We start from the raw sequence: 57,315 nt of genomic DNA, 5'->3' as shown, positions 1-57,315 counted from the left end.
GAACCCGCCGATCGCATGGCTGAGGATCGCGATGAACACGATGGCGGCGGTGAGCCATGCGACCCAGCGCGGTGTGTGCAGGCCGCGCAGGAAGGCGAGCGTGAGCGCTGCGGTCGCCGCACCCAGCGCGATGCCGAGCAGCAGCGCGGCGAATCCGCCCCATGGCACAGCATTGGCGATAATGGCGAGCAAGAGAGCGGCGACGCCGTGGCGCACGATCGTGTGCATGCGGTGCCCGAGACCCTCGACATGATTGCCGACGCGCTGCTGCCATAGCGAAGCGAGTTTGGGTCCCAGCCGCCTGCCTGCGAGCCAGCCCGTGCCAAGCGCAAGGATCGCGAGGCCGCTGGCGACCGCGCCTTCGATCAGCTCGGCATTGGTCGGCAGATTCACCCCGTTCGCGATGAGCCAGTGGGCGAGCGCAGACGGGATGGCCGGCGTCATGCCGCGGCCCGGAACCGGTCGAGCCCGGCGGCGAGATCGGCGATGAGGTCGGCGGGGTCCTCGAGCCCGATCTGGAGCCGCACCGCGGGACCCTCGGCCTGCCAGGGTATGACGGTGCGGATACGATCGGGATCGACGGGGATGGCTAGGCTCTCAAAGCCGCCCCATGAATAGCCGATCCCGAACAGTTCGAGGCTATCGATCAATGCCGCGCGCCCGGCCTCGTTGCCGCCGCGCAAGACGAAGCTGAACAGGCCGGCTGGTCCCTTGAAGTCGCGCACGAACAGGTCGTGGCCGGGGCATGACGGCAGGGCGGGATGGAGCACGCGGGCGACTTCGGGCCGGGTCTCGAGCCAGCGTGCGATCTCCAGCGCCGCCTCGCCATGCTGCTTCAGGCGAAGCGCCATGGTGCGCAGGCCGCGTGAGCCGAGCCAGGCGTCGTCGGGGCTGGCGGTCTGGCCGAGTGCGAAGCTGGTGGCGCGCAGCTGCTGCCAATGTTCGGCGGTCGCGGTGACGCTGCCCAGCATCACGTCCGAATGGCCGACGACGTACTTGGTGCAGGCCAGGATCGAAAGGTCGATGCCCTTCTCGATCGCCGGGAACAGCAAGGGGGTCGCCCAGGTATTGTCGAGCAACGTGACCACGCCCCGCGCCTTGGCCGCCGCGACGATGGCGGGCACGTCCTGCACCTCGAAGGTCAGGCTGCCCGGGGTTTCCATGAAGATCGCCCGCGTCTTGTCGGTGATCAGCTCGGCGATGCCGGCGCCGATCATCGGGTCGTAGAAGCGGGTGATGACGCCGAAGCGCTTGAGGAAGCCCGTCGCGAAGCTGCGGGTGGGATCATACACGCTGTCGGCAAGCAGCAGCTCGTCGCCCGGCGACAGGACGGAGAGCAATGCCGCCGAGACCGCAGCGACGCCCGACGGGTAGAGGAACGTCGCCTCCGCGCCCGGCTCGAGCTCGGTCAGCGCTTCGGCGAGGCTCCACTGGGTCGGCGAACCGCGGCGGCCGTAGAATAGGCGGTGATGCGTGTCGCTGCCCGCGCTGGCGCGCAGATCGGCGACGGTGTCGTAGAGGATGGTCGAGGCCCGCCATACCGGTGCATTGACGATCCCCTGTGTCCATTCGGGCCGGCGGCCCGCGCCGACGACTCGCGTGCCGTCACCCTTCTTGCTGTCCGAACCGCTCACGCCGCACCCGTCGCCTTGGGGGTTGAGGGATCGGCGCCCCATTCGGTCCAGCTGCCGTCATAGAGTGCGGCGGGGTGGCCGAGCAGGTGGAGCGCGAACACCACCACCGCGGCGCTGATTCCCGACCCACAGGTCGCGATCACGGGGCGTTCGACCTCGATCCCCTCGTCCTCGAACAGCAAGCGCAGCGTGGGAACGTGCTTCCAGGTGCGGTCGGGATTGAAGAACGAGGAATAGGGAATGTTGGCACTGCCCGGAATATGGCCGCCGGCAAGCCCGGGGCGGGTCTCCGCCTCCTGACCCGTGAAGCGCACTGCCGAACGGGCATCGACCAGCTGCTCGGCATGGCTGGTGAGGTTGGCCTTCACTTGATCGAGCGTACGCACGAGTGCTGTATTGGGATGCACCGCGACCGTGGCCGGCGCTGGAACCGGGTGTCCGCTGAGCAGAGGGCGGCCTTCCGCCTTCCATTTTGCCAGCCCGCCGTCGAGGATTGCGGCTTCGATCCCGAAGCTGCGCAGCATCCACCAGGCGCGCGTCGCGGTATGATGCGGGGCATTGTCGTAAACCACGATCCGGTTCCCGGTCGCGACGCCGAGCGCACCCAGCTGCGCGGCGAACTGCGCCGGCGACGGCAACATCGTCGGGAGCGGACTCGTCTGATCGGCGATCGCATTGATATCGAAGAAGACCGCGCCCTGAATATGCCCCGCCACGAACTCCGCATGTGCGTCGCGGCTTTCGCTCGGCAGGAACCATGTGGCGTCGAGGATGCGGAGATCGGGGGCGGAGAGCTCGCCTGCGAGCCATTGCGTGGTAACCAGGGCGTCCATTTCCCCTTGGTAATCCGCCGCCTTTGCCGCGTCGAGTGGGGTAGGCGGGTCCCGCGACCTGTTCAGCTTTGCCGAACCCGACTCAAATCCCTAAATGGCGCGCATGAACCCCAAGCATCTAGGTCAGCAGAGCGCGCTCCCCGCTTCCCCCGAGGAAGCCGTGCTCGACTACGTCCCCAACCCGCGCACGGGCATCGACTATCTGGTGCGCTTCGCTGCGCCCGAATTCACCTCGCTCTGCCCGATCACCGGCGCGCCCGATTTCGCGCATCTGGTCATCGACTATGTCCCGGGCGAAACGATCGTCGAATCCAAGTCGCTCAAGCTGTTTCTCGGCAGTTTCCGCAACCATGGCGCCTTCCATGAGGATTGCACCGTCGGCATCGGCCAGCGCCTGTTCGACGAGATGAAGCCCAAATGGCTGCGGATCGGCGGATACTGGTATCCGCGCGGCGGCATCCCGATCGATGTGTTCTGGCAGTCCGGGCCGGCGCCCGACGGGGTGTGGATCCCCGCTCAGGAGGTTCCCGGCTATCGCGGTCGCGGTTGACCCTCCCGCCGGAGCACTTCATCGCTGAATCGTTATGTTGCGTTGCGGCATTCCTGCAACCATATTGAAACCCTGACGTTGGGAGAACGGACGGGCGCGCCCGCGCTCAATCTATATTGCTGATGCGAAAGGAGTTTTGGGATGGCGCGAGCCGCGAACCTGTCGACTCGGATTGATCACATCGCGCTGATCGGCAACTTCCTTCCACGCAAATGCGGCATAGCCACCTACACCACCCACACCTATGCCGCGCTCAAGACCCGCTTTCCCGGGATGCGCGTCGATGTGTGGGCGATGGACGATCATCCCGGCCGTTATGCCTATCCTCCCGAGGTCAACGGATCGATCGCCCAGCATGAGCGCTCCGCTTATCTCGATACGGCCGGCAAGATCGAGGATTCGGGGGCGCAGGCGATCTGGGTCCAGCATGAGTACGGGATTTTCGGCGGCGCTGCGGGCGAGCATCTCGTCACGTTGCTCGAGCGGACGACATTGCCGGTCATCGTCACATTGCATACGGTGCTGGAGCAGCCGGACGAAGATCAGCGTCGGGTGATGGACGCACTGCTGGATCGCGCGGCGCGCGTTATCGTGATGGCCGACAAGGGGTGTGAGATCCTGCGCCGCGTGCACGATGTCGATGTGCGCAAGCTGGCGATGATCCCGCACGGGGTGCCCGACCGGCCGTTTGCCGATCCTGCCGCCCTCAAGCCCCGCTTCGGCTGGGAAGGACGCCAGGTGATCCTGACCTTCGGCCTGCTCGCGCCGAGCAAGGGGATCGAGACGGTGATCGCGGCGATGCCGGCGGTCGTCGCGCGCCACCCGGACGCACTCTATGTCGTGCTGGGTGCGACGCACCCCGTTCTCGCGGAGCGCGAGGGCGAGGCGTATCGCGACCGGCTTCAGGCACTGGCCGCGGAACTCGGTGTCGAGCGCAACCTCGTCTTCATCGACGGTTTCGTCGAGCAGGAGGACCTGCTCGACTATCTTCAAGCGGCCGACATCTATGCCACTCCCTATCCCAATCTGGCGCAGATCACCTCAGGCACGCTGTCCTATGCGGTCGCGGTGGGCAAGCCGGTGATCTCGACCCCCTATATCCATGCGACCGAGATCCTCGCCGACGATCATGGCGTCCTGGTCAGCGCGGGCGACAGCGCGGGGTTCGCGCGCGCGATTACCGGCCTGCTCGACGACGACGGCCGCCGCGAGGCGCTGGCGCGGCGCGCCTATGCGCGCGGACGGACGATGATCTGGCCCCGGTTGGCCGAAGCTGCGGTCGAGCAGATCGCGCAAGCGCTGTTTGCGCGGCCGAAGCGGATCGCGGCGAGCGCTCCCACGCCTGTGGTGGCGCCGCTGACGCCTGATTTCCGGGCGGTCGAGCGGATGAGCGACGGCACTGGCATGCTCCAGCATTCGATTTTGGCCGTGCCCGACCGGCGTCATGGATATTGTATCGACGACAATGCCCGCGCGCTGATCCTGATGCACCGCATCGACCCGCTTGCCCCCGCGGAACGCGATAAATGGACCAGCGTCTATGCCGCGTTCGTCCAATATGCATGGAACCCCGAGCGGCGGCGTTTCCGCAACTTCATGACCTTCGACCGCAACTGGTGCGAGGAAGCAGGATCGGAGGATTCGAACGGGCGCACCTTATGGGCGCTGGGCGTGACCGCGTCCGAAGCGCGCGACGCCAAATATCGCGACTGGGCACGAATATTGTTCGACGAGACCGCGCCGATGAGCTTCGAGTTCGGCAGCCCGCGCGCAATGGCCTTTGCGATGCTTGGCGCTGCCGCGGTGCTCGAGGCGCATCCGGGACATGCGCTGGCGCGACGGATGCTCGACCGGTTCGGCGAAGAGCTATTGGCGCTGCTGGCCGAATCGCGCCGGCCCGAATGGGAATGGTTCGAGATCGTGCTCGCCTATGACAATGCCCGCCTGCCCGAGGCGCTGATTCGCGCGGGGGCGGCGATCGGGCGCAAGGATCTGCTCGCGTGCGGACTCAGGACACTTGACTGGATCGAGGCGCGGCAGACCGCGCCCGATGGGGGCTTTCGAGCGGTCGGCACCGACAGTTTCGGCCGGGCCTATGGGGCGCCGCTGCCCTTCGACCAGCAACCGCTGGAGGCGCAGGCGACGATCGACGCCTGCATCGCCGCATGGCAGGCGACCGGAGCACAGCGCTGGGTGGATGCGGCGGTGCGCGCCTATCGCTGGTATCTGGGTCAGAACGATCTTGGCCTTCCGCTGGCCACCGCGCGCGATGGCGGCTGTTTCGATGGACTGACGCCGGGCGGGCTCAACCGCAATCAGGGTGCTGAGTCGATCCTGGCACTTCAGTTGGCGAATTGCGCCATTTGCGCTCTTTCAAAGCGGACGGAAATCGTGGCAGGACCGCAACGGGCCGTCGCATAGCGCTGTCTGGCGACGGCGGGTTCGTGTCTCGGGGGTTGAATGCTCGACCTGTTCCAACACCCGTTGCGGCTTCACGCGGATCCTTCGCGCGTGGTGGTCCGTCCGTTCCACATCGCCTGGGCCGCCGCCGCGAATGGCGCGCCGAGCCGGACCGAGCGGCTGGTCAAGGCCGTGCTCGGCATGTCGCCGGGCGAGGCGCGGGCTCAGCTGGAAACGGTGCTCAAGGATTTCGAGGCGCGCCACTGGCAGACGCGGCGCGTGTTCATGACCCGCTATGACGAAGTCGAGGCGCAGCTCGGCCTCGACGGCAGCGTGATCGGGGATGAGAAGCGCCAGTTGATCGGCGCCTATTTCTGTCACGAGTATAGCTATGCCGCCGCCGCGCTGATGAACCCCAGCGCGGTGCCGCATTACGACCAGAGCGGCATGCCCAAGGGGTCTTTGCGCATCCTGATGAGCCTTCGTGCGGTGGGAGAGGGGCATATCTCGTCGGTCGCGTTCCGTGAGGGGATCATCACCGACCGCAACGAACTGACGCTGGCGCCCGAGCCGCCCTTCGCCACCGCCGCCGATGCCGAAGGCGACGAGTTCGAGATGCCCGAGGGACAGGTGACCGTCTATCGCCATCGCGATTCGACGCTGTCGGGAACCTTGCTGTTCCCGATCACCAAGGCGCAATCGAACGGGCTGGAGGATATGCGGCTGACTCATTTCCGGCACGACGACGGCAGCGAGGAGTGGCTGGGCACCTACACGGCGTATAACGGGTCGCAGATCCAGTCTGAGATGCTGCGCACGCGCGACTGGCGCGAGTTCGATCTGGTGCCGATGACCGGCAGCGCCGCGCGCAACAAGGGGATGGGCCTGTTCCCGCGCAAGGTGGGCGGCAAGTACATGATGATCGGTCGGCAGGATGGCGAGAATATCTACCTGATCGCGTCGGACCGGCTGACCCATTGGGACGAAGGGGAGAAACTGATTACCCCGAAATATCCCTGGGAACTGGTGCAGATGGGCAATTGCGGCCCGCCGATCGAACTGGACGAGGGCTGGCTGATGCTGACCCATGGCGTCGGCGCGATGCGCAAATATTCGATCGGTGCGGCGCTGCTCGACAAGGACGATCCGTCGAAGGTGATCGGGCGGACCCGCGAACCGATCCTGGCGGCGGCGGACCAGGATCGCGAAGGCTATGTGCCCAACGTCGTCTATTCGTGCGGCGCGCTGCGCCACGGCGACCGGATCTTCATCCCGTATGGCGTGGCGGACAGCTCGGTTGCGTTCGCGTTCGTGCCGATCAAGTCGCTGCTTGCGGTGATGTAGGATCGTTCCCTGCCGAACAGGGGAATAGCCGGATCATCCCTTGAACAGCCCGCCTAGAATACCGCGGACGATGCCCCCCACGACGCTGGCGCCCGCGCCCGACTTCTTGCCGAAGATCGCCTTCGAAACCTCGCCAGCGACGGCGCGGCCGGCGGCGGAGGAGGCGGACTGGGTAGCCGACTTGATCGCGCGGTTCCAAGGATTGTTCGCCGCCTCCCGCTCCGCGGCGCGCTGCGCCTGCGCGTCGAGCCGGGCCTGACGATCGGCCTCGCGCTGCGCGGCAAGGCGCTGGCGCTCGGCCTCCTTGGCGAGGCGGGCATCCTCCTTGGCCTGTGCCGCCGCGGCCCTTTCGGCCTGGGTGGTGGCCTTTGCCTCCGCGGCAGCGGCAGCAGCTTCGCTTGCCTTGGCCGTCAGCAGTTCGTGCGCGGATTCGCGGTTGAGCAGCGTATCGTACTTTGCGCCGACGATGTCGGTGTCGATCAGCACCTTGCGTTCCTCCGGCGTCACCGGTCCGACGCGCGAACAGGGCGGCTTGATCAATGTGCGCTCGACCGGGGAGGGGGCACCGTCGGCCATCAGCAGTGATACCAGCGCCTCGCCGACCTTGAGTTCGGTGATCGCGGTCTCGACATCGACGCCGGGGTTGGCGCGGAAGGTCTCGGCCGCTGACTTGATCGCCTTCTGCTCGCGCGGCGTGAAGGCGCGCAGCGCGTGCTGGACGCGGTTGCCGAGCTGGCCGGCGACATCCTCGGGGATGTCGATCGGATTCTGGGTGACGAAATAGACACCGACGCCCTTGGAGCGGATCAGGCGGACGACCTGCTCGACCTTGTCGAGCAGCGCCTTGGGGGCCTCCTCGAACAGCAGATGCGCTTCGTCGAAGAAGAAGACGAGTTTGGGCTTGTCGGGATCGCCGACTTCGGGGAGCGTCTCGAACAGTTCGGAGAGGAGCCAGAGCAGGAAGGTCGCGTAGAGCCTAGGGGAGGCCATGAGCTTGTCGGCGGCGAGGACGTTGACGACGCCATGGCCGTTCTCATCGAGCTTGATGAAGTCGTTGATATCGAGCGCAGGCTCGCCGAAGAAATGCGTTGCGCCCTCGCTGCGCAGCTGGAGGAGCTGCCGCTGGATCGCACCGACCGAGGTCTTGGCGACATTGCCGTATTTCGCGGTCAGCTCGTCCGCGCGTTCGGCGCAATGGACGAGCATCGCCTGGAGATCGTCGAGATCCAGCAGCAGCAGCCCGTCATCATCCGCGACCTGAAAGGCGATGGCGAGCACTCCTTCCTGAGTGTCGTTGAGACCCATCAGGCGTGCAAGCAGAAGCGGACCCATTTCGGAGATGGTCGTGCGGACCGGATGGCCCTGTTCGCCGAACAGGTCCCAGAACTGGACCGGGGCGGCGGCGTATTTCCAGTCGGTGTCGCCGATCTCGGCGGCGCGGGCGGCGAATGCCTCATGCGGCTTGGCGGTGGCGGAACCCGCCATGCCGAGGCCGGACAGGTCACCCTTCACATCGGCGGCGAAGACCGGGACACCCGCCCGGCTGAAGCTTTCGGCGAGACCCTGAAGCGTCACAGTCTTGCCGGTGCCGGTCGCGCCAGCGATCAGGCCGTGGCGGTTGGCTCGCTTGAGTACGAGCGACTGGCGCTGCCCGCCGCCCGCACCGGCTCCGATGAAAAGCTCCGTCTCACCCGTCATGCCGAACTCCTGAATAACAGGAACCCAGCATAACGGGGAAAACGGTCAGGTCAGTTGAAAACTATGGGCGACGATTACTTGGCGAGATCGACCGCGACATAGCCACCCTGGCCGCCGCGGCGAACCACGTACAGCAGAACCTGTTCGGCGCGCGCGCTCTTGGCGCGGGCGATCGCGCTGTTGAACTCCGCAGGGCTGGTAACCGGCGCGCGGTTGACCGATGCGATGACGAAACCGCGCGTGATCTGCTTCTGCGCAGCGTCGCTTGCCGGATCGACGCCGACCACCACGACCCCCTGCGTCGCGGGATCAACGCCAATGGAACGGGCAATTTGCGGGGTCAGCGCGGTGACGCTGATGCCGACCGAGGCGGCGCCCTGTGCTCCCTGGTCCGGGCCGCCCGGCGTGCCTTCCTCGGCATCGGGATCGAAGCCGGCAATCTGCTCTTCCGGGGGGCGGGTTGCGGGAGTGAGCTGGACGTTGACGGTGCGGCCGTCACGGATCAGCTCGACCGGGACGCGCACGCCAGGACGCAGATTGGCCGACAGGAAGGATAGCGTCTGATCTGGCGTCACGTCCTTGCCATCGACCTTGACGATGACATCGCCCTGCTTGATCCCTGCCTTGGCAGCGGCGCCGTCCGGAACCACCGATGCGATCAGCTCGCCGCGGCCCTTCTGTACGCCGAACGACTTGATGAGGTCGTCAGTCCAGGGCTGGATCTGCACGCCAAGATAGCCGCGCTCGATCGTCTGGCCCTTCATCAGCCGGTCGAGGATCGGCTTCGCCTCGGTCACGGGAATCGCGAAGCCGATGCCGACATTGCCGCCGGTGGGCGAATAGATCTGCGAGTTGATGCCGATCACATTGCCGTTGAGATCGAACAGCGGCCCGCCCGAATTGCCCCGATTGATCGACGCATCGGTCTGGATGAAGCGATCGAATGCGCCGCCACTGGTAGCACGGTGGACGGCAGAGATGATGCCGGCGGTCACCGATCCGCCGAGGCCGAACGGATTGCCGATCGCAACGACCCAGTCGCCGACCCGCGACTGATCGGAGTTGCCGAGGCGGACGAAGGGAAGATTGGCGCCGTCGATCTTGAGTACCGCAAGATCGGAGGTCGGATCGCGGCCGATCAGCTTGGCCGTGTATTCCTTGCGATCCGACAGGATAACCTTGATCGATTCGACCACCGCGCCGCGCTGGCCGGCCGAGATCACATGGTTGTTGGTGACGATGTAACCGTCGGACGAGATGATGAAGCCCGAGCCGAGCGATTCGGCCTGGCGCGTCACCGGGCGGCCGCCCTGCTGGCCGCCGAAAAGCTCGCCGAAAGGCGTGCCCGCGAACGGGTTGGTCTGCACCTGCACCCGCTGGGTGGTCGAAATGTTCACGACCGCAGGCTGGAGCCTGGATACCATGTCCGCAAAGCTCATCGGCGCACCGCTGCGGGGGGCCGCAGCCTGGATCGCGCCCGGCTCGTTCTGCGCGGTCTGCGCGCCTGCGGGGTTCTGGAGGACGAGTGCTGCGCTCGCGCCGCCGATCAGCAGCGCGGAGGTGATCGCATATGCGTAGCGCACGGGGGAGGTTCCTTTGATTTTGCTTGGGGTCATCGGGCCTTTGCCGGGCTGGAGGTCAGTCATGTGTGTTACTCGCCTAGAATAGCTGAACGGCGATTGAATATGAACGAACCGAAAGGCGCCGGGGTCCATGGGATCCCGGCGCCTTCAGATTTCAGCGGCTGCGCCCCCGGAACTCACGCAGATAATCATTGTCGGGCGACAGGATGATCGAAGTTTCGCCCTGCTTCTGGCGGGGGTCGCCGATGAAGGTGGTGCGGTACGACTGCATCGCGCGCCAGAAATCGTAGAATTGCGGATCCTTGTTGAAGCTGGTCGCATAGATCTGAGCGGCGCGGGCATCGGCTTCGGCGCGGATGATCTGCGCGTCCTTCTGCCCGTTGGCGCGAATCGTCGTGGCCTCCTGCTCGCGCGCGGTACGCATCCGCTGAAGCGCCGAATCGAGCGGGCTGCCGCTCGGAAGATCGGCGTGCTTGATCCGCACATCGACGATCTGGACGCCATATTGGCTGGCATAGCGCTGCAGGCCGGCCTGGATATTGTCCATCACCGCGGTCCGCTCGGGGCTGAGCAGCGAGGCGAAGGGCCGCTTGCCGAGTTCGGCACGCAGTGCCGAACCGAACAGCGGCTCGAGCTGATCGGCGACGCGGGTCTCGGTGCCCGCGGTCACGACCATGCGCAGCGGATCGACCACGCGGAAGCGCGCGAAGGCGTCCACTTCGAGCCGCAACTGATCGGTCGAAAGCACAGGCTGGTTCTCAAGCTCGATATCGAGCACCCGCTTGTCGACCCAGACGATGCGTTCCATCAGCGGCCAGCGCGCGATCAGCCCTGCGCCGGTGGTGCGGCCGAACTGCTCGCCCGGCTGCCACTGGTTGATGGTGCGAACTGGCTGTTCGAAGCGAAGGATCACCGCCTGCTTGGTCTCGGGCACGATCGCGACGGTGCTGAACAGCAGGAACAGAATGACGAGGGCGAGGCCGCCGAGCAGGACGGGCCGGTTCATGACGCCGTTCATTGTGCGCCTCCCTGCGGCTGGCCTTGCTGCGCCTGTTGCCCCTGCTGAACCGAAGGCTGGGTGGTCCCGCCGCGTGCGGCGGGGAGCGGGAGATACGGGGTCACGCCGTTGGTCTCGACGATCGTCTTGTTGGACTTGGCCAGCACGGCCTCCATCGTTTCATAGTAGAGGCGGCGGCGGGTAACGTCGGGTGCCGCCTTGTACTGCTCGTAGATCTTGTCGAACTGCGCGGCTTCACCCTGCGCAAGCGCGATGATCTGCTGCGCATAGGCGCGTGCCTGGTTGCGTGCGCCCTCCGACTCCTGCTGCGCGGCGGTGACCTGCTTGAACGCCTCATCCACTGCGCCCGGCGCCGCGGCGCCGCGGATCGAGACACCCTGGATGCGGATGCCCGAATTATACTCGTCGAGGATCGCCTGGGTCGCCTGCTGGACTCGCGCTTCGACCACGGTACGGCCCGGGCCGATCGCGTCGTTGAGCGTCACTCCGGCGACCGCCGCGCGCATCGCGCTTTCTGCCGTGGCGCGCACGGTCTGTTCGGGCTTGGCGATCTGGAAGACATAATCCTCGGGGTTCGCGATGTCCCAGCGCACCGAATAGGCCAGGTCGACGATGTTCTGGTCCTGCGTCAGCATCAGATTCTCGCCGCTTGTCGCGGGAAAATTCTCGGTGCGGATCTGCTGGACGTTGATCTTCTTCACGCTCGCGATCGGTGCGGGCAGGGTGAAGCGGACGCCGGGTTCAAGCGTCGAGGAATATTTGCCGAAGAAGGCGACTACGCCGCGCTGCTCGGGCGCGATGACATGGAAGCTGGTGAAGGCAATCCACAACAGCAAGAGGATCGCGATCCCGCCGAAGATCACCGGCTTGCCGGGCACACCGCCGGGGAAACCGCCGCCGCTGCCGCCGCCGCCCTTGCGGGCGCGCTTCAGGAAATCGTCGAGGCTGGTGACGCTACCGCGACCGCTGCGCTTGCCTTCGGGCGGAAAGGCCCAGGGGTTGCGCGGGCCACCGCCGGCATCGTCGCCGCCGCCGCTTCCGCCGCCCTTGCCGGCGTCGCCGCCGTCATTGCCGCCCTTGCCACCGCCCCACGGACTCTGGGGACCTTTGTTCTCGTTCGACAGCACACCCCAAAGTCCCGGGGCGCGCGCGATCCAACCGATCAGTTTCGCCATGACAGTCTTTATAAGGGGCGATCCGCGGATTTACAGTGGGCAGGCGTTTTGTTTGAAGGAATCGGAACCGGCCCGTTGTCCACCCGGCCACCCATCAAGATACATTGAAGTGGGTCGCCGGGTGGGCAAGCGGGCCGGCGCGGCTTTCGCTTGGCGCAAACTCCCCCTATCTGCGCGGCCATGACCGAAAAAGCCGAGCTCGAAGCCGTCCTTGCCCCTGTCGCCGCCGGGCGTGCCACCGTGCGGGTGGAAGGCGCGCGGGCGAGCATCATCCTCGACGTGACTGGTCTGCCCGAAGCCGCGCAGGACGCGCTGGAGGCCGACATCCGCGCAGCGGCGACGCTGCCGGGGATCGACGAGGTGCGTATCGCGCGGACGGCGCAGCGGATGAACCGCAAGCTGATCGCGGTGGCGAGCGGCAAAGGCGGGGTGGGCAAGTCGACCGTCTCGGCCAACCTTGCCATTGGCCTCGCCCGGCTGGGGCGCCGCGTGGGGCTGGTCGATGCCGACATCTACGGCCCGTCGCAGCCAAAGATCATGGGGATCGAGGGCAAGAAGCCCGAGGCGCACGACAAGAAGCTGGTGCCGCTGGCGACGCCCTGGGGCGTGCCGATGCTGTCGATGGGCGGGCTGGTGGCCGAGGGGCAGGCGATTGCGTGGCGGGGTCCGATGATCGCGGGCGCGCTGACCCAGCTGGTCGATGCCAATTGGGGCGCGGCGGAGGCGCTTGTGCTCGACCTGCCGCCGGGGACGGGCGACGTGCAGCTGACGATGATCCAGAAGCACCGGCCGGCGGGGGCGGTGATCGTCTCGACCCCGCAGGATTTGGCGCTGATTGACGCGACCCGCGCGATCGATCTGTTCACCAAGGCGGGAATCCCGGTGATCGGGCTGATCGAGAATATGGCGGGCTATGCCTGCCCGCATTGCGGCGAGGTTTCGGACCCGTTCGGACAGGGCGGGGCGGAGGCGGCGGCGGCGACCCTGGGCGTGCCGTTCCTGGGGCGGATTCCGCTCGACATCGCGATCCGCACCGCGTCGGACGCGGGGATCCCGCCGGCGGCCGGGAACGGGCCGGAAGCGGCGGCGTTCACCGCTATAGCCAGTCAGGTGCACGGCTGGATCAGTTCCAATGGAGGCTAGAGATGCCGCTAACCCGCGATGAGGATATCAAGGCGTTGCTCGAAGGGGCGCGGACGATCGCGATGGTCGGCGCCTCGGACCGGCCGGACCGGCCGAGCTATGGCGTGATGAAGTTCCTGCAGGGACGTGGATACCGGGTGATCCCGGTCAATCCGCAGATCGTCGGCGAGCATATCCATGGCGAATATGTGTTCGGCGCGCTGGCGGATATCGGCGAGCCGATCGACATCGTCGATATCTTCCGCCGCCCCCTGGCAGCGGGCGAGGCGGTGGACGAGGCGATCGCGGCGGGCGCGAAGGCAGTGTGGATGCAGCTCGAGATCGTCAACGAGGAAGCGGCCGAGCGCGCCGAGATGGCGGGGCTCAAGGTAGTGATGGACCGCTGCCCCGCGATCGAGATTCCGCGGCTAGGCGTCGCCAAGGTCGCCTAGTGCGACGAGCAGCCGCTTCACGTCGCGTTGGTCGTGATAAAGGCCGAAACCGATGCGCAGCACGTCGCCGCGCACGTCGGTGACGATGTCGTAGCCGTCCAGCGCGGTCTTCCATGCCGAGGCGCGAGGCGAGCGGAAGGCGAGGAAGCGGGCGCGGGGATCGCCGCCGGGGTTGAGCAGCTTTGCCTCCGCCAGCGGGGTGGCGGCAAGCCCGGCGATCAGTGAATCCCGTAACGGCGCGATATGCGCATTGACCATGGCGGTGGTAACCCCCTCGGCCGCGAGCATGTCGCGCACCGCGACGAAGCGGTAGAGGCCGGAAGGGTCGAAGGTCGAGCCCATGAAGCGCATCGCGTCGGCCGAATAGCCGATCTTGCCCGGCGCCTTCTCCAAATCCGCGAACTCGGCGTACCAGCCGGTGATCTCGGGCCGTGGGCCGAAGCCGGGCGGGCAATGGAGGAAGGCGGCGCCTTCGCCGGCCATCGCGTATTTGTAGCCGCCGGCGACGTAGAAGATGCGGTCGGCGACCGAAGACAGGTCGTTCTCGATCGCCATGAAGCCGTGATAGCCGTCGATCACCACCCAGGGGCCGTCGGGGCGGGCCAGCGTGGCGAGATCGGCGATTGGCGAGAACACCGCGCCGGTTTCGAACATCACCTGGCTGACGAAGATGATGTCGTGGCCGCCAGCGCGCGCGACGGCGAGGAAGCGGTCGGCGAAATCCGGGCCATTGGGGACGATGTCGAGCAGCACCCGCCCCGATTCGAGCCAGCGCTGCGACTGGCGGCGGAAGCTGTGGAACTCGCCGTCGCTGGTGAGGATACGGACGGGGTTCTCGCGGCGCGCGGAGATGATGCGCAGCAGCAGATCGTGGGTGTTGCCGGCGAAGACGACGGTCGACGGGTCGGGCAAACGCAACTCGGCGGCGACCTCAGCCTGCGCAGCGGGATAGATCTCGCCCATCACCCGGCCCCATTTATGGTCGGCGAGGCGTGCGGCGTCTTCCCACGCTGCCTGATGGCCGATCCATGAGGCATCGGGCCACAGGCTGTGGCTGTGCGCGGCGAAGTGGAGCCGCTCGGGCGCGGCGGCGAGTGCGCGCTGGAAGATATGCTTGTAGCTGGTCATGGGTCGATCTCTGGCCTGTCCGTCATTCCCGCCTGCGCGGGAATGGCGATTTGGGAGGGGTGGTTCAACACCTCACAGCAGCGTCCGCAGCGACCACAGCTCCGGAAAGGCGCGCTTGGCCACGGTCGATTGGAGATAGGGGACGCCCGGCGTACCACCGGTACCGGGCTTCATCCCGATCACGCGGCTGACGGTGAGGACATGCTTGTGCCGCCAGGTGGCGAGCGCGTCATCGATATCGACCAGCTTCTCGGCGAGCTGGTAGAGTTCCCACCAGCGATGCGGATCGCGATAGACCTGCACCCACGCGGCCTCGACCTCGGGGCTGGGCTGATAGGGTTTGGACCAGTCCCGGTTCAGCGCGGTTTCGGGCAGGTCGAAGTCGGCGCGGGCGAGTGCGGCATTGGCTTCATCCCAAAGGCTGGGCAGTGCGGCGAATTCGGTCGTGAGCGGTCCCGGCACGCCGCCGCCGCGCAGGCCGAGCAGGGTTTCGACCGCACGGAACTGATCCGACTGGAAGCCGCTGGACCCGCCGAGCACGCTGCGGAATGCGCTATAGTCGCTGGGCGTCATCGTGGTGAGGACTTCCCATGACAGGGTCATCACCGCCTGGATGCGGCTGACGCGGGCGAGGCTCTTATAGGCTTCGACCAGCTTGTCGTTACGGACAAGATCGAGTGCGACGCGAAGCTCGGCGATCGCCTGTTTGAGCCAGAGCTCCTTGGTCTGATGGATGATGACGAACAGCAGCTCGTCATGCTCGTCCGAGATCGGGTGCTGGGCGGAGAGAAGCTGGTCGAGCGCGAGATAGCGCCCATAGGTCATGTCGTCGCTCATTCGAGTATCCGCGCTGCGAGTGGATCGTGTCGTCTGTAACGGTTCCTATCGGGGCGCGGACGCGGAGGAAAGCGCAGTCAGCGCGCCGCGTAACGATCGGCGATCGGGGCGATCAGCGCGTCGAGTGCGGCGCGGTCGTGCCAGACGCCATGTGTCATCACGCCGAGCGGCTGGCGGAGCGTGGAAAGATCGTCGAGCGGGTTGGCGCGGGTGAGGAGCAGGTCTGCGCGCGCGCCGGGCGCGATCATCCCGAACGGGGGTTCGCCGGCGCGGGCGCGGGCGATGAACGCACCGGCATTGCGGGTGGCGGTGGCGAGGGCCTCGTAGCGGGTGAGACCAGCGGATTCGAGCAGCGCGAGGTTCCGGTGGAGCGAATCGCCGATGAACAAACCGGGGATGGTCGGCGCGTCGGTGCCCGATACGAGCGGGATATCCGCATCGGCGAATGCCTTGACCAAACGGCCGAGAAACGCGGCGCGCGGCATCAGATCGCCGCTGCGCCGGTCATAGCCGGCATTGGGCCAGTCGAGCCGGTAGCGCGGCGAGAGCAGGCGCGTTTCGGGGCTGGCGAGCCAGGCGCGGACGGCGGCGGGCTTGCCCCATTGCTGAGCGATGATGCCGTAGGTGACGAGATCGGCGGTGACGAAGGCGTCGTGACGCTTCACCAGCGCGACCGCGCCAGCGATGGCGCCGTCGGAGGGGACGCTCTGCCCGGAATCGAAATCGGGCGCGAAGAAATGGCTGTAGATGAAATCCTCGGCATGGGCGACGAGGAGCTGGCCGGCGGCGAGCTGACGATCGAGTCCACCCATCGCGGTGACGGTGTGGCCGACAAGCGGGATGCCGAACTCCTGCCCCGCGGCGGTCAGCGCGGCGAAGGCGTCGGCCGAGAGGGTGTTATAGACCTTGATGAAGGCATAGCCATTGGCTCGGGCGAGCAGGACGGCGGCGCGCGCCTCCTCCGCATTGGTGACGACGAGATGGCCGTATCGCGGGGACCCGTCGACCGCGAGCGCGGTGTAGATGTGCGGCGCCGGGATCGTCCCGTCATTGGCGGCGATTCGGGTGCGACCGGCAAAGGCGTTCGACGCCTCGCCCATGTGGAGGACGGTGGTGACGCCGTAGGAAAGGTAGATGGCGAGATCGTCGCGCGTCTGGACATGGGTATGCAGGTCGGCGAGGCCGGGGCTGAGCCACAGTCCGCGCGCATCGATGCGGCGGGCATCGGCGGGAATGACGAGGCGCGGGCCGATCGCGGCGATGCGGCCATTCTCGACCAGCACGGTCTGGCCGCGCAGCACGCGTTCGCGGTCCATCGGAACGAGGTTGGCGTTGACGAAGGCGATGCGGCTGGCGGGCTGCGCAGTCGCGGGGAGGACGAGCGCGAGACCGGCCAGCCAGAGGGCGAGCGCGAAGCGGAGGATAAGGTCCATCCGCCTCTGCTAGCCGAGCCCGTCGTCGGGCGAAACCGCGCGCGTCAGTCGCGTAGCAGCTCGTTGATCCCGGTCTTGCTGCGGGTCTGGGCGTCGACGGTCTTGACGATGACGGCACAATAGAGGCCGGGGCCGCCGTCCTTGCCCGGCAGTGTGCCGGGAACGACCACCGAATAGGGCGGGACGACGCCGCGATGGACTTCGCCGGTCGCGCGATCGACGATCTTGGTGCTGGCGCCGAGATAGACGCCCATCGAGAGCACCGCGCCCTCGCCGACGCGGACGCCCTCGGCCACTTCGGCGCGCGCGCCGATGAAGGCGCCGTCGCCGATGATGACGGGATCGGCCTGAAGCGGCTCAAGCACGCCGCCGATGCCGACGCCGCCCGAAAGATGGACGTTCCTGCCGATCTGGGCGCAGCTGCCGACGGTCGCCCAGCCGTCGACCATCGAGCCTTCGCCGACATAGGCGCCGATGTTCACGAAGCTGGGCATCAGGACGACGTTCTTCGAAATGAAGGCGCCGTGGCGCACGACGCTGCCGGGGACCTGGCGGAAGCCCGCGGCGCGGAAGCGCGCCTCGTCCCAGCCAGCGGTCTTGAGCGGCACCTTGTCGAAGCCCCAGTCGCCGGCCTGTGTGCCGATCACTTCATTGTCGTTGAGGCGGAAAGACAGGAGCACGGCCTTTTTCAGCCACTGATTGACCTGCCAGCCATCCGCCACCGGCTCCGCCACACGGGCCTCGCCACTGTCGAGCAGGTTGAGCGCCTCGGCCACCGCGTCGCGCACCGCGCCGGTGGTGGCGAGGGAGATGTTCGCGCGGTCTTCCCAAGCGGCGTCGATCGTGGCGGCGAGGTCGGTCATGATTGCTCCAGGATGGTTTCGAGCCAGTGGCTGATGTCGTGGGTGGTGTGGTCGATATAGCTGCGGTCGGCGTCCGGCGCCTGTTCGGAGCCATTATCGACCCAGATGGTGGTCATGCCGATCGCCTTGGCCGGGGCGAGGTTGCGCGCCATGTCCTCGACGAAGGCGGCGCTCGTCGGATCGATGTTCCACGCCTCGCACACGCTGCGATAGGCATCGGGGTGCGGCTTGGGCGCATAGTTGCTGGCGTGAACGTCGTGGATCGCCTCGAAACTCTCGGCAAGGCCGAGGCGGCCGAGCACCTTTTGTGCATAGGGTTCGTCGGCGTTGGTGAAAACGAGCTTGCGGCCGGGCAGCTTGGCGATCGCCGCGGCGAGCGGGGCGTTATGCTCGAGCACGTCCATTTCGATGTCGTGCACGTCGGCGAGATAGTCGTGCGGATCGATGCCATGCTCGGCCATCAGCCCGGCGAGCGTGGTGCCGTGCGAGATGAACCATGCCTTTTGTACGCGGCGCGCTTCGACGGGATCAATGTTCAGCAGGCGGGCGACATAAGCGCCGATGCGCGCGTCGATCCGTGCGAACAGGTCCGCGCTCTTGGGATAGAGCGTGTTGTCGAGATCGAACAGCCAGGCGTCGATATGGGCGAGATCGGGGCGCATGATGCGGTGGCGTTTAGGAGGGAAGAGCGCGCAGGGGAAGGATAGGAATGCTTGGGGAGGAATTGATTGGGCGTTGCCAAGCCTTGCTTGGGTAGCGGTGAAGCGGATGGCTTCCCATCTGGCCGGGCATGACAGCCTATTCCCTGCTCGACCTGGTCCCGATCCTCGAGGGCGGCAACGCCAGCCGGTCCTTCGCCAACGCCGCCGATCTGGCGCAACACGCCGAGGCGGAGGGGTTCAGCCGATATTGGGTCGCCGAGCATCACGGCATGCCGGGAATCGCGAGCGCGGCGACTGCGGTGGTGATCGCACATGTCGGCGCGGCGACGTCGACCATTCGGGTCGGCGCGGGCGGGATCATGCTGCCCAACCATGCCCCGCTGGTGATCGCCGAGCAGTTCGGCACGCTTGACGCGCTGTTCCCGGGCCGGATCGACCTGGGCCTTGGCCGCGCGCCGGGGAGCGACCAGCGCGTGGCGCGGGCGCTGCGGCGCAATCTTGAGACCAGCTCCGACGCCTTCCCGCAGGATGTGGTCGAGCTGCAGAGCTATTTCGCCGATGACGGGCAGACTGGCATCCATGCCGTGCCCGGCGGCGGCGCGCGGCCCGAGCTTTGGATCCTGGGATCGGGCCTGTACGGCGCGCAGCTCGCCGCGGCACTGGGGCTGCCCTATGCCTTCGCCTCGCACTTCGCGCCAGGATCGCTCGACGAGGCGCTCGACGTCTATCGGCGGCTGTTCCAGCCCTCGGCCGTGCTCGACAAGCCGCATGCGATGGCCGGGTTCAACGTGTTTGCGGCGGATACCGACGAAGAAGCGGAGCTGCTGGCGACGTCGATGCAGCAGGCGTTCGTCGCGCTGCGCACCACCGGCACGGGCATCAAGCTCCCGCCGCCGGTGCCGGGCTATCTCGACACGATTCCGGGACAGGCGCGGGCGATGCTCGACCACGTCCTATCGTGCACCGCGATCGGCGGGCCGGAGAAAGTGCGCGATGGGCTGGCCAGGTTCATCGCGCGGACCGGGGTGGACGAGGTGATGCTGGTCAGCTCGATCTACGATCATGGTGCGCGCAAGAAGAGCCTGTCGATCGCCGCGGAGGCGATGCGCGGGCTTTGAGTCCGTCATTTCGGGCTAGCGCCGCAATCTACCCAAAGCTTGCCCGAAAGCTGCCTTGATCGCGCGGCACCAACCAGGCTGACAGGGACACGTTCAGGGGGCTGAACGAGGAGCAGACAGCGATGTCAGCGCCAATGGCTACCACGAAGAAGGTCGGGATCCGGTGCCATATCGGCGTCCACCGGCCACGCCGCCGCGACCGGCCCGGCCGCGGTGAGTTCGAGACGACGTGCCGCGATTGCGGCTGTGATCTGGTGCTGAGTCCCGTAACCGGCCGCTGGCGCTTTTCCGGCGTGATGGGATAGGTCCGGCGCCGGCTTTTCTTCAGCCCGCCGCCGGGAGCCGCAGCCTGACCAGCAATCCGCCCAGATCCTCGCTCTCTTCGAGCGTGACGGTACCGTCGTAGATTTCCGCTACGTCGCGGACGATGGCGAGGCCGAGGCCGGTGCCGGGCTTGCCGGTGTCGAGCCGGACGCCGCGGTCGAAGATGCGAATGCGGTCGGCCTCCGGGATGCCGGCGCCGTCGTCCTCGATCATGATCTCGACGAAGCCGGCCTGCACGCTGACGGTGATGAAGACGCTGCCGCCGCCATATTTGGCGGCATTCTCGACCAGATTGCCCATGATCTCGTCGAGGTCCTGCCGCTCGATATGCGCGACGAGATCCTTGGGGCCGTCGGTGTCGATGCGGACATGGGGATAGAGGCGCGCGACGGCGCGCTCGACCGATTCGACGCTGGGCCAGACCGGCGCGCGGCTGTGCGCCGAGCCGCGGCGGCCGACCGCGCGGGCACGGGCGAGATGGTGATCGACCTGGCGGCGCATGGTGCGGGCTTCGCGCACCACCGTCGAGGGCAGGTCGTCGGATTGCGCGGTGGCGGCGTTCATGATCACCGTGAGCGGCGTCTTGAGCGCATGGGCGAGGTTGCCGGCGTGGCGGCGCGCTTCCTCGGCCTGCCTGTCGTTGTGCGCGACGAGGGCGTTGAGCTCCTCGACCATCGGCGCGACCTCTGCAGGCATCGCGCCTTCGATCCGGGGCGCCTCGCCGGTGCGCAGCTGCTGGATACCCGCGCGTAGCTTGCGCAGCGGGAGCAGGCCGTACCAGGTCTGAAGCGCAGCCAGGGCGATCAGGGACGCGGCAAGCAGCAAGAAGCTGCGTACCAGCGTCTTGCGCAGCGCCTCGATCTGCGCGTCGAGCATGTCGCGGCTCTGCGCGACCTGGAAGCGCCAACGAACCTGCGAGCCGGGCAGGACGATGTCGCGCTCGACCACGCGCAAGCGGTGGTCGGTGAACTGGTTCGAATCGTAGGTGTGGACGTCCTGATCCTGATGCGCCTCGTCGGTGCGCAGCTGGCGGTCCCAGAGCGAGCGCGAGGGGAAGGGTTCATAGCCCTTGCCCGTGACCTGCCAGTAAAGGCCCGAATAAGGCTCGAGGAAGCGCTGGTCGGAAAGCTGGCGGTTGAACGCGATCTCGCCTTCCGGACCGATCTCCGCAGAGACGACGAGCGAGTTCAGGAGATATTCGAGGCCGTCGTCGAAATTGCGCGTAACCGCACCGGTCAGCACGCGATCGAGCGCGAAGCCGCCGCCGGTGAGCAGCAGCGTGATCCACGCCGCCGCAATCAGGATCATGCGGCGGCTCAATGATCCGGTCGTGCGGACATAGGGCCGCGGCGCGGGGTCGCCGGGCTGAGGCGTCAGTTCCGAAGCCGCCATGCTCTCCGCACGACGGACGAACGGAAAGCGGCGATCCAGAACGAGTCCGAAGGGAAGATCAGCCACCGGCCTCCGCCGGCTCTTCGAGGCTGTAGCCCAGGCCGCGGATCGTGGTGATCACGTCGGGGCCGAGCTTCTTGCGGATGCGCGTCACGAACACCTCGATCGTGTTCGAATCGCGATCGAAATCCTGGTCGTAGATATGCTCGATCAGCTCGGTGCGGCTCACCACCTTGCCCTTGTGATGGAGCAGGTAGGAGAGGAGCTTGTACTCCTGCGCGGTGAGCTTGACCGGGTCGCCGCCCTTGGTGACCTTGCCAGATCGCGTGTCGAGGCGGATGTCGCCCGCGATCAGCTCGGCCGAGGCATTGCCCGATGCGCGGCGGATCAGCGCGCGCAGGCGGGCGATCAGCTCCTCCGACTGGAACGGCTTGGCGACATAGTCGTCAGCGCCGGCGTCGAGCCCGGCAACCTTGTCCGACCAGCTGTCTCGCGCCGTCAGCACCAGAACGGGCGTGGTCTTGCCTTCCTTGCGCCAGCGATCGAGCACGGTCAGCCCGTCGACTTCGGGCAGCCCGAGGTCGAGAACGATTGCGTCGTAATTCTCCGTCGAGCCGAGATAATGGCCCTCTTCGCCATCGCCGGCGGTATCGACGGCATAGCCCGCGCCTTCGAGCGTCGCCTGAAGCTGGTTGCGGAGATTGGGTTCGTCCTCGACGATCAGAACGCGCATCTTATTTCCTTCTTGTTCCCGTCAGCGGCCCGACTGGCCGACGATCTGACCCGAACGGCCATCGACGTCGATCCAGATGACCGATCCATTGCGCAGGAACTTTAGCGTGTAAATCATCGTCCCCGAATCGAAATCGAAGCCGAGATACTGCGCGCCCTTGCGGGTCATTGCGGGAACGACCCGCGATTCGATCTCGCGCAGCGGCAGCAGGCGGCCCTGCGCGCGACCTTCGCGCGCGGCTTCCTGATCGCCGCGCACCTGCGGCGAGGCATGCGCAGGAAGCGCAGCGGCGGCAAGCAATGCGCCGAGACAGAGAAAGCCGAACATCTTCATGTGGCTTGGCATAGGTGCGAACCGTTGAACAGCCGGTGAATATGGACGTAAGCCTGTCGTAAGCCGCCCAGCCGTGCCGACGCTTGCCCCCGGAGGCGCATCCGCCTACCTGCGCGGGCCTATGGCTGCTCCTGTACTCTCCTATGAAAAGCTCGGTCTGGTCCAGGGATCGGGCTGGCTGTTCCGCGATCTCGACATCTATGTGGGGCAGCGCGACCGGCTGGCGCTGATCGGGCGCAATGGCGCGGGCAAGACCACATTGCTCAAGCTGCTCGCCGGACAGGTGGATGCAGACGAAGGGCGGCGGACGATACAGCCGGGCACGCGCGTGGTGATGCTGGAGCAGGAACCGCGGATGACCGGGTGCACGACGCTGATGGACTATGTCCTGTCGGGCGACGACGCGCCGCAGCAGCACGAGGCCGAAGCGATCGCAGACCAGCTCGGCATCGACCTGACGCGCGAAGCGGCGACCGCGAGCGGGGGCGAGCGACGTCGCGCCGGCATCGCGCGGGCGCTGGCGATGGACCCCGACGTGCTGCTGCTCGACGAGCCGACCAACCATCTCGACATCCATGCGATCGAATGGCTGGAAGAATGGCTCAACCGCTATCGCGGCGCGTTCGTGGTGATCAGCCACGACCGCACCTTCCTGACGCGCCTGACGCGGCAAACCTTGTGGCTCGACCGCGGATCGATGCGGCGCGCCGAGATCGGATTCGGCGGGTTCGAGGTGTGGACCGAACAGGTCTATGCCGAGGAACAACGCGCGGCGGAAAAGCTCGACGCGCGGCTGAAGCTCGAGGAGCATTGGCTTCAGCGCGGCGTCACCGGACGGCGGCGGCGCAACCAGGGCCGGCTGACCAAGCTGCTGGAGATGCGCGCCGAGCGGGCGGCGATGACCGGCCCTGCAGGGGCGGCGAACCTGACCACCGCGGCCGACGATTCGAAGACCAAGGTGGTGATCGACGCCAAGGGCGCATCCAAATCCTATGGCGACCGCACGATCATCCGCGACCTCACTCTTCGGGTGACGCGCGGCGACCGCATCGGCATCGTCGGCAAGAACGGCGCGGGCAAATCGACCCTGCTCAAGCTGCTGACCGGCGAGATCGAGCCGGACACCGGCAGCGTGAAGCTCGCCAAGACGCTCGATCCGGTGATCATCGACCAGCAGCGCAGCCGGATGCAGCCGGAAAAAACGGTGCGCGACGTGGTTGCCGACGGCGGCGAATGGATCGACGTGCTGGGCACGCGCAAGCACATCCATGGCTATCTCAAGGAGTTCCTGTTCGAGCCGAACATGGTCGATGCCAAGGTCGGCACGCTTTCCGGCGGCGAACGCTCGCGCTTGTTGCTGGCGCGCGAATTCGCCCGGCCGTCGAACCTGATGGTGCTGGACGAGCCGACCAACGACCTCGACCTCGAGACCCTCGACCTGCTGCAGGAAGTGATCGCGGACTATGACGGCACGGTGCTGATCGTCAGCCACGACCGCGACTTTCTCGACCGCACGGTGACGATGACGATCGGGCTCGACGGGTCGGGGACGGTCGACATGGTGGTCGGCGGCTATGCCGACTGGGAAGCCAAGCGCAAAGTTCGGCCCGAGGCAAGGAAGGCGGTGGCCAAGGCCGCACCGGTGGCCGAAACGCCCAAGGTGAAGACCAAGCTCAGCTACAAGGACCAGCGCGACTACGATCTGCTACCCAAGCGGATCGAGGAACTGGACGCGGCGATCGCGAAGGACGAGGCGGCGCTGGCCGCCCCGGACCTGTACGCCAAGAACCCCGGCAGGTTCGACACGCTGATGGCGGGGATCGCCAAGGCGCGCGACGAGAAGGACGCGGCGGAGCTGCGCTGGCTGGAGCTGGCGGAGATGGTCGAGGGGCTGGGGTGAGCCAAATTCCTCCCCTGAGCCGGCTCAGGGGCGGAAGGGGCCGGTTCAGGCTGGCACGACCACGTCGATCGCGCGTTCGGCCACGCGCACCATTACCGGCGTCCGCGCCAGCACCTCGCCGTCGATCGAGATCTTGCGATGCGGGCGGGTGTCGAGCTTGAGCTCGGCGCCGCGGAATTCGCTGACATTCTGGTCGCGGGTGCGTAGGCGGAAGAAGCGGGCGTACCAGTCCCAGGCGAGGCGCCAGCGATTGCGGCCGGTGACGACCTGGATCAGCATTTCGCCGCTCTCGACACAGGCCTCGTCGCTCATCACCACGCCGCCGTGGAACCGGCCGTTGAGGATGCGCACCTCGCTGCCCCACATGCGATGGGTCTTGGTGCCATCGTCCACGAACACGCGGAACGGGCGGAAGCGGGCGAAGCACCAGACGGCCCAGGTAAGATAGCCGACGCGGCCGAGATATTTCTTGAGGTTGTGCGGGACGCTCTCCCCGATCATCGGGGAGAGGCCCATCGCGGCGGCGTTGGCGAAATAGTCGCCGTCGATCATGCCGAGATCGACGCGGCGGCGCTTGCCCGTGGCGATCGCGCTGATCGCGCCGTCGAGGTCGAGCGGGATGCCGAGCGTGCGCGCGAAGCTGTTGGCGGTGCCGAGCGGGAGTACCGCAAACACCACATCCTTGCCCACGACATCGTCGACCACGCCCGACAGCGACCCGTCACCGCCGCCGACGATCACCATCGGCGCGCCAGAGCGGATTGCGTCACGCACGGTATCGTCGAGCAGATCGGGCTCGCGCACGGGATGCGCGGCGATGAGACGGATGCCGGCAGCCTCGACCTTCTGGCGCGCCTGTTCGAACAGCGCGGCACCGCGGCGCGACTTGGCATTGACGATGAGCACTGCTTCACGCGGGACGGGAAGGTTCGTTGTCATGGCGTCACAACGGGCGAGACGGGCTGAGGTTCAGAGCTGCTTCCCGTTCCGGCCCGCCAGCTCGACCACATATTGCCAGGCGACGCGGCCCGAGCGGCTGCCGCGGCGGGTCGCCCAGTTGATCGCCTCGGCGGGGTCGAAGGGCAGACCGTGGTCGCGCGCATAGGTACGGACGATCTCGACATAGGTGTCCTGGTCGATCGCGTGGAAGCCGAGCGACAGGCCGAACCGGTCGGCAAGCGCGAGATTGTCGTCGATACTGTCGCGCGGATTGATCGCGCTCGACTGCTCGGCGATGTCGCGCGGGATCAGGTGGCGACGGTTCGAGGTGACGAACAACCGGGCATTGAGCGGGCGCGCTTCGGCCCCGCCCTCGAGCAGCGAGCGCAGCGCGCGGCCGTCCGACGCGGCGTCGAAGCCGAGATCGTCGAGGAAGATGACGAAGGCGCGCGAGCTGGCAGAGATCAGCGCGAAGAGCTGGGGCAGCGTGTCGAGCGCATCGGCCTGCGCCTCGATCAGCGCGATGGCACCGCCCTCCGCCTGCACCGTGGCGACCGCAGCCTTGCTCAGCGCCGACTTGCCGGTGCCGCGCGCGCCCCACAGCAGCACATCGTGCGCGGGCAGGCCGTTTGCGAGGCGGCGGACATTGTCGAGCAGCGTTTCCTTTTGCCGATCGATCCCGACCAGTTCGGCAAGCGGAAGCGGCGCGAAGGCGCGGGCAGGCTGGAGGAAGCCGCGGTGCCACACATAGGCGGGGTGCGCGTCGAGATCTGGCACCGGCGGGGGCGGCGGAGCCAGCCGTTCGAGGGCTGCGGCGATGCGGTCCAGCGGGTCGCTCATGGAGGCTGGCTAGGCGGCGGGGCGGAGGAAGGCAATGGCTTCATTCCTCGCCGTATCGGAGAGGAATCGGTTCAGGCCAGTTTCGCGATCAGCGCTTCGGCGGCGCTGCGGTCGGTGAAGCCGGGGATGGCGATCGCGGCCTGCGCCTGCGCCCTGGCATCGGCGTTGCGGCCGGCCTCGGCATAGGCCTGGGCGAGCTGCCAGCGCAGCATCGGGTGGCGCGGGGCGAGCGCGACCGCCTTTTGCAACAGCTCGATGCCGCCCTCGATGTCGCCGCTCTCGGCGAGGGTCCAGCCCATTGCGCCCGCCACTGCGGGGTTGGATGGGGCTAGGTGGTAGGCAGCCTCGGCATAGCGCGCGGCGCGTTCGGGCTCGTCCGCGCCGGCATAGGCGAGCGCGAGCTCGGCGAGCAGCCCGGCGTCGCGGTTACCGGTGCGCAGGCGGACCGCCTCGAGCGAATCGATCGCGGCGTCATAGTCGCCCGCTGCCGCCTGCCAGCTGGCTGAGAGGCGCAGAGCAGCGAGGTTGAGCGGGTTCTGCGAAAGGAACAGCGCGAGCGTGGTGGATGCCTCCTGCCGCTGGCCCGAACGGTCGAGCGCCTCGACCAGACGGAGCATTGCAGCCTCGTCAAAGCGGATGCTGGCAGCGTCCTTGTAGTAGCGCACGGCATCGCCGGGGCGGCCGAGCAGCATCAGCGTATCGCCGACCAGCGTGTGCGCGGCGGGCGCGCCGGGGTTGTTGGCGGCGATCTCCTTCGCGGCGGCGAGCGCGTCTGTCTTGTTGCCGCTGTCGATCAGTCCGCGGATCAGCGGGACCGTGGCGCGCGGGTCGTCGACCGGCGCCTTCTGCACCGCGGCGGTGAGACTGGGCAGCGCTTCGTCGGAGCTGAACCAGGCCGAGCCGTCGCGAACCGGCGATGCGGCGCGGTCGAAATAGCGGGCGGCATCGGCACGCTGGCCGATTCGTTCATAGCCGCGCGCGACGAGGCTGAGCGCATAGGAATCGGCGTCGCCGCGGGCGACGACCGGCAGCAGCAGTTCGATCCCGTTCTTCGACGCGTCCGAGCGAAGCAGCGCGGTGGCGAGCAGCTTGCGCGCGGTGAGGTTCATCGGCTGGGCGTTGACCAGGTTGCGCAGCTTCTCGACTGCGCGTTCGTAGCGCCCCTGCTCGATGTCGAGCGTGCCGCCCAGCAGCATCCCGCCGGGCAGCGCGGCGATCCCGCTGCCTGCGCGCTGGAGCAGGTTGCTGGCGAGATCGAACTGCTCGGCGCGCGCGGCGAGTACGGCCTGCAGGTAGAAGGACTGCGGACTGCGCGGGCGAACCTCCATCGCGCGCCGGGTGACCGCGAGCATCTCGCGCGTGCGGCCGGCGTCGCCGAGCGTGGAGGCGTACTGGATCAGCGTCGAATGGCGATAGGGATCGCGCTTGAGCGCGGCCTCGAACCAGGGGAGCGCCGCGACCAGACCGTATTGGCTGCGGACCAGCTCGCCGCGCAGGACCAGCGCTTCGGTATTGCCGCTGTCGAGCTGGGTGGCCTTGCCCGCCGCCTCGATCGCGCCGACCACATCGCCCGCGTTGAGGCGGAAGCGGCCGAGATCGGTCCAGGTATTGGCATCGTCGGGTGCCAGACGAACCGCGGCCAGCGCGGCCTGTTGCCCCGCGGCAAGATTGCCGCCTGCGGCATAGGCGCGGGTGCGAACGCGCAGGACGTAGAGGCGGTCGGCTTCCGGGGCCTTGCCCGCTTCGATCAGCGCGCGACGCGGATCGCCCTGCAGCAGGATCGCGTGCGCCATCAGGGCATGGGTGCGCTTCGGATCGATGCCGTTGTCGATCGCGCGGCGCAGCGACGCCTCGGCGGCGATGCCTTCGTCGAGCGCAAGGGCGGCACGGGCGAGGGCGAGGTGCGCCTCGCCCCAGTTGGGATCGGCGCGGACGGCGCCGAAGGCCTGCGACCGGGCGGCGGACGCGTTGCTCGCCTTGAGATACTGCTCGCTGCGCGCGACTGCCGCGCGCGCCGCTTCGGGATCGACGCGGTTGGCAACGACCGAGCGGAAGGCGAGCAGCGCCACGCCGAACGCGCCGATGCACAGCGCGAACACGACGATGCGGCGCAGATTGACGCGGCGCTTGCCCGCCGCGCGGCTGCTGTCGCTGCGCCAGGTGCGTCGGCGGCCGGTTTCAGGGCTGGAGGTCATAGGCCTTCATCAGATCATAGAGGGTGGGGCGGCTGATCCCGAGCAGGCGCGCGGTGCCGGAGATATTGCCGTCGGTGCGGGAGAGGGCCTGGATGATCGCGCGCCGGTCCGCGGCCTCGCGCACGGCCTTCAGGTTGACCGGGCCGGCATGTTCGGGCGCGGGGAGATCCAGATCGGCGGCGACGACGAGCTTGCCGTCGGCCATGATCGCGGCGCGCTTCACCCGGTTTTCCAGCTCGCGGACATTGCCCGGCCAGTGCCATGCGTCGATCGCGTCGAGCGCATCGGGGGCGAAGCTCTTGGTGCCGAGCTTCATCGCGCTGCTGTGCTTGTGGAGCAGATGGCGCGCGAGCAGGCCCGCATCGCCCGGACGCTCGGCGAGGCTCGGGATCCGCACGACGATCTCGGCGAGGCGGTAATAGAGGTCGTCGCGGAAGGTGCCCGCGGCGATCATCGCGTCGATGTCCTGGTGCGTCGCGCAGACCACGCGGGTATCGACTGCAATCGGCTTGCGTCCGCCGATCCGCTCGATCACGCGCTCCTGCAGGAAGCGCAGCAGCTTGACCTGAAGCGCGAGCGGCACGTCGCCGATCTCGTCGAGGAAGAGCGTGCCGCCCTGCGCCTGCTCGATCTTGCCCTCGGTCGTCTTGACCGCGCCGGTGAAGGCCCCTTTCTCGTGCCCGAACAATTCGGATTCGAGCAGGGTTTCGGGGATTGCGGCGCAGTTGATCGCGACGAACTCGCCCTTGCGGCGGCTGGCGTCGTGCAGGCCGCGGGCGAGCAGCTCCTTTCCGGTGCCGCTGGCGCCGAGCAGCATCACCGAGACGTCGGCCGGGGCGACGCGCTCGATCGTGCGGGTGACCTTGAGCATCTCGGGCGATCCGGTAACGATGCCGCCGAGCGCAGTGCCGCGTTCGGCCCGCGCGGCGAGGCGGCGGTTTTCGGCCTCGAGCGCATGGACGTGGAAGGCGCGTGCAACGATTAGGCCGAGCGCGTCGATGTCGATCGGCTTCTGGTAGAAGTCCCATGCCCCCATCGAGATGGCGCGGAGCATCGATTCGCGCTCGCCATGGCCCGATGCGACGATGACGCGGGTATCGGGCTTGAGCGCGAGGATGGTTTCGAGGACGGCGAAGCCCTCGCTCGTGCCGTCGGGGTCGGGCGGCAGGCCGAGATCGAGCGTGACCACCGCCGGCTCCTCCGCACGCAGCATCGCGATGGCGCCCTCGCGGTCGCCCGCGGTCAGGATCTCATAGCCCTCATAGGCCCAGCGCAGCTGGCGCTGCAGCCCGGCATCGTCCTCGACGATCAGGAGTTTGGGTTTGTCGTTCATGCCGCTTGTCCAACTTCGTTACCGGCGCCGGCCGCTGCGCGCAGCACAACGCGAAATCGCGATCCCTTGCCCTCGCTGCTCTTGACCTCGATCCGCCCGCCCATCTCGGCGGCGAGCTTCTGCGCCTCGAACGCGCCGATGCCGAAGCCGCCGGGCTTGGACGAGACGAAGGGCTTGAACAACTTGTCCCGGATGAAAGCGGGCGACATGCCCGCGCCGCGATCGATCACGTCGATCCGCGCCTCTTCCTTTTCGGAACGCACTTCGATCCGCACTGGCGCGTCCGCGGCGCTGGCCTCGATCGCATTCTGGATGAGGTGGCCGAGCAGCGTTTCAAGCATCGCGGGATCGGCGATGGCGAGCGGATCGCCGCTGCTCGATACCTCGACCGGGTGCTGCGCGCGCCGCGCCTTGGCGACGCGCCGGGCGAGCGGCGCAAGCGGCACCGCGACCGGCGCATCGGTGCGCGCGCGGTGATGCTGCGAGAGGCGCGCGAGCATGTCGTTCATGCGCCCGGCCGAATCCTGAAGGGTAGCGACCATGTCGGCACGAAAGGCGGGATTGTCGGCGTGGCGCTCCGCATTGCGCGCGACCAGCGTCAGCTGGCTGACCAGATTCTTGATGTCGTGCATGATGAAGGCGAAGCGGCGGTTGAATTCCTCGAACCGTTCGGCTTCGGCCAGTGCCTCGATCGCGCGTTCCTCGGCGAGATAGCTGGCCAGCTGGCGGCCGGCCGCCTTGAGCAGGTCGAAATCCTCCCAGTCGAGCGCGCGCGTGATGGGCGGGCGGGCGAGCACGATCGCGCCGGCAAGACGCGCGTGATGCGGCAACGGCACCACCACCCATGCCTGATCCCAGCTGCGGATCGACGGGGGCGCCGAATCGGCACCCTCGACGGTATCGAGCTCCAGAACCAGCGTCGGATCGATCCGGTCGAGATGCCAGCTTTCCCCATAGCCGGCGGGCAGCACGGCTCGATCGATGTTCCACGCCGCGCCGACGCCCAGCGCTTCGCCCTGGGGCACCAGCAGAACGCCCGCGGGCGAATCGGTGAGGTCCGCGAGCGCCTTGACGATACGCTCGTCGAGCGGGGCGCTGCCTTCGGGCTCGCCCAGCGTTTCGGTGAAGCGCATCCATTCCGCGCGATAGTCGTAGCGGTGGCGGAAGAAGTGCTTGGCGAGCTTCACCTTGATCCAGGCACGCAGCCAGGGGCTCGATACCAAGGTGAGGATGGCGGCGGTCGAGCCGAAGACGAAGGCGGTCTGGAGCAGCCGCGCATTGTCGCCGCCGATCGCGGCGAGCGCCGAAGTGGCGAGCGCCAGCAGCGCGAAATAGAGGCCGATCGCGACCAGCGAGAGCGATTGATAGGCGACGGTGCGGGAAAGCTGCATCGGCCACTCGCCGCGCCTCTGCAGCCCCATCGCGATCGCTGCGGCGATCAGCGCCATCGCGCCGCCGCGTACCGCGACCAGCTGGTGCGGCCAGCCCATGGTCAGCCAGGCGACGCTGAGGACGTTGATGTCGACCAGCCATATCGCGCCGATCGCGAGCACGACCGGGCGCATGCCGGCGGTGCCGGGCGCGGTGATCGCGCTGTGGAGGCTCTGAACGAGCACGAGCGCGGTGACGGCGGCCATCATGCGCAGCAGCAGCGCCGCTTGGGTCACTTCAGGTGCGACTTCCGGCGCGGTCGCGGCCACGTGGAGCGCCAATGCGACAAGGATGACGAGCGCGACGACACCATAGACGATGCCGATCGCGGCAGGCGGTCGCTCCGATCCGTTGCGGCGGTGAAGTGCGATCATGAAAGCGAGCCAGGCAAGGTTGCGCCCGCTTTCGGCGATACGGGTGGTCAGATCGGTTTCGCCGATCCCTGCGACCGCGAGCGCCCACAGCGCGGTCATCAGCAGTGCCACGGCGAGCGGGTTGCGCGGCACGCCGGCCTCGGCGCGGCGCAGCGTCCACAGGCCGAGCGCGCCGAACAGCAGCGCCGCGAGCGCGTGGCTCCAGAGGATCAGCGCCGGAACCACGGGATCAGCGCGCGCCGTCCGGGAAGAGCACCACCCGGAGCGTCTGGAGCAGGATCAGCACGTCGAGAAAGGGGGAATAGTTCTTTGCGTAATAGAGGTCATATTCGAGCTTCTGGCGACTGTCCTCGATCGACGCACCATAGGGATAGTTGATCTGCGCCCAGCCGGTGATGCCGGGCTTCACCATGTGCCGCTCGGCATAATAGGGCAGCTTGGCCTCGAGATCCTCGACGAACTGGGGGCGTTCGGGGCGCGGACCGACAAAGCTCATCTCACCCTTCAGCACCGACCAGCATTGCGGCAGCTCGTCGATCCGCACCTTGCGGATGAAGCGGCCGACCCGGGTGATGCGCGGATCGTCCTTCTCGGCCCAGACCGCCTTGCCGCCGACTTCCGCATCGACGCGCATCGAACGCAGCTTGATGATGTCGAAGCCCTGTCCGTAGAGCCCGACGCGGCGCTGGCGATAGAAGGCCGGGCCGCGGCTTTCGAGCTTCACCGCGAGTGCGCCGAGCAGGACCAGCGGTAGGGTGAGGACCAGCAGGATCAGGCTCGCGACGATGTCGAAGAACCGCTTGAACATGCTCGACAGCATCCGGCCCGAGGAGAAGCCGTCGGAGAAGATCAGCCAGCTCGGATTGACCGACTGAAGATCGACGCGTCCCGTCTCGCGCTCGAGGAAGGTCGACGTGTCGTTGACATGGACGCCGGTGGTCTTGATCCGCAGCAGATCCTTGAGCGGCAATGCGTTGCGGCGTTCTTCCAGCGCGAGCACGACTTCGCTGGCGTTGAGCAGCACGACATGATCGGCAAGGTTGTAGATGGCGTCGCGTGCGATCGCTTCGGGAATGGTGCGGTTCGCCTCGCTCATCGCGACATAGCCGACGACGACGAAACCGGCACCCGGTTTCTTGGAAAGCGCCTTGAGCCGCTCGGCCCGCGCGCCGGCGCCGAGCACGACCACCCGGCGCTTGAAGATCTGGCTGCCCAGCGTCTTGCCGAGCAGCAGGCGCAGCAGGAACAGCATCACCGCCGCGGCGAGCATCGCGTAGAGCAGGTTCGAGCGCCAGAAGGTGAGCGCCGGAACGACGAAGAACACGACCGAGAGGAAGATCGTTCCCAGCGACACCGCGACCAGCAGCCGCGCGGCGGCGACCCGGATCGACTGAAGCGAATCCGCGCCATAGACCCCGACCGCGATCATCGCGAGCTCGAGACAAGCGGCGAAGCTGCTCATCTGGAGGATACGGGTGTGGATCGGTTCGACCTTCATCCCGATCTGCCAGGCGCGATAGGCCCAGCCGAACTCGGCCGCGGAGAACAGCAGCACGAGATCGAACAGGGCGAGCAGCAGCACCGCGTTCGGAATATAGTGTTTGAACAGGCGGATCATAGCGCCCCAACCCCTACACCGGAAACTGTAAACAAATCCGACACTGTAAGGACATGTCGGCAAAATTGACGAAAAAAAGCTGAAGACCGGGAAATTCATGTCCCGATAAGTGTTTGGCGGCACGTGCGGGCAAGGCTAGCCTCGCTGGCGAGGAGACCATGATGACCGACCAGAAGCCGATCGTTCCCGTTATCCTCTCCGGCGGATCGGGCATCCGGCTGTGGCCGATGTCCCGGCCCGAAATGCCCAAGCAGATGCTGGCGCTGACTGCCGAGGAAACCATGCTTCAACTGACCGCGCGGCGCACCCCGGCTGGCGATCGCTTTGCTGCGCCGGTGATTGTCGCCAACGCGCTGCACGCGGATATGGTCGAGGAGCAGTTGGGGGCGGTCGAGGCGCGGGCGCAAGCGCTGATCCTGGAGCCGATGGGCCGCAATACCGCCCCGGCAATCGCGCTCGCGGCGCTGGCGGCAGGCGGCGGGAGCGAGCCGCTGCTGGTGATGCCGTCCGACCATGTGATCGGCGACGTCGCTGCCTTCCACGCCGCGATCGACGCGGCGCTCCCCCTCGTCGAGGACGGGTGGCTAGTGACCTTCGGAATCACGCCCGATGCGCCCGAGACGGGCTATGGCTATATCAAGGTCGGCGATGCGATCCGGACGGGGGTGCATAAGGTCGAGCGGTTCGTCGAGAAACCGAAGCGGGATGTGGCGGAGGCGATGATCGCCGCTGGCGGCCACGCCTGGAACGGCGGCATCTTCCTGTTCAGGGCAGACGCCTATCTCGACGCGCTGGGCAGGTTCGCGCCGGATATGCTGGTGGCGGTGCGGGCGGCGATGGCGCGTGCGATCCGTGAAGGGACCCGAATTCTGCCCGATCAGATCGAGTTCGCGAAATCGCCGGCTGAGTCCATCGATTATGCGGTGATGGAGAAGGCCGAGCGCGTCGCCGTGGTGCCCGTGGCGATGGGCTGGTCCGATGTCGGAAGCTGGGACGCGCTGCACGCAATCAGTGACTGTGATGGCGCGGGCAACGCCTTTGGTGGAGAGGTGATCGCGGTCGACACCACCGATTGCCTGGTGCGGGCCGGACCGGGCAAGCGTGTCGCGCTGGTGGGGATATCCGACCTGATCGTGGTTGCCGATGGCGACGACGTCCTCGTCCTGCCGCGCGGGCGCAGCCAGGATGTGAAGCGCATCATCGAGGCGATGAACAAATAGGCGCCGCTGCTCCGCCTCCGCTGAGGTGGTCGCGATTCACGGTTGGAACAGGATCGTGACCCCGTCGAGTGGGCGCACCTGGGTCATCAACGGCGGCGGGATCAGTTCGCCGTCGATCAGGATGTAGAGCCGGCCCGGCACCACCTGTCCCGCGCGGAACACCTCTGTCTCGTTTGCTTGCCGAGCGCTGCTCGCGATCGAGGGGCGGGCGGCGTAGACCGCGCGGACCGGCACTTTCGCCTTCGCTGCGCGCCAGGCAACTTCCTGAAAGACGCCTAGCTCTTTGGTGACGTCGCCCGGGACGAACGCGATGTCCTTTGCCTGCGCGATCAGCCGGTCCCATTCGAGCGAGCGGGTGCGGACATAGAGCGGGCCACCGCGCGCCTCGGCGCTCTGGGCGCGGATCGACAGCGCCATGGGTGTGAGGTCGGCGGTCTGGACGATGGCGAGCGCAGCAAGGATGAGACCGGCACGCCGCGGTTCGAGCCGGAACAGGATACGGATGCCCGCGAAGACCAGAACATAGGCGGCCGGCCAGAACAGCCGGCCCGACGCGCGCACCGCGTCGAGTGCAATCGCGACGCGATCGGGCAGGGCTGTGCGCGGCAGCTGTCGCCCGGCGAAATCGGGATAGGTGCTGATCGCGAGCAAGGTAAGGACGATGAGCGCGGGCAGCAGCCATTTGAGCCGTGCGAGGCTGTCGGGCGCATCCGTGGCGGGGCGTGGCAGTCGGCGGGCGAGGAACGCGGCGAGGGGAAGCAGGATCAGCAGGCCCAGTCCGAGATACTGGAAGCCCTCGAACCCCCGGCCGGGCCGCTGCTCGATGGCCGGAAGAAAGGCTGAATAGGTATCGATCCCGGGGTTCCACAGCGCGTCGAGCGGCATCGCGAAGGCGCCGTAATTGCCCGACGGCCAGTGCGGCTCGAACACGCCGAGGCTCCAGGCGATGGCAAGGACCATGAGCAGGATCGCGGTGCATTCGGCGAAGAGGCGCGGTGCGGCTTTCGGCGACTTCCAGAACCGTTCGAGCATGGCGCTCGCCCAGATCGCGCCGACCATCACCAGCAGATAGCTATGGACGAAGGCGGTGATCGCGACGAGCACCGCCCAGCCCTTGTTCGATCCCGAACGCTGCGGATCCATGAAGCGCCACAATGCCCACAGGATCAGCCAGTGCGCCATCAGGTTCACATGGACAATGCGGTTGAACAGCGTCGGCAGGGCGGCAAGCAGCAGCACGCCGCACCACAAAGCGAGTTCGCTGGGCGCATGGCGGCGAAGCAGTTGCCATGCGAAGAAGAGTTGAAGGAACAGGCAGGCAAGCAGCCACCAGCCGATCACCTGCGCATCGGCCGGGAGCAGGCCGCGGAACGGAAAGACCAGCGCCGACAGGAGCGGGTTGCTGTCCGTGAACAGCAGGCCGGTGCCCTCGGGCGCGTTGAGCAGGCTGGTGCGCACGAAGCCGGGCGCCGGATCGTGCAGCCAGGCGTGAAGCCCCAGTGCGTTCTCGCCATTGTCGCTGCCGCGCAGCAGCCAGGCGACGTTGGAGATGTCGAGAATCTGCCAATGGAAGAAGACGCCGAACAGCGCGAGCGCCAGCACGGCGAGCATCGCGTACGGCGCGGCCTGATCGCGCGTCATGACAGGGTCCCCCTCATTTCTTCCCTTCAAACCACCCTGAGGCCCACCTGGTCCAGTCGCAGCGGGGTCTGATCGCGCGAGATGACGGCGCCCCGGAACCGGGCGGCTTGTTCGAGATCGCAATCGATCGGTGCCGCATCGAGGGGAAGCGCTTCGACATCGCAGCGGGAAAGTGCACGATCGCGGACCAGAAAATCATCGGAAGGCGCGCGCATCGCTCGTTGTTAGCGGGGCTCCGTGCTTTGGGCCAGTGCACCGCCGAAACATCAACTCGGCTATTGCGATATGTTGCATCATATCCTAATCGGGCCGGCATTGGAGTGTGAAAAGGGGTAAATGCGTGCGTCATCATCTTCTCTGTGCCGTGTCGGCGGTCGCGATCCTGCCGGGTGCGGCCTATGCGAACAGCGCTACCAATGCGGCGGGTCAGGCGGGCAGCCACGCCGAGGGCGAGGTGGTCATCACCGCGACCCCGTTGCAGCAAACCGCGGACGAGACCGCGACTCCAGTGATCACGCTGAGCGGTGACGAGCTGGTCCATCGCCGTGCGGCGACGATCGGCGAAACGCTGGCGGGCCAGCCCGGCATCAATTTCGAGAGCTTCGGCGGCGGCGCCAGCCGTCCGGTGATCCGCGGCCAGACCGCGCCGCGCGTCCAGGCGCTGACCGACGGGGTCGGCATCCAGGACGCGTCGGCGATCTCGCCCGACCATAATATCGCGGTCGAGCCGCTGCTGCTGCGGGGTATTGAGGTGCTGCGCGGCCCCGCAACCCTGCTCTATGGCAGCGGCGCGAGCGGCGGCGCGATCAACCTGCTCGACGAGAAGGTGCCAACATCGATCCCCGAGGGCGGGATCACCGGGGCGATCGAGGGCCGGCTGGGCACCGGCGACGACGAGCGTGCGATCGTCGGCGGGGCCACCGCAGGGGTCGGGCCGTTCGCGCTTCGCATCGAGGGCGTGAAGCGCAAGTCAAACGACTATCGCGTGCCCGGCAGTTTCGGCGAGGACCATGTCGTCGGATCGTATAACGACACCGACACGCTGAGCGCGGGCGCGTCGTGGATCGGCGACAACGGCTATCTGGGCGTCGCCTATACCCGCCAGCGCAGCAGCTACGGCCTGCCGGGGCACAACCACGAATATGAGGATTGTCACCCGCATGGCACCAGCCTGCATTGCGGCGGGCATGGCCATGACGATGGCGATCACGACCATGACCATGGGCACGATCACGAGGATCCGCCCCAGGTGAAGCTGCGGAGCGACCGGTTCGACATCCGCAGCGACTGGCGCGATCCATTGCCTGGATTCGAACGGGTGCGCTTCCGTATGTCGTTTACCGACTATGAGCATGACGAGCTGGACGAGGGCGAGGTCGCCACGACCTTCCGCAACAAGGCGACCGACATCAGGCTGGAGCTGGCGCACAAGCCGATCGGCGGGCTGCGTGGCGTATTCGGGGTGCAGCATTGGGAAAGCGACTTCTCCGCCGATGGCGCGGAGGCGTTCCTGATCGACACCACGACCAAGAATACCGCGCTGTTCCTGATGGAATCGCTTCAGCTGGGCCCGGTGCGGCTCGAAGGCGCGGTGCGGCAGGAGTGGCAGGAGGTGAAGTCGCACGTGGCGCGCTATCCCTCGATCAGCCACAGCCCCTTCTCGGCATCGGCCGCGGCGGTATGGAACCTCGACGACAGCCATTCGATCGCGCTGTCCTTTGTCCATGCCGAGCGCGCGCCGTCGGTGCAGGAGCTGTACGCTTATGGCGTCCACCTTGCGACCAACACGTTCGAGATCGGAATGGTTACCGGCAACACGCGGCTGCCGGTCGATGTATCGACGCGCGAGGAGAAGTCGAACTCGGTCAACCTGACGCTGCGCAAGACCAAGGGCGCGGCGACCTTCACCATCGGCGCGTATCATCAGGACTTCGCCAACTATATCTATGGCGACACGATCGACCAGTTCGAGGACTTCCGCCTGATCCGCTATGTCGGGCGCGGCGCGACCTTCACCGGGATCGACGGCGAGGTGCGCTATGAATTCAGCCCGCAATTCGCCGCGTCGCTGTTCGGCGATTATGTCCGCGCCAAGTTCAAGGACGGGCAGGGCAATCTGCCGCGTATCCCCGCCGGGCGGCTGGGCGCACGCGCCGACGCGCATGTCGGCCCCTTCACGGCGGACGCCGAATATTATCATGTGTTCGAGCAAGGGAAGGTCGCGTCGTACGAGACCACGACCCCGGGCTACGACATGGTCAATGCGACGGTCGCCTACAAGCTGGAGCTGGGTGCCAACCGCAGCGCCGAACTGTTCGTGCGCGGGACCAACCTGACCAACGAACTGGCGTTCAATCACGCGTCCTTCATCAAGAATGCGGCGCCGCTGCGCGGGCGGAACATCGTGTTCGGGCTGCGGGCGGCGTTCTGAGCGGGCGCCTCTCCGCCCGGGCAGGGGCAGTGCGGACGCGACAGCCGTCCGCACTGTTCCGGCATATCGAGGCGCTCCAGGGCGAGCGGCCCTGGGGCGCCTTGCTCGACGCCGGGACGGGCACCAATTCGATCCAGTGGGTGACGTCGATCCAGACCGAGCGCTGGGTCGCGGTGAGCGGCGCGGTCGGGCATGCGGCGCAGGTCCGCGACGTGGCCGAGTCGGTTCGGCGCCCCGAGGACCGAATCATCGTCGGCAATTGGGCCGACCCGCAGCTGTTGGCCGGAGAGCGGTTCGACACCGTGCTCGCCGATTACCTGATCGGCGCGATCGAGGGGTTTGCGCCCTATTTCCAGGAGCGGATGTTCGCTCGGCTGCATGGCGTGACGGCGGGGCGGCTCTATCTGGTCGGGCTGGAACCCTATGTCAGCCGCGATCCGGGGACCGAGGCGGGTCGGATCATCTGGGAGATCGGGCGGTATCGCGACGCCTGCCTGCTGCTGTCCGGCGAGCGGCCCTATCGCGAGTTTCCGCTCGAATGGTTGGTGGAGCGAATGGAGACGAACGGCTGGCGGGTGATCGACGTGGCACGTTTCCCGATCCGGTACGGCGCTCGCTTCGTGAACAGCCAGATCGACATGTGCCTCCGCCGGCTTGAGGCGATGCCCGACCGGGCGCTGGCGGCGGCGTTGCAGGCCCAGGGTGAGGCCATTCGCGAGCGGGCGTTAGCGGCGGACGCGCGCCTTGACGGGCTGCGTCACGGATTTGACTATACAATTGCGGCGGAGCCGATCCCTAGCCCGTGATCCGGCGGAGCGCGGCGCGGGCGGCGCGGCTTACACCCTGAGAGAGGCCGCCGACACTGCGAAGGTTGAACAGGCGCAGGCGGAAGCGCTCGCGCCGAGTGTCCATCCACTCGGCCTTGTATGGCTCGTTGCCATTGCCATAATCGATCATCGCCGGACGATCCCGATCGAGGACATGGCGGAACATTGCCACGGACAGCAGCGTGCCCGGTGAATGCTCGCGTTCGCTTTCAAGATAGGCGAGCTTGTGGATCGTGGCGTGGCCGTTCTCGACCGTCCAGAATTGAGCAGCGACCGGAACGCCGTCGCGCCGCGCGATGCCGAGGCGAAGCGTGCCCGCCGCTCCTTCTGCTGCCGCGGCGGCGCGGAGGAAGTCGGGAGCTCCTTCGTCCGGCTTCCAGCTCTGCGCATAGACTGTCTCGTACGCATCCCACGCGGCATCGTCGAAGCGATCGAGCACGTCGGTGGTGAAGGGCGAGTTCTTTGTCCGGCGGCGAACGGTGTTGCGCAGTTTCGACGGGCGATTGGCCCAATAGGCGTCGAAATCGAGGCCGGCGGTCTCGGCGACCCAGTTGGCGGTCTCGAACTGAAGACGCGGCAGCCAGCCTTGCGCCCGGAACGCCGCCTGAAGCTCGGCGGCGACATCGGCTTCTAGCGGCCAGAGGCTGAGCGTATCGAAGCGGCGGCGAAGGATGCGGGCGATCTCGCCGAGCAGGCGGGCGCGGGTGTCCGGATCGGTGCCCGGCGTGAAGAGCGGTGCGAAAGCGAGCGTGTACCAGCTCGCCAAGCCGCGGCCGTGCCCACCGCCGCAGTCACGCAGTGGCAGCCAGGCAGTGGCATCGCCCTCGCGCACGCTGGCGATGGCGAGCGGATCGCTGGGATAGATGTGCGCATGGGTGAGCGCGAGCCAATCGTGGCGGTCGTAGAAGCCCGGCTGCGCGGCCCTGGACGCGGCACGCGCGATACCGTCGAGCGACTCATGGAGGCGCGCGGCGTCGTGGCTGGCGGCCAGGGGTAGGGGGGCGGTCATTGCGGGTCGGGATTTCCTGCTAGCCGTCGCGCCTTGGCGATGGCGCGCCAGGCATAGGCCTTGAGCATGTTCTGGCGCGGATAGCGCGCAGGCATGGCGGGGCTGAGGCCCGCGCCGCGCAGCAGGCGGTTGAAGGCGTGGGCGTCGGCCTCGCGGTAGCTCCATTCGGAGCGCCAGGTGACCGACAGCGAGACCGAGGTGGCAGCGCCGTTCTGTACCCAGTGCGGCGCCTTGACCGGAACATAGAGGCCTTCCCCGGGCGTGAGCGGGATCGGCTGACCCTTGGGCAGGAAGGCGTCGCGATAGGGCAGGTTGCGGTGGGCACCGCGATGGAATTCCTCCTGCAGCGCGCCGGGGGTCAGCTCGGGATCGGCGGCGGGGAAGAGCGTCATCGTCTTCTCACCCCGCAGCTGGAGCAGGATGTTGTGCTCCGGGTCCATGTGGAAGGGCGTGACCGCGCCGGGCGAGGAGACGAAGACGAACGCTTCGCGCTTGATCATCGCGCCGGTGCGGGCCGCCACCACCGGCTGAAGCTCGTCGAGGATCTCGTCGAGGAGCTGGCGATAGACAGCATCCTGCTCGATGAACTTGAGCACCATCCACGAGCCGTTCTGCTCGATCGAACGGATCGAGTCGGCGACCGACAGGCCGTTATGCTGCACCGTGGACGGATCGACCTCGATCGGGAGGTTGGCGAGATTCTGTTCGACATCGACCGGGCGGATGCGCTGCGAGAGTTCGACCAGCGCCTCAAGTTCGAACAGCTTATGGCCGGTGAGGGCGTGGGCGATCTTGCCCGGCTGCTCGGGATAGAGAGTGGCGAAACGCGCGCGGGCGTCGGTGTCGAACACAGTTGCCGGCGCGAGGCGGGTAGCGGTCATTCTTCGGTCTCCGGAGGCGCTTGCGGGCGCGTGCGGCGGTTGCGGATGGCTTGCGCGGCGCGCTCGACGGCGCGGGCGACACGGAAGAGGGTGCGGCTGCGCCAGCCGGAGAGCGGCAGGGTGACGCGGACGATGGCACGGCGCTCGCCCCACAGGCTGTCGATCATCGGGTGGTCGGCGGCGGCGCAGCTGTCCATCCAGGCGATGGCGGGATTGTCGAGAATAGCGAGATTCTCGAGCTGGATCAGCACGCCGGGGGAGTAGCGGGAAAATGCCTCGTCGAACGCGGTCTTGAACGAGAAGGAGCCGGGGGCGGTGAGGAAGTTGACCAGCATCGCCAGCGGCTCGCCGTCAAGGTCGAGGCGGAGGAGTTCGAGCTGGCCAGCGTCGAACGCGCCGGTGAGCGCGTCGCGGAAGAAGGCGGCGGTGTGCGGCTCGCTGGCGAGCGCCGAACCCGCGCGACCCTTCCAGCCGGATTTTTCCAGCGCGAGATAGGTGTCGATCCAGGCGGGGAGGTCGGCGCGACCGGTGAGCCGCGTGGTGGTGACGCTGCCCAATTCGGCGAGGCGCGACTGGAGGCGCTTGATCTCCTTGCGCTTCTTCTTGCGCACCGTGGCTTCGTAATAGGCGGTGGGCGACAGGTCGCTCTGGAGCAGTGCGCGCTCGATCCGGTGGACGGTGTCGCAGGGGCGGTTCGCGGCGGCGAGCAGGGCGCGGTGGACCGGGCCGTCCTCGACCAGCCCGGTGAGGTGCAGCAGACCGCGCGACTGCGGATCGGTGTCGAGCGCGGCGAGGATCGCGGTCCAGCCGGCGGCCTCATGGCCATGGCGGAGCAGCGGGCCGCCGAGGAAGCAGTGATAATGGAGCCAGTTCTCGACATGTGCGATCGGCAGGCGACCGTAGCGCGTTTCCATGGTGAGCGGGAGCAGACCGATGAGTTGCTCGTCGGCGCGGACGGCGAGCAGGCGGCCCTGGCGGGGGGGAAGATGCGCGGTGCCCGCGGTGACGAACCAGCGTTCCATGAAGGCATTGGGTTCGGAGGCGTTCGCGGCGAGATCGTCCCACTCGGCGGCAAGGGCGGGGTCGGTCAGGCCGAGCGGAAGGAAATCGGCGGACAGCGCGGCTGGCGCGAGGTGCAGCGTGGACGCCGCCTCACGGACAATCGATCGATCAATGGCCTTCGCCGCGTTCATGGCCGTTCCCGTCCCCCTATGCCACGGGTTAGCGGGCAAGCGTTAAATTTCGGAAAGCAGACAAGAAGAAAGGGCCGGCGGATCGCTCCGCCGGCCCTTTGCTTTTGGTCCAGCCGGTAGGCCGGGTCGTCTGGATCCGGTCCCGGCAAAGCCGGGACTCGTCGGTCGGGCTCGCTGCGCGACCCGCCGTCCGGATCGGAACGAGGCCTGGATTAGCGCGGCTAATCCAGGCCGTTCTCGATCAGAAATCCATGCCGCCCATGCCGCCCATGCCGCCGCCGCCCATGGGCAGAGCCGGCTTGTCTTCCGGCAGCTCGCTCACCGCCGCTTCGGTGGTGATGAGCAGGCCGGCGACCGACGCCGCGTTCTGCAGCGCGGTGCGGACGACCTTGGTCGGATCGATCACGCCGGCAGCCACGAGGTTCTCGTAGGTGTCGGTCGCGGCGTTGAAGCCGAACGAGGTGTCGGTCTGGTCGAGCAGCTTGCCCGAGACGACCGCGCCGTCATGGCCCGCGTTGCTGGCGATCTGGCGAACCAGCGCGGTCAGCGACTTGCGGACGATGTCCACGCCGCGGGTCTGGTCTTCGTTGGCGCCTTCCAGGCCTTCGATCGACTTGGTCGCATAGAGCAGCGCGGTGCCGCCACCGGGGACGATGCCTTCTTCGACCGCAGCGCGGGTCGCGTGCAGCGCGTCGTCGACGCGGTCCTTGCGCTCCTTCACCTCGACTTCCGAAGCGCCGCCGACCTTGATCACGGCCACGCCGCCGGCGAGCTTAGCGAGACGCTCCTGGAGCTTCTCACGGTCGTAATCGCTGGTGGTGACTTCGATCTGCTGACGGATCGCATCGGTGCGGCCCTTGATCGCATCGGCTTCACCCGCACCGTCGACGATGGTGGTGTTGTCCTTGTCGATCGTGACGCGCTTGGCGGTGCCGAGCATGCCGAGCGTGACGCTCTCGAGCTTGATGCCGAGGTCTTCGCTGATGACTTCGCCCTTGGTCAGGATCGCGATGTCCTCGAGCATCGCCTTGCGGCGATCGCCGAAGCCCGGCGCCTTGACGGCTGCGACCTTGAGGCCGCCGCGCAGCTTGTTGACGACGAGCGTGGCCAGTGCCTCACCCTCGATGTCCTCGGCGATGATCAGCAGCGGACGGCCCGACTGCACAACCGCCTCGAGGATCGGCAGCATCGCCTGGAGCGACGACAGCTTCTTCTCGTGGATCAGGATGTACGGATCGGCCAGCTCGACGGCCATCTTTTCCGGGTTGGTGATGAAGTAGGGCGACAGATAGCCGCGGTCGAACTGCATGCCCTCGACGACGTCGAGCTCGAATTCGAGACCCTTCGCCTCTTCGACGGTGATCACGCCTTCCTTGCCGACCTTCTCCATGGCCTCGGCGATCTTCTCGCCGACTTCACGGTCGCCGTTCGCCGAGATGATGCCGACCTGGGCGATCTCGTTCGAACCGGCAACGGCCTTCGAGCGCGACTGAAGGTCAGCGACCACCTTGCCGACGGCGAGGTCGATACCGCGCTTCAGGTCCATCGGGTTCATGCCGGCCGCGACCGACTTCATGCCCTCGCGCACGATCGCCTGGGCGAGAACGGTCGCGGTGGTGGTGCCGTCACCGGCAACGTCGTTGGTCTTCGAGGCCACTTCGCGCACCATCTGGGCGCCCATGTTCTCGAACTTGTCCTTGAGTTCGATTTCCTTCGCAACCGACACACCGTCCTTGGTGATGCGCGGCGCGCCGAAGCTCTTGTCGATGACGACGTTGCGGCCCTTCGGCCCCAGCGTGACCTTCACCGCGTCGGCGAGGATGTCGACGCCGCGCAGGATGCGCTCACGTGCGTCGCGACCGAATTTTACGTCCTTGGCTGCCATGGTGGCTACCCTTTCAAAATCTGGAAAGTCTCAAAGGTCACACTGCCGCGCCTGTGCGAGGCGGTGCGGTGAATGAGGTCAGGCGATGATCCCGAGGATATCGCTTTCCTTCATGATCAGCAGGTCTTCGCCGTTGACCTTGACCTCGGTGCCCGACCACTTGCCGAACAGGATGCGGTCGCCGGCCTTGACGTCGAGCGGGGTCACTTCGCCCTTCTCGTTCTTGGCGCCCGAACCGGCGGCGACGACTTCGCCTTCCTGCGGCTTTTCCTGGGCGGTGTCGGGGATGATGATGCCGCCGGCGGTCTTGGCCTCGGCCTCGACGCGACGAACGAGCACGCGGTCGTGCAGCGGACGAAAGTTCATGGAGCTCTCCTGAACAGTGGTTGAAATTGTTGGCACTCCCCTGAAGCGAGTGCCAGCGCCCGGCATATGGATGCGGGGTCGGGCATCGTCAACCGCGGGGGCGGCGAGTCCGCAAAAGAATCCGGCGAGCCGGGGAACCTTTCGGCTGGCAGTAAACGGTAAGTATGATCGAAATAGAGATTTGAGTAACTACAAATCATCTCAATGTCGTGGAACCCTATGTCTTGAATGGAATTCTGTAGAATTGTCGATGCGTGAAAGTATCGATTGCAAGGGGCCGGGGTGCTCGGCGAACTGGCAGTGCGGCCGGTGAAGGGCAGGGTGTTCGCGGCGAGCGTTCGATCAGGATTGGCGGATTTCGGCGATGTGGAAGCTGTCGCTTCAAGGGCGGGAGACTCGCTGCATCATCCCCTCTTCCTCGTCATCCGGGCCTTGTTCCGGGATCCACGGCGCCTCGCCGGCGGGCTTGAGCCTTTGGTCCATGCGCTGCCTCCCGGTGGATCCCGGTACAAGGCCGGGATGACGGCAGGTGTGCGCCGGCCCTTCCGAGGACGCCGGGCAATGTCCCTGTATTGCGTCCTTAACACAGTCTCGTTATCGCTTGCTCCAAAGCCTTACCTGTGCGTCAAGGGACGCGGGGCATCCTGAGGAGCTGAGAACGTGAAACTGGTACGCGGCGCATGGAAGCTGCTGGTCGGGATCAAGGACGGACTGGTCCTGCTCTTCATGCTGCTGTTCTTCATCGGCCTGTTTGCGATACTCTCGGCACGGCCCAATCCGGCGGCGGTCAAGGACGGCGCGCTGGTGCTCAACATCGACGGGATGATCGTCGAACAGCCTTCCGAAGCCGATCCCTTTGCGGCGCTGGGTGGCGGCGAGACGATCCGCGAGCATCGCTTGCGCGATCTGGTCCGCGCGCTCGACGCCGCGAAGACCGACGCCCGCGTCAAGGCGGTGGTCCTCGATCTCGACCGGTTCATGGGCGGCTATCCGGCGGCGGTGGCCGAGGTGGGGCAGGCGATCGCGCGGGTGCGCGCGGCCGGAAAACCGGTACTTGCCTATGCCACCGGCTATACCGACAGCAGCTATCTGCTCGCCGCAAATGCCAGCGAAATCTGGGTCGACCCGATGGGCGGCATGCTGTTCAGCGGTCCGGGCGGCTCGCGCCTCTATTACAAGGGACTGATCGACAAGCTCGGCGTCACCACGCACGTCTACAAGGTCGGCAAGTTCAAGTCGGCGGTCGAACCCTATATCCTGACCGGCCAGTCGCCCGAGGCGAAGGCGGCGAACGAAGCGCTCTATGGCACGATCTTCGGCCAGTGGCAGGAAGCGGTGAAGAAGGCGCGGCCCAAGGCGCAGATCGCGCAGACGATCGCCCAGCCCGACGTGGTCGTCGCGGCCGCGAACGGCGATATCGCCAAGGCCAATTTGAATGCGGGGCTGGTCGACAAGCTCGGCGACCGGCTGGCGTTCGGCAAGCGCGTCGCCGAGATTGCGGGCTCGGACGCGAACAAGCCCGCAGGCAATTACAAGGCGATCAAGCTCGCCAACTGGCTGGAAGCCAATCCGGCGAAGAAGGATGGCGACGCGATCGGCGTTATCACCGTCGCGGGCGAGATCATCGACGGCAAGGCCGGGCCGGGCACCGCGGGCGGCGACACCGTCTCGGCGCTGCTGCTCAAGGGATTGGCCGAGAAGAAGCTGAAGGCGCTGGTGGTGCGGGTCGATTCGCCGGGCGGTTCGGCGCTGGCCTCCGAGCGGATCCGCCAGGCGATCCTGCAGGCCAAGGCGCAGAAGCTGCCGGTCGTCGTATCGATGGGCAGCCTGGCCGCCTCGGGCGGCTACTGGGTCTCGACCCCGGGCGACGTGATCTTCGCCGAGCCGAACACGATCACCGGATCGATCGGCATCTTCGGCATCATCCCGACCTTCGAGAACACGCTCGCCAAGATCGGCGTGACCAGCGACGGGGTGAAGACCACCCCGCTGACCGGCCAGCCGGACCTCTATGCGGGTACCAACGAGGTGATCGACGGCGTGCTGCAGTCGGCGATCGAGCAGGGCTATGGCCGCTTCATCGGACTGGTCGCACAGTCGCGCAAGCTGACCCCGCAGCGGGTGGACGAGATCGGCCAGGGCCGCGTCTGGGACGGCGGCACCGCGCGCCAGCTCGGGCTGGTCGACCGGTTCGGCAACCTGGGCGACGCGGTCGCCGAAGCGGCGAAGCGCGCCAAGCTGGACCCGGCCAAGGTGCACGCGCTCTATCTGGAGAAGGAGCCGAGCTGGTTCGAGCAGCTCGTCGCCGGTTTCGCGATGAGCGGCGGCGACGAGGAAGAGGAAGCCACGCCCGAGAGCGGCGGCGACATCTATGCCCGTATCGCGGCCGAGCGGCGTGCGGTGTTCGGCCAGGCGCTGGGAGACGCCAAGCGGCTGGCGATGGGATCGTCGATGCAGGCACGCTGCCTGGAGTGCGGGGCGTTCGGTCCGGCCGCGACGACGATGCGGGCGGACGCCAGGCTGATCGACCTCATTCTTGCGAGGGTCGGCCTGTGATCCAGCTTCGCGCAGCCGAGCCGGGCGACGCCGCGGCGATCGCCGCCATCTATGCGCCCTATGTGCTGACCGGTACGGTGAGCTTCGAGTTCGATCCCCCCGATGCGCGTCAGATGCGCAGCCGGATGGAGGCGTCGGACGGGCTGCTGCCGTGGATCGTCGCGACCAACGGCGAGGGCAAGGGCGTGCTGGGCTATGCCTATGCGACGCGCTTCCGCGAGCGGGCGGCGTACCGTTATGTCGTCGAGACGTCGGTCTATGTCGCGGGGGCCGTGCAGGGGCAGGGGATCGGTAGGCTGCTGTATGAGGCGCTGATCGATACGTTGCGCGCGCAGGGCTTTACCCAGGCGATCGCGGTGATTTCGCTGCCCAACGACAGTTCGATCCGCAACCACGAGCAGGTCGGCTTCCGCCGCGCCGGACAGCTGCGCGAGATCGGATTCAAGGAAGGCCGCTGGGTCGATATCGGCATCTGGCAGTGCGAGCTCAACAATGCGGTGACCCCGCCGGTCGAGCCCAAGCCCTTCAGCGAAACCGGCGTGGTTCGCGTCTAGGCAGAGAATCGTCATATTATTGACGCGTCGAGAATGACCTGGCGGCGGCTTTGCGTTAGAGCGCGGCCGTCATGTCCGCTCCGTTGACGCACAGACTTGAGGTGGATCGCCCGCGCAAGCTGGTGATCCTCGAGATTCGCGAGATGCTGGGCCCAGAGGATGCGGCCTGGGTTGGCGAGGAACTGCGTGCCGCGGTCCGATCGTTCGGGGACGCGGTGGGCCAGCATGTCACGCTCTATGACGGGAGCGCGGTTCCCAGCCTTCCGACCGCGACGATCGACATGCTCCGGCAGACGTTCGACAATCCGGCGGTGCGCGCGATCTGGGCGCGCAAGGTCGCGTTCGTGGTGAAGACCGCGACCGGGCGGATGCAGGTCAAGCGGCTGCAGCAGGTGCGGCCCGATTTCGGCCTGTTCGACGACCGCGACGCAGCGATCGCCTGGCTGATGGAGCCCTGAAGGGCCGGTCCTGCAACCCGTCAGCGCTTGCCGCGATAGGCCGGCAGCTTGATCTTCCAGGCAATGGCGGCGGCGCGGAGCGCGAAGCCGGCGACGGCGGCGATCACCGCAGCGACCAGCAGCGGCAGCCCGGCGAGCATCAGCAGCACATAGAGGCACGAGGCGAGCGCCGCGGCGGTGACGTACAGCTCCGGACGCATCAGGATCGAAGGCTCGCCCGCCAGCACGTCGCGGATGATGCCGCCGCAGCAGGCGGTGAGCACGCCCATCAGCGCGGCGGGAACCGGCGGGATGCCGAAGCTGACCGACTTGGCGGCGCCGAATACTGCATAAGCGGCGAGGCCGAGCGCATCGAGCCAGTCGAGCGCTGCGCCATGCCACCATCTCTGGGGCGTCACCCAGATCAGCAGCGCAACGCCGAGGCAGAGCGCGGAAACGAAAGGGTGATGGACCCACCAGACCGGCGCGCCGATCAGAAGGTCGCGGATCGTGCCGCCCCCGACCCCGGTGATGAGCGCGAAGAAGGCGGCGGTGACCAGCGTCTGCCCGTGGCGCGCGGCCGCCAGCGCGCCGGTGGCGGCGAACAGGGCGATGCCGAGCAGGTCGAGCAGCGGCAGCACGGTGCCGAGCTGGGCAAGGGCGGGCGGTGTCATCCGTTCCCTGTCTCATTGCCCGGGCGGCGGATCAATCCCGGGCGTGCCCGGCATTTACCCGGGATTCGTCTTTGCCTGCCTAAGTGCGGAGCAATGGACGTCCCTGCCCTCCTCGACGATCTGAAGCACCACTATATCGCCTGGGGCGTGGTGTTCGGCATCCTCACCTGTTTCGAGGTGCTCAATCCGCGTGAGGATCACCGGCTTCGGGCCCGGCTGCTGGGCACCGGTTTCTGGACGGTGTCGTTGCTGATTTCCTTCGTGGCGATGGTGATGCTCGCACTGGCCTGGCAGAAACTGGGCGTGCGGCCGCTGTTCACGATCCCCAGCGTGCTGGCAGTCGTCGGCGGGCCGGTGATCGGCGGGATTCTCGCTGCGCTGATCGCGGCGGTCGTGCACGACTTCTTCTTTTACTGGTTCCATCGCATCCAGCATCGCTGGCTGTGGCGCTGGCACGCCGTGCATCATTCGATCGAAGAGCTGAACGCGGTGAATAGCTATCACCACCCCAGCGAGGCGATGTTGTCGCTGATCATCCTGCAGATTCCGATGTCGTTGCTGATCGGGACGCACAGCCCGGTCTCTCCGTTCGTCAATCTGGTGCTGTGGAGCCACATCGTGTGGATCCATTCGCCGACGCGGATCACGCTCGGGCCGCTCCGCGCGCTGATCGTAGACAACCGCTTCCACCGCATCCATCATTCGATGGAGGAGCGGCATTTCGACAAGAATTTCGGCGCCTTCACCACGCTCTGGGACCGGCTGTTCGGGACGTGCCACATGCCCGGCCGCGACGAATGGCCGGTGGTAGGAATCGCGGAGGCGCGGCAGCCGGGCGGCTTTGGGGATTGGGTGCGGATGCCCTGGCGCCTCGGCGAGGTCCCGGCGGCGCCGGCCGAGGCCGACGCGGCGGTTCTGCCGGGCACGGTCGCCGAAGGACGAGCGGCGCTCATCTAGGCCGTTCGGGCGCTAGGGCAGGATCCTGAAATCGTAGGAATAGCTGGCCTGGGGCGCGCCGCGCACGCCAGCGATCGTCACGGTGTAGCCGGTGTTCGCGGCGAGGCCAGTCACGCGCCACTGGATGTTGTTGGCGATGCCGTAGCCGTCATTGTCGCGGGTGATGTCGGTGACTGGCAGATCGCCCGAAGGGCCGCGCACCGAGACCGTCGCTGCCGAGAAATCGACCGAGCGGTCGGCGCCGTTGTTGGTCGTGCTCGGCACCACCGAGAAGGAGAGATAGTCGGACAGCGCGAAGTAGCGCGCCGGATAGTCTCCCTGCGGGAAGCCGACAAAGGGCGGGACTGTCGATGGGGCGGGTCCGGCTCCGGCGAAGCTGAAGACCCGCATCGAGGCGGTGGTGGCGCGCCGCCCGTCGGGCAGCGTCCCCGAAACCCGGCCATAGGACGTCTGGCGAAGGAACGGGTGAAGGATCCAGCGCCGGTGGCCGAGCTGAGCGGTGCCGCCTTCGCGCAGCCAGCCGGCGAGCAGCCCGTCCTCGCTGTCGAAGCCGAGGCCGGTGCCCCAGCCGCCGATCAGGTTGCTCGCGCCTGCAGCGGCCGATCCGCCGGCGGTGTAGCAGCGCCAGCTTGATGGCGGCGTATGGCTGAGCGCGACATTGGCGGCCATCATCAGCGAGGATTCGGCCTGCTGCACGTCCTCGCCGCTCGAATAGACGACGGGTGCCAGGCCGTGCCGCGCACGGATCTCGTTCAGCCGGGCGAGGAATTCGGTCTTCACCGCTTGCTTGAGCGTACCCGCGCGGCACCCGCCAATGTCAGGCTGGACGTCATAATAGCCGGCGACGCCGGCCCATGTCGTCGGCAGCGGAGAGGAAGGCGAGGGCGCCGGTGTCGAAGGGCTCGGCGACGGCGTGCCCGTCGATGGCGAAGGCGTGGGTGCTACGACTGTCCCGCTGCCGCCACCTCCGCCCCCGCCTCCGCCGCAACCGGCGACGAGGAGGGCGAGGACGATAGCGGACGCGGCGGATCGGGTGCGATACATCCGCGCTGAACGCCCGGGTTTCGGCCGGGGTCCCGGTTTACGCGCGGTTAGCCCCGATTTTGCGGCCGCTGGCCGAAGCCGGGCGGTGGGTGGCCGGATCACCCTATTCCGCGGCGAGAAGCTGATCGCGGGTCGGGTCGATGAGCGGCGGTGCGGTCACCACGCGATTGCGGCCCTGCTCCTTGGCGGCATAAAGTGCCGCGTCCGCCGCCTGCATCAGATCGTGCACCGACGACGAGGTGGCGGGGATGCTGGCGATGCCGAACGAGGCGGAGACATCGATACCGGGCTGCGACAGCGCCGCGATGCCGATCCGCAGCCGCTCGGCCTTGTGCGCAGCATCCTCGAGCGAGCAATTGGGCATCACCACCAGCAACTCCTCGCCCCCATAGCGGCAGGCGACGTCGCTCTCGCGCAGCTGGTGGACGATCACCGACGCGGCATCGCGCAGCACCGTGTCGCCCTTGGCATGGCCATGCTGATCGTTCAGACGCTTGAAATGGTCGAGGTCGATCATGACGATCGACACGTCGTGCTTCTCGCGCTGCGCGAGCTGGACTGCGCGCTGGAGCGCATCCTCCATATAGCGCCGGTTGTAGAGGCCGGTCAGCGGATCGCGCAGCGCCTGGCTGCGCAGCTTTGCGCCGAGCGAGAGATTGGCGAGCGCAAGCGACATCGCGTCGGCGAGCGCGGTGCCGAGTCCGGCGATTTCCTGAAGGCGAAGGTCGCCATCGGCGCGCGTGGTCTGGATGCAGAACAGCCCGAGCACCTCGCCGCGCGCCGCCATCGGGATTTCGAGCACGAAAGCGCCCTCGGCGTGATGCTCGCAGCGCAGCTTGTCGCCGTGCGGGTGGTTGACATGCGGCTTGCCCCGCTTGAGCGCCCAGCACTGGTTGAGCCCGATCGTGTCGGCGGGGGCAGGGCCGTCGCCGAGATTCCAGCTTGCCGATAGTACCAGCCGGTCGCGCGAGTTGCTGAAGACATAGAGCGTTCCGCTGAGGTCGGGCAGCAGCTCCATCGCGGTCGCGCGCAGCACCATGTTGGCGTCGCTCTGATCCTGCGCGCTTTGCAGCATGTCGGTCATCTCGAAGAGACGCATCACCTCTTCGCGCGAACGGGTGGCGTTGGTGACCGCAAGCGCGCGGGCTTCGGCTTCGACTGCGCCGCGCCGCGCCGCGAACAGGAAGACCGCGATGCAGAACAGGCCGCTCGCGAGTTGAAGGATGATGACCGCCTTGATCGTGAAATCGATATTGCCCTGCGCGCGATCGTTGCGCGCGTCGAGTTGCTCGATCTGCTGCATCATCGCGGTGATGACGGCAGTCGTCCGCTGCTGGACATGCTGCGTGTCGTGCAGTGTCCGCGCGCCCGCAAGATCGCCGGCTTCGATGCGTGTCAGGATCGCGGCCCAGCTACGGCGTACCGCCGTAACCGCGGCAATGCCGCTGGTCTGGCCTCCGTCGAGCGTGATCCTTGCCGGAAAATGGTTGACGGGCTGAGTGTCGAACCGGGCGATCGCTGCGCGATAACGTTCGCCATGCGCGATGCCATCCACCATCGCGTTGAGCACGGCTGCATCCGCTTCCATCAGCGCCTGACGGGCAATGCTGATGTGGCGGCTTTCGATACGCCCGCTGCGCAACGCGGCCTCCTGGCTCGAGACGTAGGCGAAGCTGGCGATCATGATACCGATCATCAGCAGCATCAGCGCGATGATCGTGCTTGTCCCGCCCGGGCGCGTCACGGCCGAAGGGTTGGCAGGAGAGGGCGAGGCTTTCATTCGCATGTTCGTACCGGCCGGCGGAGCGGCCAGCAGCGCACGACATAGCGCCGACATGGATGAGAACCGACTAACGACAATGGTTAACGTGCGCCCCGACCTGGAGCACCGGGCCGGTGGGCACGACGGCAACAGCCGCGACGCCAACCGGCGCTACTTCATCGATCGCCTATTGCCGCTTGGCGGGCATCTGGCGTCCATTCTGATGCAGCACGGCACCATCGACCTTGCCCGAAGCGTCGCGCGTGAACACCAACTGCGCATCGACCGCGCGGGCGAAGAAATGATCGGGCTTTTCCGCGAACAGCTCGATCGGGCCCTGTCCGGTAGCCTGTGCGATCAGCTTGCCGCCCTCCACCCGGATCGCGATCGCGAAGGTGGGAGCGATCTCGTAGGTGCCGGGATAGGCCTGAAGCGTCTCCGGCGCGAGGCTGATCGCCTGACGCTCGCTTGCCAGCGTAACCTTGCCGCCGCGCGCCAGGGTGAGCATCGCCTTGCCCAACCGGCCGGGCGCATCGCCGTTGAGATTGGCGAGCACGACGACGGTGAGCTTGCGGTCGGGATCGTAGCCGAGCCAGGTGTTGAACCCCTCGATCCCGCCGCCGTGCGAGATGGTCGTGCTGCCATCGGCGGCGGCGACGGTGACGCCCAGCGCATAATTGTCCTTGAACGGCGTCAGATACGCCTTGAGCGATTCCGGCTTGAGCAGCTTGCCGCCGAACAGCCCGCGCTGCCATTTGAGCAGGTCGTGCGAGGTCGAATAGAGCGCGCCGGCTCCCTGCGGAATGGTCATGTCGAGATAGTCGGCGTTGACCACCCCCTTGGCCGAAGGGCTGTAGCCGGCGGCGCGGCGGGGGATAATCGCCGCGTGGCTGTCATAACCGGTGTCGGCCATGCCGAGCGGCTTGAAGATGTTGTCCGTGAGGAAGGCCGAATAGGACTGGCCGCTCGCCTTTTCGATGATCGCGGTGAGCAGGATATAGCCCGAGTTGGAATAGGCGTATTTCTCGCCCGGCTGGAAATCGAGCGGCTTGTCGCGGAAGCGGGCGATCAGGCTGTCGGTGGTTGCCGCGAGTGTCTTCAGCTTCGCATAGTCGTCGAACGAGGTGAAATTGGGGATGCCGCTGCTGTGGGTGAGGAGGTTGCGGACCGTCACCCTGTCCCACGCCGCCGGCGCATCGGGCAGATAGGTCTTCACCGGGGCGTCGAGCTTCACCTTGCCGCGTTCCTGGAGCAGCAGGATCGCAGCGCCGGTGAACTGCTTGGTCACCGAGCCGAGGCGGAACTTGGTGTCGCCGTCATTGGCGATCTTCCATTCGAGGTTGGCCGAGCCATAGCCCCTGTCGAACAGGATCTCGCCGTCGCGTGCGACGAGGACGACGCCCATGAAGCCGCCCTTGTCGGCATCGGCGCGGACGACCGCGTCCATCCGGACGGGATCGATCTTCGGGGCGTCCTGCGCGAAAGCGGGTGCGGCGAAGACGAGCGCGAGGCTGGCGGCGTATCTGAGCATCGAATTCTCCGATCAGGTGTATCATTTTTATGATACACCTGATCGGGAGAGACAAGTAGGATAGTTGACGTCGATCGGCGCCCTTGGGCGCCGTCGGCCGGACGCGCCTAGCTGCGCTAGTCGCGTCGCCGGCGCGTCAGATATGGATCGGCTTGCCGGTCACTGCCATCGCCGCTTCCTTGATCGCCTCGCTGTGCGTGGGATGGGCGTGGCAGGTATAGGCGATGTCCTCGCTGGTCGCGCCGAACTCCATCGCCTGCGCGGCCTGGGCGATCATCGTGCCGGCGACGCTGGTGATGATCCATACGCCGAGCACGCGATCGGTCTTGGCGTCGGCGATGACCTTCACGAAGCCGTCGGGCTCGTGGTTGGTCTTGGCGCGGCTGTTGCCGGCCATCGGGAACTTGCCGACCTTGACCTCGCCCTTGGCCTTGGCAGCCTCCTCCGTGAGGCCGACGCCGGCGATTTCGGGCATCGTATAGACCACCGACGGGATGACGTCGTGGTTCACGATGCCGGTGAGGCCGGCGATGTTCTCGGCCACCGCGATGCCCTCATCCTCGGCCTTGTGCGCGAGCATCGGGCCGGGGATGACGTCGCCGATCGCCCAGATGCCCGGGACCGAGGTCTTGAAGCTGTGATCGGTCTCGATCTGGCCGCGCTGGTTGACGGTCAGGCCGGCGGCGTCGAGGCCGAGGCCATCGGTGTTCGGCTTGCGGCCGATCGCGACGAGGACGTTGTCCGCCTCGATCGTTTCGGCGGCGCCGCCTGCGGCCGGCTCGACGGTGATGGTGGCTTTGCCGCCCTTCACCGCAACGCCGGTGACCTTGGTGCCGGTCTTGAACTCGATGCCCTGCTTCTTGAACAGGCGCGCGGCTTCCTTGCGCACATCGGCGTCGAAGCCGGGCAGGATCTGGTCGAGATATTCGACCACGGTGACCTTGGCGCCGACGCGGCGCCACACGCTGCCGAGCTCAAGCCCGATCACGCCGCCGCCGATGACGACGAGATGCTCGGGAACCTTGGCCAGCTCGAGCGCGCCGGTGGAGTCGACCACGATTTTCTGGTCGATCTCGACGCCCGGGAGCGGCGTGACCGACGAGCCGGTGGCGATGACGATGTTCTTCGCGCGGACTTCACGGTCGCCGACCTTGACGCTGTCCTTGCCGGTGAACGTCGCATAGCCCTTGAGCCATTCGACCTTGTTCTTCTTGAACAGGAATTCGATGCCGCCGGTCAGGCCCTTGACCGCGTCGAGGCGCTGGGCGTGCATCGCGTCGAGGTCGAGTTCGACCTTGCCGAGCTTGACGCCGAGCTTGGCGAGCGCGCCGGATGCGGCTTCCTCGTACAGCTCCGACGCGTGGAGCAGTGCCTTGGACGGGATGCAGCCGACGTTGAGGCAGGTGCCGCCGAGCGTCTCTCGCCCTTCGGCACAGGCGGTCTTGAGGCCCAGCTGCGCCGCACGGATCGCGGCGACATAGCCGCCGGGTCCGGAACCGATCACGAGGACGTCGAAGTCGTATTCAGCCATTTTCTACTCCGTTCGCCCGCATGTGGGGACGAGAGGTCGGTTCTTACAGGTCGATCAGCAGGCGGGTCGGATCCTCGATCGCGTTCTTGAGCGCGACGAGGAAGGTCACCGCTTCACGACCGTCGATCAGGCGATGGTCGTAGCTGAGCGCGAGGTACATCATCGGGCGGATGACGATCTGGCCGTCGCGGACCACCGGGCGGTCCTCGATGCGGTGGAGGCCCAGCACCGCTGACTGCGGCGGGTTGATGATCGGGGTCGACATCAGCGAGCCGAACACGCCGCCGTTGGAGATGGTGAAGGTACCGCCCTTCATCTCTTCCATCTTGAGCGTGCCGTCCTTGGCGCGCTTGCCGAAGTCACCAATCGTGCGCTCGACCTGAGCGACCGACATCTTGTCGGCGTCGCGGATGACGGGCACGACCAGGCCCTGCGGCGCGGAGACCGCGACCGAGATGTCGGCATAGTCGTGATAGACGATCTCGTCGCCGTCGATCTGGGCGTTTACGGCCGGGATGTCCTTGAGGGCCATGGTCGCGGCCTTCACGAAGAAGCCCATGAAGCCGAGGCGGACGCCGTGCTTCTTCTCGAACAGGTCCTTGTACTTGGTGCGCGCTTCGATCACCGCCGTCATGTCGACGTCGTTGAAGGTGGTGAGCAGTGCAGCCGTATTCTGCGCTTCCTTGAGGCGGCGGGCGACGGTCTGGCGCAGGCGCGTCATGCGCACGCGCTCTTCGTTGCGGGCGCCGCCCGTTGCGGGCGCCGCGACCGGAGCGGCGGTTGCCGGAGCCGGAGCAGCGGCAGGCGCTGCGGGCTTGGCCGAGGCCGCAGCGACCACGTCTTCCTTGGTGATGCGGCCGTCCTTGCCGGTGCCCTGCACGGTCGACGGATCGACGCCATGCTCGAGGATCGCGCGGCGGACCGACGGCGAGAGCGCGGCGGCTTCGACGTCCTGGGCCGGCTCGGCAGCTGCGGCGGGGGGAGCGGCAGGGGCAGCAGCCGCGGGGCGGCGGCGGGCGCTGCGGGAGCACCGGCGCCGGCTTCGATCGTGCCGATCAGCGCGCCGACATTGACGGTGTCGCCGACCTTGACGGCGTGCGCGCCCATGACGCCGGCGACGGGGGCGCCGACCTCGACCGAGACCTTGTCGGTCTCGAGCGATGCGACGGGCTCATCGGCCGCGACGGCGTCGCCCGGCTGCTTCAGCCATTCGCCAATGGTCGCTTCGGTGATGGATTCGCCCAGAACGGGAACGAGGATTTCGGTGGCCATGGTTCAGTCCTTCCTGGCGATCACGCGCCGGCCTTGCCGGCGGTCTTCTTGTCTTCGGTCTTGCGCGCGCGGCGGATTTCCTCGCGTACATTATGGCCCAGCGCGTCGGCGACAAGCGCGCCCTGCTCGGCCTGGTGGCGCTTCATCAGGCCGGTGGCGGGCGATGCCGCCGCGGCGCGGCCCGCATAGCGCGGGCGCTGCGGCTTGATGCCCGATTCGACCATGCACGCCTCGATATAGGGTTCGACGAAGAACCAGTAGCCGTTGTTCTTCGGCTCCTCC

49 protein-coding genes and 1 pseudogene (2 of these 50 cut by a window edge) are annotated in these 57,315 nt (G+C 67.0%); 15 read left to right on the top strand and 35 right to left on the bottom strand.

Annotated elements, in window-relative coordinates; all coding sequences use genetic code 11:
* The 3 genes in view from BDW16_RS06840 to sseA are tightly spaced (each overlapping or abutting the next) and all read right to left on the bottom strand, a layout consistent with a single transcriptional unit that may run on beyond the window.
* Positions 1 to 444, bottom strand: partial view of a mechanosensitive ion channel family protein gene (locus tag BDW16_RS06840; protein WP_066579507.1) — the 5' portion only. Its footprint begins 882 nt before the window's first position; 444 of the gene's 1,326 nt are visible here — the first part of the coding sequence; its start codon is at positions 442 to 444; its stop codon lies beyond the left edge, outside the window.
* Positions 441 to 1,676, bottom strand: coding sequence for a cystathionine beta-lyase (gene metC, locus BDW16_RS06835; RefSeq protein ID WP_083954335.1), 1,236 nt, complete (start codon positions 1,674 to 1,676; stop codon positions 441 to 443). Before metC ends, BDW16_RS06840 begins: the two co-directional genes overlap by 4 nt.
* Positions 1,631 to 2,467, bottom strand: coding sequence for a 3-mercaptopyruvate sulfurtransferase (gene sseA / locus BDW16_RS06830; protein ID WP_066579512.1), 837 nt, complete (start codon positions 2,465 to 2,467; stop codon positions 1,631 to 1,633). Before sseA ends, metC begins: the two co-directional genes overlap by 46 nt.
* A 103-nt stretch (positions 2,468 to 2,570) precedes the next feature.
* On the opposite strand from sseA, the gene queF reads away from it, so the two are divergent.
* The 3 genes from queF (at position 2,571) to BDW16_RS06815 (ending at position 6,761) form a co-directional block, all read left to right on the top strand.
* Entirely contained in the window at positions 2,571 to 3,017 is a 447-nt protein-coding gene (gene queF / locus BDW16_RS06825) for a preQ(1) synthase (protein WP_100362845.1), read from the top strand.
* Between the two features lie 141 nt (positions 3,018 to 3,158).
* The gene (locus BDW16_RS06820; protein ID WP_066579516.1) at positions 3,159 to 5,438 is read left to right on the top strand and encodes a glycosyltransferase family 4 protein; all 2,280 of its coding nucleotides are present in this window, start codon (positions 3,159 to 3,161) and stop codon (positions 5,436 to 5,438) included.
* Positions 5,439 to 5,477: 39 nt separating this feature from the next.
* Entirely contained in the window at positions 5,478 to 6,761 is a 1,284-nt protein-coding gene (locus BDW16_RS06815) for a glycoside hydrolase family 130 protein (RefSeq protein ID WP_066579518.1), read from the top strand.
* Positions 6,762 to 6,794: 33 nt separating this feature from the next.
* On the opposite strand, the gene BDW16_RS06810 is transcribed toward BDW16_RS06815, so the two are convergent.
* The 4 genes from BDW16_RS06810 to hflK form a co-directional block, all read right to left on the bottom strand.
* The gene (locus BDW16_RS06810) at positions 6,795 to 8,459 is read right to left on the bottom strand and encodes a helicase HerA-like domain-containing protein (protein ID WP_066579525.1); all 1,665 of its coding nucleotides are present in this window, start codon (positions 8,457 to 8,459) and stop codon (positions 6,795 to 6,797) included.
* Positions 8,460 to 8,533: 74 nt separating this feature from the next.
* Positions 8,534 to 10,042, bottom strand: coding sequence for a Do family serine endopeptidase (locus BDW16_RS06805; protein ID WP_066579659.1), 1,509 nt, complete (start codon positions 10,040 to 10,042; stop codon positions 8,534 to 8,536).
* Positions 10,043 to 10,196: 154 nt separating this feature from the next.
* Positions 10,197 to 11,060, bottom strand: a complete 864-nt coding sequence (gene hflC / locus BDW16_RS06800; protein WP_066579528.1) for a protease modulator HflC — start codon at positions 11,058 to 11,060, stop codon at positions 10,197 to 10,199.
* Positions 11,057 to 12,235 (bottom strand): protease modulator HflK, encoded by a 1,179-nt coding sequence (gene hflK / locus BDW16_RS06795; protein WP_066579531.1) that lies wholly within the window; start codon positions 12,233 to 12,235, stop codon positions 11,057 to 11,059. The genes hflC and hflK overlap by 4 nt, the downstream gene beginning before the upstream one ends.
* Positions 12,236 to 12,415: 180 nt before the next feature.
* Here hflK and BDW16_RS06790 point away from each other — a divergent pair, with 180 nt between their 5' ends.
* Both BDW16_RS06790 and BDW16_RS06785 read left to right on the top strand, forming a co-directional pair.
* Entirely contained in the window at positions 12,416 to 13,378 is a 963-nt protein-coding gene (locus tag BDW16_RS06790) for a P-loop NTPase (RefSeq protein ID WP_066579534.1), read from the top strand.
* Between the two features lie 2 nt (positions 13,379 to 13,380).
* Entirely contained in the window at positions 13,381 to 13,809 is a 429-nt protein-coding gene (locus tag BDW16_RS06785) for a CoA-binding protein (RefSeq protein ID WP_066579537.1), read from the top strand.
* On the opposite strand, the gene BDW16_RS06780 is transcribed toward BDW16_RS06785, so the two are convergent.
* The 5 genes from BDW16_RS06780 to BDW16_RS06760 form a co-directional block, all read right to left on the bottom strand.
* Complete coding sequence (locus BDW16_RS06780) at positions 13,786 to 14,937, bottom strand: aminotransferase class V-fold PLP-dependent enzyme (protein ID WP_066579539.1); 1,152 nt, start codon at positions 14,935 to 14,937, stop codon at positions 13,786 to 13,788. The two genes, BDW16_RS06785 and BDW16_RS06780, sit on opposite strands and share 24 nt — an antisense overlap.
* 72 nt (positions 14,938 to 15,009) lie before the next feature.
* A complete protein-coding gene (locus BDW16_RS06775; protein WP_066579544.1) occupies positions 15,010 to 15,774 on the bottom strand; it encodes a tryptophan 2,3-dioxygenase in 765 nt (254 codons plus the stop codon).
* Positions 15,775 to 15,851: 77 nt separating this feature from the next.
* Positions 15,852 to 17,207, bottom strand: coding sequence for an amidohydrolase family protein (locus BDW16_RS06770; protein ID WP_066579547.1), 1,356 nt, complete (start codon positions 17,205 to 17,207; stop codon positions 15,852 to 15,854).
* A 44-nt stretch (positions 17,208 to 17,251) separates the two neighbouring features.
* Positions 17,252 to 18,070 carry a 2,3,4,5-tetrahydropyridine-2,6-dicarboxylate N-succinyltransferase gene (gene dapD / locus BDW16_RS06765; RefSeq protein WP_066579552.1) on the bottom strand — a complete coding sequence of 273 codons (819 nt, stop codon included), beginning with the start codon at positions 18,068 to 18,070 and terminating at the stop codon, positions 17,252 to 17,254.
* A complete protein-coding gene (locus BDW16_RS06760; protein ID WP_066579554.1) occupies positions 18,067 to 18,732 on the bottom strand; it encodes a pyrimidine 5'-nucleotidase in 666 nt (221 codons plus the stop codon). Before BDW16_RS06760 ends, dapD begins: the two co-directional genes overlap by 4 nt.
* A gap of 128 nt (positions 18,733 to 18,860) precedes the next feature.
* Between BDW16_RS06760 and BDW16_RS06755 the strand changes: the two genes are divergently transcribed.
* Together BDW16_RS06755 and BDW16_RS21270 are read left to right on the top strand one after the other, a co-directional pair.
* Complete coding sequence (locus tag BDW16_RS06755; protein WP_066579556.1) at positions 18,861 to 19,850, top strand: LLM class flavin-dependent oxidoreductase; 990 nt, start codon at positions 18,861 to 18,863, stop codon at positions 19,848 to 19,850.
* Positions 19,851 to 19,984: 134 nt separating this feature from the next.
* Positions 19,985 to 20,155 (top strand): hypothetical protein, encoded by a 171-nt coding sequence (locus BDW16_RS21270; protein WP_157081415.1) that lies wholly within the window; start codon positions 19,985 to 19,987, stop codon positions 20,153 to 20,155.
* Between the two features lie 19 nt (positions 20,156 to 20,174).
* On the opposite strand, the gene BDW16_RS06750 is transcribed toward BDW16_RS21270, so the two are convergent.
* Genes BDW16_RS06750 through BDW16_RS06740 form a run of 3 tightly spaced genes read right to left on the bottom strand, consistent with a single transcriptional unit; the run spans position 20,175 to position 22,644 of the window.
* The gene (locus tag BDW16_RS06750) at positions 20,175 to 21,566 is read right to left on the bottom strand and encodes a sensor histidine kinase (RefSeq protein WP_066579558.1); all 1,392 of its coding nucleotides are present in this window, start codon (positions 21,564 to 21,566) and stop codon (positions 20,175 to 20,177) included.
* A gap of 58 nt (positions 21,567 to 21,624) precedes the next feature.
* Positions 21,625 to 22,299, bottom strand: a complete 675-nt coding sequence (locus tag BDW16_RS06745) for a response regulator transcription factor (protein ID WP_066579560.1) — start codon at positions 22,297 to 22,299, stop codon at positions 21,625 to 21,627.
* 21 nt (positions 22,300 to 22,320) lie between these two features.
* Complete coding sequence (locus BDW16_RS06740) at positions 22,321 to 22,644, bottom strand: hypothetical protein (protein WP_075151278.1); 324 nt, start codon at positions 22,642 to 22,644, stop codon at positions 22,321 to 22,323.
* Positions 22,645 to 22,753: 109 nt separating this feature from the next.
* Here BDW16_RS06740 and BDW16_RS06735 point away from each other — a divergent pair, with 109 nt between their 5' ends.
* Positions 22,754 to 24,532 (top strand): ABC-F family ATP-binding cassette domain-containing protein, encoded by a 1,779-nt coding sequence (locus BDW16_RS06735; RefSeq protein ID WP_066579568.1) that lies wholly within the window; start codon positions 22,754 to 22,756, stop codon positions 24,530 to 24,532.
* Between the two features lie 45 nt (positions 24,533 to 24,577).
* On the opposite strand, the gene BDW16_RS06730 is transcribed toward BDW16_RS06735, so the two are convergent.
* From BDW16_RS06730 to BDW16_RS06705, 6 genes are all read right to left on the bottom strand, one after another.
* A complete protein-coding gene (locus BDW16_RS06730; protein WP_066579570.1) occupies positions 24,578 to 25,471 on the bottom strand; it encodes a diacylglycerol/lipid kinase family protein in 894 nt (297 codons plus the stop codon).
* A 30-nt stretch (positions 25,472 to 25,501) separates the two neighbouring features.
* A complete protein-coding gene (locus BDW16_RS06725; RefSeq protein ID WP_066579573.1) occupies positions 25,502 to 26,311 on the bottom strand; it encodes an ATP-binding protein in 810 nt (269 codons plus the stop codon).
* A 71-nt stretch (positions 26,312 to 26,382) separates the two neighbouring features.
* On the bottom strand, positions 26,383 to 28,506 hold the full coding sequence (locus BDW16_RS06720) for a tetratricopeptide repeat protein (RefSeq protein ID WP_100362721.1): 2,124 nt from the start codon (positions 28,504 to 28,506) through the stop codon (positions 26,383 to 26,385).
* A complete protein-coding gene (gene prsR / locus BDW16_RS06715; protein WP_066579576.1) occupies positions 28,490 to 29,839 on the bottom strand; it encodes a PEP-CTERM-box response regulator transcription factor in 1,350 nt (449 codons plus the stop codon). Before prsR ends, BDW16_RS06720 begins: the two co-directional genes overlap by 17 nt.
* Positions 29,836 to 31,869 carry an XrtA/PEP-CTERM system histidine kinase PrsK gene (gene prsK / locus BDW16_RS06710; protein ID WP_066579578.1) on the bottom strand — a complete coding sequence of 678 codons (2,034 nt, stop codon included), beginning with the start codon at positions 31,867 to 31,869 and terminating at the stop codon, positions 29,836 to 29,838. The genes prsR and prsK overlap by 4 nt, the downstream gene beginning before the upstream one ends.
* Before the next feature lie 4 nt (positions 31,870 to 31,873).
* The gene (locus BDW16_RS06705) at positions 31,874 to 33,262 is read right to left on the bottom strand and encodes a TIGR03013 family XrtA/PEP-CTERM system glycosyltransferase (protein ID WP_066579579.1); all 1,389 of its coding nucleotides are present in this window, start codon (positions 33,260 to 33,262) and stop codon (positions 31,874 to 31,876) included.
* Positions 33,263 to 33,423: 161 nt separating this feature from the next.
* On the opposite strand from BDW16_RS06705, the gene BDW16_RS06700 reads away from it, so the two are divergent.
* Positions 33,424 to 34,482 carry a mannose-1-phosphate guanylyltransferase/mannose-6-phosphate isomerase gene (locus BDW16_RS06700; protein WP_083954341.1) on the top strand — a complete coding sequence of 353 codons (1,059 nt, stop codon included), beginning with the start codon at positions 33,424 to 33,426 and terminating at the stop codon, positions 34,480 to 34,482.
* Between the two features lie 36 nt (positions 34,483 to 34,518).
* Here the strand turns inward: BDW16_RS06700 and BDW16_RS06695 are convergent, their stop codons facing one another.
* Positions 34,519 to 36,123 (bottom strand): DUF6311 domain-containing protein, encoded by a 1,605-nt coding sequence (locus tag BDW16_RS06695; RefSeq protein ID WP_066579580.1) that lies wholly within the window; start codon positions 36,121 to 36,123, stop codon positions 34,519 to 34,521.
* A 26-nt stretch (positions 36,124 to 36,149) separates the two neighbouring features.
* Positions 36,150 to 36,338 carry a hypothetical protein gene (locus BDW16_RS06690; protein WP_066579581.1) on the bottom strand — a complete coding sequence of 63 codons (189 nt, stop codon included), beginning with the start codon at positions 36,336 to 36,338 and terminating at the stop codon, positions 36,150 to 36,152.
* Between the two features lie 125 nt (positions 36,339 to 36,463).
* On the opposite strand from BDW16_RS06690, the gene BDW16_RS06685 reads away from it, so the two are divergent.
* Positions 36,464 to 38,554 (top strand): TonB-dependent receptor domain-containing protein, encoded by a 2,091-nt coding sequence (locus BDW16_RS06685; protein ID WP_066579582.1) that lies wholly within the window; start codon positions 36,464 to 36,466, stop codon positions 38,552 to 38,554.
* Positions 38,555 to 38,583: 29 nt separating this feature from the next.
* Positions 38,584 to 39,360, top strand: coding sequence for a hypothetical protein (locus tag BDW16_RS06680; RefSeq protein ID WP_198585774.1), 777 nt, complete (start codon positions 38,584 to 38,586; stop codon positions 39,358 to 39,360).
* Here the strand turns inward: BDW16_RS06680 and BDW16_RS06675 are convergent.
* The 5 genes from BDW16_RS06675 to groES form a co-directional block, all read right to left on the bottom strand.
* The gene (locus BDW16_RS06675; RefSeq protein ID WP_066579583.1) at positions 39,350 to 40,390 is read right to left on the bottom strand and encodes a GNAT family N-acetyltransferase; all 1,041 of its coding nucleotides are present in this window, start codon (positions 40,388 to 40,390) and stop codon (positions 39,350 to 39,352) included. The genes BDW16_RS06680 and BDW16_RS06675 overlap by 11 nt on opposite strands.
* Positions 40,387 to 41,271 (bottom strand): cupin-like domain-containing protein, encoded by an 885-nt coding sequence (locus BDW16_RS06670; RefSeq protein ID WP_066579586.1) that lies wholly within the window; start codon positions 41,269 to 41,271, stop codon positions 40,387 to 40,389. Before BDW16_RS06670 ends, BDW16_RS06675 begins: the two co-directional genes overlap by 4 nt.
* Positions 41,268 to 42,464, bottom strand: coding sequence for a GNAT family N-acetyltransferase (locus BDW16_RS06665; protein WP_066579591.1), 1,197 nt, complete (start codon positions 42,462 to 42,464; stop codon positions 41,268 to 41,270). Before BDW16_RS06665 ends, BDW16_RS06670 begins: the two co-directional genes overlap by 4 nt.
* Positions 42,465 to 42,705: 241 nt before the next feature.
* On the bottom strand, positions 42,706 to 44,349 hold the full coding sequence (groL, locus tag BDW16_RS06660; RefSeq protein WP_066579593.1) for a chaperonin GroEL: 1,644 nt from the start codon (positions 44,347 to 44,349) through the stop codon (positions 42,706 to 42,708).
* A gap of 78 nt (positions 44,350 to 44,427) precedes the next feature.
* Positions 44,428 to 44,715, bottom strand: a complete 288-nt coding sequence (groES, locus tag BDW16_RS06655; protein ID WP_066579595.1) for a co-chaperone GroES — start codon at positions 44,713 to 44,715, stop codon at positions 44,428 to 44,430.
* 660 nt (positions 44,716 to 45,375) lie between these two features.
* On the opposite strand from groES, the gene sppA reads away from it, so the two are divergent.
* From sppA to BDW16_RS06645, 3 genes are all read left to right on the top strand, one after another.
* A complete protein-coding gene (gene sppA / locus BDW16_RS06650; protein WP_066579598.1) occupies positions 45,376 to 47,271 on the top strand; it encodes a signal peptide peptidase SppA in 1,896 nt (631 codons plus the stop codon).
* Positions 47,268 to 47,825, top strand: coding sequence for a GNAT family N-acetyltransferase (locus tag BDW16_RS21455; protein WP_066579600.1), 558 nt, complete (start codon positions 47,268 to 47,270; stop codon positions 47,823 to 47,825). The genes sppA and BDW16_RS21455 overlap by 4 nt, the downstream gene beginning before the upstream one ends.
* 71 nt (positions 47,826 to 47,896) lie before the next feature.
* Positions 47,897 to 48,283: a hypothetical protein gene (locus BDW16_RS06645; protein ID WP_125458874.1), complete on the top strand. Its 387-nt coding sequence runs from the start codon at positions 47,897 to 47,899 to the stop codon at positions 48,281 to 48,283.
* Positions 48,284 to 48,303: 20 nt separating this feature from the next.
* Here the strand turns inward: BDW16_RS06645 and BDW16_RS06640 are convergent, their stop codons facing one another.
* Positions 48,304 to 48,936: a trimeric intracellular cation channel family protein gene (locus tag BDW16_RS06640; RefSeq protein WP_066579609.1), complete on the bottom strand. Its 633-nt coding sequence runs from the start codon at positions 48,934 to 48,936 to the stop codon at positions 48,304 to 48,306.
* Positions 48,937 to 49,029: 93 nt separating this feature from the next.
* Here BDW16_RS06640 and BDW16_RS06635 point away from each other — a divergent pair, with 93 nt between their 5' ends.
* Positions 49,030 to 49,893, top strand: a complete 864-nt coding sequence (locus BDW16_RS06635; RefSeq protein WP_066579610.1) for a sterol desaturase family protein — start codon at positions 49,030 to 49,032, stop codon at positions 49,891 to 49,893.
* 12 nt (positions 49,894 to 49,905) lie between these two features.
* Here the strand turns inward: BDW16_RS06635 and BDW16_RS06630 are convergent, their stop codons facing one another.
* From BDW16_RS06630 to BDW16_RS06605, 6 genes and pseudogenes are all read right to left on the bottom strand, one after another.
* Positions 49,906 to 50,673: a CAP domain-containing protein gene (locus BDW16_RS06630; protein WP_066579613.1), complete on the bottom strand. Its 768-nt coding sequence runs from the start codon at positions 50,671 to 50,673 to the stop codon at positions 49,906 to 49,908.
* A gap of 367 nt (positions 50,674 to 51,040) precedes the next feature.
* The gene (locus tag BDW16_RS06625; protein WP_066579614.1) at positions 51,041 to 52,681 is read right to left on the bottom strand and encodes a GGDEF domain-containing protein; all 1,641 of its coding nucleotides are present in this window, start codon (positions 52,679 to 52,681) and stop codon (positions 51,041 to 51,043) included.
* 205 nt (positions 52,682 to 52,886) lie between these two features.
* The gene (locus BDW16_RS06620; RefSeq protein WP_066579615.1) at positions 52,887 to 54,230 is read right to left on the bottom strand and encodes a serine hydrolase; all 1,344 of its coding nucleotides are present in this window, start codon (positions 54,228 to 54,230) and stop codon (positions 52,887 to 52,889) included.
* Positions 54,231 to 54,366: 136 nt separating this feature from the next.
* On the bottom strand, positions 54,367 to 55,761 hold the full coding sequence (lpdA, locus tag BDW16_RS06615) for a dihydrolipoyl dehydrogenase (protein WP_066579621.1): 1,395 nt from the start codon (positions 55,759 to 55,761) through the stop codon (positions 54,367 to 54,369).
* 43 nt (positions 55,762 to 55,804) lie between these two features.
* Positions 55,805 to 57,033 (bottom strand): annotated as a pseudogene (gene odhB / locus BDW16_RS06610) (2-oxoglutarate dehydrogenase complex dihydrolipoyllysine-residue succinyltransferase).
* A gap of 20 nt (positions 57,034 to 57,053) precedes the next feature.
* A protein-coding gene (locus BDW16_RS06605) for a 2-oxoglutarate dehydrogenase E1 component (protein ID WP_241230622.1) crosses the window boundary here: on the bottom strand, positions 57,054 to 57,315 show its end. It continues 2,705 nt past the right edge of the window; only the last 262 of its 2,967 coding nucleotides appear in the window; the start codon falls outside the window, past its right edge; it ends in the stop codon at positions 57,054 to 57,056.

The organism is Sphingomonas koreensis (genome assembly GCF_002797435.1).
Classification (GTDB): domain Bacteria; phylum Pseudomonadota; class Alphaproteobacteria; order Sphingomonadales; family Sphingomonadaceae; genus Sphingomonas; species Sphingomonas koreensis.
This window is presented reverse-complemented; position numbering and strand designations above follow the sequence as displayed.

Coding starts and splice junctions, on each gene's coding strand:
- sseA (WP_066579512.1), bottom strand. CDS start 2,467: ATGGACGCCCTGGTTACCACGCAATGGCTCGCAGGCGAGCTCTCCGCC.
- BDW16_RS06620 (WP_066579615.1), bottom strand. CDS start 54,230: ATGCTCAGATACGCCGCCAGCCTCGCGCTCGTCTTCGCCGCACCCGCT.
- BDW16_RS06785 (WP_066579537.1), top strand. CDS start 13,381: ATGCCGCTAACCCGCGATGAGGATATCAAGGCGTTGCTCGAAGGGGCG.
- BDW16_RS06735 (WP_066579568.1), top strand. CDS start 22,754: ATGGCTGCTCCTGTACTCTCCTATGAAAAGCTCGGTCTGGTCCAGGGA.
- BDW16_RS06790 (WP_066579534.1), top strand. CDS start 12,416: ATGACCGAAAAAGCCGAGCTCGAAGCCGTCCTTGCCCCTGTCGCCGCC.
- hflK (WP_066579531.1), bottom strand. CDS start 12,235: ATGGCGAAACTGATCGGTTGGATCGCGCGCGCCCCGGGACTTTGGGGT.
- BDW16_RS06705 (WP_066579579.1), bottom strand. CDS start 33,262: ATGATCCGCCTGTTCAAACACTATATTCCGAACGCGGTGCTGCTGCTC.
- BDW16_RS06725 (WP_066579573.1), bottom strand. CDS start 26,311: ATGAGCGACCCGCTGGACCGCATCGCCGCAGCCCTCGAACGGCTGGCT.
- lpdA (WP_066579621.1), bottom strand. CDS start 55,761: ATGGCTGAATACGACTTCGACGTCCTCGTGATCGGTTCCGGACCCGGC.
- BDW16_RS06670 (WP_066579586.1), bottom strand. CDS start 41,271: ATGACCGCTACCCGCCTCGCGCCGGCAACTGTGTTCGACACCGACGCC.
- BDW16_RS06810 (WP_066579525.1), bottom strand. CDS start 8,459: ATGACGGGTGAGACGGAGCTTTTCATCGGAGCCGGTGCGGGCGGCGGG.
- BDW16_RS06700 (WP_083954341.1), top strand. CDS start 33,424: ATGACCGACCAGAAGCCGATCGTTCCCGTTATCCTCTCCGGCGGATCG.
- BDW16_RS06775 (WP_066579544.1), bottom strand. CDS start 15,774: ATGAGCGACGACATGACCTATGGGCGCTATCTCGCGCTCGACCAGCTT.
- BDW16_RS06815 (WP_066579518.1), top strand. CDS start 5,478: ATGCTCGACCTGTTCCAACACCCGTTGCGGCTTCACGCGGATCCTTCG.
- BDW16_RS06665 (WP_066579591.1), bottom strand. CDS start 42,464: ATGAACGCGGCGAAGGCCATTGATCGATCGATTGTCCGTGAGGCGGCG.
- BDW16_RS06820 (WP_066579516.1), top strand. CDS start 3,159: ATGGCGCGAGCCGCGAACCTGTCGACTCGGATTGATCACATCGCGCTG.
- BDW16_RS21270 (WP_157081415.1), top strand. CDS start 19,985: ATGGCTACCACGAAGAAGGTCGGGATCCGGTGCCATATCGGCGTCCAC.
- BDW16_RS06730 (WP_066579570.1), bottom strand. CDS start 25,471: ATGACAACGAACCTTCCCGTCCCGCGTGAAGCAGTGCTCATCGTCAAT.
- dapD (WP_066579552.1), bottom strand. CDS start 18,070: ATGACCGACCTCGCCGCCACGATCGACGCCGCTTGGGAAGACCGCGCG.
- prsR (WP_066579576.1), bottom strand. CDS start 29,839: ATGAACGACAAACCCAAACTCCTGATCGTCGAGGACGATGCCGGGCTG.
- groL (WP_066579593.1), bottom strand. CDS start 44,349: ATGGCAGCCAAGGACGTAAAATTCGGTCGCGACGCACGTGAGCGCATC.
- BDW16_RS06745 (WP_066579560.1), bottom strand. CDS start 22,299: ATGCGCGTTCTGATCGTCGAGGACGAACCCAATCTCCGCAACCAGCTT.
- BDW16_RS06690 (WP_066579581.1), bottom strand. CDS start 36,338: ATGCGCGCGCCTTCCGATGATTTTCTGGTCCGCGATCGTGCACTTTCC.
- BDW16_RS06780 (WP_066579539.1), bottom strand. CDS start 14,937: ATGACCAGCTACAAGCATATCTTCCAGCGCGCACTCGCCGCCGCGCCC.
- groES (WP_066579595.1), bottom strand. CDS start 44,715: ATGAACTTTCGTCCGCTGCACGACCGCGTGCTCGTTCGTCGCGTCGAG.
- BDW16_RS06720 (WP_100362721.1), bottom strand. CDS start 28,506: ATGACCTCCAGCCCTGAAACCGGCCGCCGACGCACCTGGCGCAGCGAC.
- BDW16_RS06675 (WP_066579583.1), bottom strand. CDS start 40,390: ATGACCGCCCCCCTACCCCTGGCCGCCAGCCACGACGCCGCGCGCCTC.
- BDW16_RS06645 (WP_125458874.1), top strand. CDS start 47,897: ATGTCCGCTCCGTTGACGCACAGACTTGAGGTGGATCGCCCGCGCAAG.
- queF (WP_100362845.1), top strand. CDS start 2,571: ATGAACCCCAAGCATCTAGGTCAGCAGAGCGCGCTCCCCGCTTCCCCC.
- hflC (WP_066579528.1), bottom strand. CDS start 11,060: ATGAACGGCGTCATGAACCGGCCCGTCCTGCTCGGCGGCCTCGCCCTC.
- BDW16_RS06755 (WP_066579556.1), top strand. CDS start 18,861: ATGACAGCCTATTCCCTGCTCGACCTGGTCCCGATCCTCGAGGGCGGC.
- BDW16_RS06760 (WP_066579554.1), bottom strand. CDS start 18,732: ATGCGCCCCGATCTCGCCCATATCGACGCCTGGCTGTTCGATCTCGAC.
- BDW16_RS06695 (WP_066579580.1), bottom strand. CDS start 36,123: ATGACGCGCGATCAGGCCGCGCCGTACGCGATGCTCGCCGTGCTGGCG.
- BDW16_RS06635 (WP_066579610.1), top strand. CDS start 49,030: ATGGACGTCCCTGCCCTCCTCGACGATCTGAAGCACCACTATATCGCC.
- BDW16_RS06770 (WP_066579547.1), bottom strand. CDS start 17,207: ATGGACCTTATCCTCCGCTTCGCGCTCGCCCTCTGGCTGGCCGGTCTC.
- BDW16_RS06740 (WP_075151278.1), bottom strand. CDS start 22,644: ATGCCAAGCCACATGAAGATGTTCGGCTTTCTCTGTCTCGGCGCATTG.
- BDW16_RS06640 (WP_066579609.1), bottom strand. CDS start 48,936: ATGACACCGCCCGCCCTTGCCCAGCTCGGCACCGTGCTGCCGCTGCTC.
- metC (WP_083954335.1), bottom strand. CDS start 1,676: ATGGGGCGCCGATCCCTCAACCCCCAAGGCGACGGGTGCGGCGTGAGC.
- BDW16_RS06750 (WP_066579558.1), bottom strand. CDS start 21,566: ATGGCGGCTTCGGAACTGACGCCTCAGCCCGGCGACCCCGCGCCGCGG.